At 31.9% G+C, this 57,671-nt stretch carries 57 protein-coding genes (1 of these 57 running past the window's edge); 38 read left to right on the forward strand and 19 right to left on the reverse strand.

Translation table 11 applies throughout. The features are described from left to right. The 5 genes from IDG66_RS00005 to IDG66_RS00025 all read left to right on the forward strand — a co-directional run. Positions 1-846, forward strand: an 846-nt coding sequence (locus tag IDG66_RS00005) for a CobW family GTP-binding protein (RefSeq protein WP_206172171.1), incomplete at its 5' end; no start/stop codon positions are given. 102 nt (positions 847-948) lie between these two features. After that, positions 949-1,857 (forward strand): aldo/keto reductase, encoded by a 909-nt coding sequence (locus IDG66_RS00010; RefSeq protein WP_000435111.1) that lies wholly within the window; start codon positions 949-951, stop codon positions 1,855-1,857. 34 nt (positions 1,858-1,891) lie between these two features. Next, entirely contained in the window at positions 1,892-2,179 is a 288-nt protein-coding gene (locus IDG66_RS00015; protein ID WP_000180416.1) for a hypothetical protein, read from the forward strand. A gap of 282 nt (positions 2,180-2,461) precedes the next feature. Next, the gene (locus IDG66_RS00020) at positions 2,462-4,015 is read left to right on the forward strand and encodes an SLC13 family permease (protein WP_001288051.1); all 1,554 of its coding nucleotides are present in this window, start codon (positions 2,462-2,464) and stop codon (positions 4,013-4,015) included. Positions 4,016-4,100: 85 nt separating this feature from the next. Continuing rightward, on the forward strand, positions 4,101-5,474 hold the full coding sequence (locus IDG66_RS00025; RefSeq protein ID WP_000952045.1) for a cryptochrome/photolyase family protein: 1,374 nt from the start codon (positions 4,101-4,103) through the stop codon (positions 5,472-5,474). Between the two features lie 154 nt (positions 5,475-5,628). Here the strand turns inward: IDG66_RS00025 and IDG66_RS00030 are convergent, their stop codons facing one another. From IDG66_RS00030 to IDG66_RS00040, 3 genes are all read right to left on the reverse strand, one after another. Continuing rightward, a complete protein-coding gene (locus IDG66_RS00030) occupies positions 5,629-5,913 on the reverse strand; it encodes a hypothetical protein (RefSeq protein WP_000154465.1) in 285 nt (94 codons plus the stop codon). Further along, positions 5,910-6,527 (reverse strand): DUF1361 domain-containing protein, encoded by a 618-nt coding sequence (locus IDG66_RS00035; protein ID WP_001191874.1) that lies wholly within the window; start codon positions 6,525-6,527, stop codon positions 5,910-5,912. The genes IDG66_RS00030 and IDG66_RS00035 overlap by 4 nt, the downstream gene beginning before the upstream one ends. Positions 6,528-6,712: 185 nt before the next feature. Further along, complete coding sequence (locus IDG66_RS00040) at positions 6,713-7,135, reverse strand: PPC domain-containing DNA-binding protein (RefSeq protein WP_000776018.1); 423 nt, start codon at positions 7,133-7,135, stop codon at positions 6,713-6,715. Positions 7,136-7,343: 208 nt separating this feature from the next. Between IDG66_RS00040 and norA the strand changes: the two genes are divergently transcribed. From norA to csbB, 10 genes are all read left to right on the forward strand, one after another. Further along, complete coding sequence (norA, locus tag IDG66_RS00045) at positions 7,344-8,510, forward strand: multidrug efflux MFS transporter NorA (RefSeq protein ID WP_001041274.1); 1,167 nt, start codon at positions 7,344-7,346, stop codon at positions 8,508-8,510. 292 nt (positions 8,511-8,802) lie between these two features. After that, positions 8,803-9,255 (forward strand): hypothetical protein, encoded by a 453-nt coding sequence (locus IDG66_RS00050; RefSeq protein WP_000216723.1) that lies wholly within the window; start codon positions 8,803-8,805, stop codon positions 9,253-9,255. A gap of 172 nt (positions 9,256-9,427) precedes the next feature. After that, positions 9,428-9,910, forward strand: a complete 483-nt coding sequence (gene ybaK / locus IDG66_RS00055) for a Cys-tRNA(Pro) deacylase (protein ID WP_001107241.1) — start codon at positions 9,428-9,430, stop codon at positions 9,908-9,910. Between the two features lie 249 nt (positions 9,911-10,159). Continuing rightward, entirely contained in the window at positions 10,160-10,924 is a 765-nt protein-coding gene (locus IDG66_RS00060; protein ID WP_000972699.1) for a DeoR/GlpR family DNA-binding transcription regulator, read from the forward strand. Continuing rightward, positions 10,921-11,841, forward strand: coding sequence for a 1-phosphofructokinase (pfkB, locus tag IDG66_RS00065; RefSeq protein WP_000640743.1), 921 nt, complete (start codon positions 10,921-10,923; stop codon positions 11,839-11,841). The genes IDG66_RS00060 and pfkB overlap by 4 nt, the downstream gene beginning before the upstream one ends. Positions 11,842-11,846: 5 nt before the next feature. Next, entirely contained in the window at positions 11,847-13,805 is a 1,959-nt protein-coding gene (locus tag IDG66_RS00070; RefSeq protein WP_001266544.1) for a PTS fructose transporter subunit IIABC, read from the forward strand. Positions 13,806-14,112: 307 nt separating this feature from the next. Further along, positions 14,113-15,294, forward strand: coding sequence for an N-acetylglucosamine-6-phosphate deacetylase (gene nagA, locus IDG66_RS00075; RefSeq protein WP_206172172.1), 1,182 nt, complete (start codon positions 14,113-14,115; stop codon positions 15,292-15,294). 220 nt (positions 15,295-15,514) lie between these two features. After that, on the forward strand, positions 15,515-16,864 hold the full coding sequence (locus tag IDG66_RS00080; protein ID WP_000450257.1) for a hemolysin family protein: 1,350 nt from the start codon (positions 15,515-15,517) through the stop codon (positions 16,862-16,864). A gap of 221 nt (positions 16,865-17,085) precedes the next feature. Next, the gene (locus IDG66_RS00085) at positions 17,086-17,925 is read left to right on the forward strand and encodes an aldo/keto reductase (protein ID WP_000931239.1); all 840 of its coding nucleotides are present in this window, start codon (positions 17,086-17,088) and stop codon (positions 17,923-17,925) included. Positions 17,926-18,056: 131 nt separating this feature from the next. Continuing rightward, positions 18,057-19,040 carry a lipoteichoic acid-specific glycosylation protein CsbB gene (gene csbB / locus IDG66_RS00090; RefSeq protein ID WP_000702781.1) on the forward strand — a complete coding sequence of 328 codons (984 nt, stop codon included), beginning with the start codon at positions 18,057-18,059 and terminating at the stop codon, positions 19,038-19,040. Positions 19,041-19,111: 71 nt separating this feature from the next. On the opposite strand, the gene saeS is transcribed toward csbB, so the two are convergent. The 8 genes from saeS to queC form a co-directional block, all read right to left on the reverse strand. Beyond that, on the reverse strand, positions 19,112-20,167 hold the full coding sequence (saeS, locus tag IDG66_RS00095) for a two-component system sensor histidine kinase SaeS (protein WP_000244415.1): 1,056 nt from the start codon (positions 20,165-20,167) through the stop codon (positions 19,112-19,114). Beyond that, entirely contained in the window at positions 20,167-20,853 is a 687-nt protein-coding gene (gene saeR / locus IDG66_RS00100) for a response regulator transcription factor SaeR (RefSeq protein WP_000149344.1), read from the reverse strand. The genes saeS and saeR overlap by 1 nt, the downstream gene beginning before the upstream one ends. Then, complete coding sequence (locus IDG66_RS00105) at positions 20,828-21,301, reverse strand: DoxX family membrane protein (protein ID WP_001037807.1); 474 nt, start codon at positions 21,299-21,301, stop codon at positions 20,828-20,830. Before IDG66_RS00105 ends, saeR begins: the two co-directional genes overlap by 26 nt. 342 nt (positions 21,302-21,643) lie before the next feature. Further along, positions 21,644-22,084 (reverse strand): DM13 domain-containing protein, encoded by a 441-nt coding sequence (locus IDG66_RS00110; protein ID WP_001093562.1) that lies wholly within the window; start codon positions 22,082-22,084, stop codon positions 21,644-21,646. Positions 22,085-22,363: 279 nt separating this feature from the next. Next, positions 22,364-22,948 carry a hypothetical protein gene (locus IDG66_RS00115; protein ID WP_000604990.1) on the reverse strand — a complete coding sequence of 195 codons (585 nt, stop codon included), beginning with the start codon at positions 22,946-22,948 and terminating at the stop codon, positions 22,364-22,366. Between the two features lie 98 nt (positions 22,949-23,046). Next, entirely contained in the window at positions 23,047-23,760 is a 714-nt protein-coding gene (gene queE / locus IDG66_RS00120; protein WP_001062972.1) for a 7-carboxy-7-deazaguanine synthase QueE, read from the reverse strand. A 3-nt stretch (positions 23,761-23,763) separates the two neighbouring features. Next, positions 23,764-24,183 carry a 6-carboxytetrahydropterin synthase QueD gene (queD, locus tag IDG66_RS00125; RefSeq protein WP_000941336.1) on the reverse strand — a complete coding sequence of 140 codons (420 nt, stop codon included), beginning with the start codon at positions 24,181-24,183 and terminating at the stop codon, positions 23,764-23,766. Position 24,184: 1 nt separating this feature from the next. After that, complete coding sequence (gene queC, locus IDG66_RS00130) at positions 24,185-24,853, reverse strand: 7-cyano-7-deazaguanine synthase QueC (protein ID WP_000446724.1); 669 nt, start codon at positions 24,851-24,853, stop codon at positions 24,185-24,187. Positions 24,854-25,203: 350 nt separating this feature from the next. On the opposite strand from queC, the gene IDG66_RS00135 reads away from it, so the two are divergent. From IDG66_RS00135 to IDG66_RS00195, 13 genes are all read left to right on the forward strand, one after another. Then, positions 25,204-25,797, forward strand: a complete 594-nt coding sequence (locus tag IDG66_RS00135) for an anthranilate synthase component II (RefSeq protein WP_000604515.1) — start codon at positions 25,204-25,206, stop codon at positions 25,795-25,797. After that, entirely contained in the window at positions 25,781-26,932 is a 1,152-nt protein-coding gene (locus tag IDG66_RS00140; RefSeq protein ID WP_001217797.1) for a chorismate-binding protein, read from the forward strand. Before IDG66_RS00135 ends, IDG66_RS00140 begins: the two co-directional genes overlap by 17 nt. Beyond that, positions 26,932-27,540, forward strand: a complete 609-nt coding sequence (locus IDG66_RS00145) for an aminotransferase class IV (protein ID WP_001175787.1) — start codon at positions 26,932-26,934, stop codon at positions 27,538-27,540. Before IDG66_RS00140 ends, IDG66_RS00145 begins: the two co-directional genes overlap by 1 nt. A 65-nt stretch (positions 27,541-27,605) precedes the next feature. Continuing rightward, the gene (locus IDG66_RS00150; RefSeq protein ID WP_001790169.1) at positions 27,606-27,812 is read left to right on the forward strand and encodes a hypothetical protein; all 207 of its coding nucleotides are present in this window, start codon (positions 27,606-27,608) and stop codon (positions 27,810-27,812) included. Positions 27,813-27,899: 87 nt separating this feature from the next. After that, the gene (locus IDG66_RS00155; protein ID WP_000708692.1) at positions 27,900-28,610 is read left to right on the forward strand and encodes a 5-oxoprolinase subunit B family protein; all 711 of its coding nucleotides are present in this window, start codon (positions 27,900-27,902) and stop codon (positions 28,608-28,610) included. After that, complete coding sequence (locus IDG66_RS00160) at positions 28,594-29,598, forward strand: 5-oxoprolinase subunit C family protein (protein ID WP_000022323.1); 1,005 nt, start codon at positions 28,594-28,596, stop codon at positions 29,596-29,598. The genes IDG66_RS00155 and IDG66_RS00160 overlap by 17 nt, the downstream gene beginning before the upstream one ends. 473 nt (positions 29,599-30,071) lie before the next feature. Further along, positions 30,072-32,012, forward strand: a complete 1,941-nt coding sequence (gene ltaS / locus IDG66_RS00165; RefSeq protein ID WP_000098285.1) for a polyglycerol-phosphate lipoteichoic acid synthase LtaS — start codon at positions 30,072-30,074, stop codon at positions 32,010-32,012. A 270-nt stretch (positions 32,013-32,282) separates the two neighbouring features. Next, positions 32,283-34,166 carry an ABC-F family ATP-binding cassette domain-containing protein gene (locus IDG66_RS00170; protein WP_000525108.1) on the forward strand — a complete coding sequence of 628 codons (1,884 nt, stop codon included), beginning with the start codon at positions 32,283-32,285 and terminating at the stop codon, positions 34,164-34,166. Positions 34,167-34,177: 11 nt separating this feature from the next. After that, on the forward strand, positions 34,178-35,959 hold the full coding sequence (recQ, locus tag IDG66_RS00175) for a DNA helicase RecQ (protein ID WP_000983677.1): 1,782 nt from the start codon (positions 34,178-34,180) through the stop codon (positions 35,957-35,959). Positions 35,960-36,180: 221 nt separating this feature from the next. Further along, positions 36,181-37,158 carry an ABC transporter ATP-binding protein gene (locus tag IDG66_RS00180; RefSeq protein WP_000589264.1) on the forward strand — a complete coding sequence of 326 codons (978 nt, stop codon included), beginning with the start codon at positions 36,181-36,183 and terminating at the stop codon, positions 37,156-37,158. Beyond that, complete coding sequence (locus IDG66_RS00185; protein WP_000180991.1) at positions 37,151-38,665, forward strand: ABC transporter permease/substrate-binding protein; 1,515 nt, start codon at positions 37,151-37,153, stop codon at positions 38,663-38,665. Before IDG66_RS00180 ends, IDG66_RS00185 begins: the two co-directional genes overlap by 8 nt. Positions 38,666-38,904: 239 nt before the next feature. Further along, positions 38,905-39,963, forward strand: coding sequence for a histidinol-phosphate transaminase (gene hisC, locus IDG66_RS00190; protein ID WP_000663032.1), 1,059 nt, complete (start codon positions 38,905-38,907; stop codon positions 39,961-39,963). A 294-nt stretch (positions 39,964-40,257) separates the two neighbouring features. Next, on the forward strand, positions 40,258-40,800 hold the full coding sequence (locus IDG66_RS00195) for a 5' nucleotidase, NT5C type (protein ID WP_000197271.1): 543 nt from the start codon (positions 40,258-40,260) through the stop codon (positions 40,798-40,800). Positions 40,801-41,480: 680 nt separating this feature from the next. On the opposite strand, the gene IDG66_RS00200 is transcribed toward IDG66_RS00195, so the two are convergent. Next, on the reverse strand, positions 41,481-42,398 hold the full coding sequence (locus IDG66_RS00200) for a diacylglycerol/lipid kinase family protein (RefSeq protein WP_000429008.1): 918 nt from the start codon (positions 42,396-42,398) through the stop codon (positions 41,481-41,483). 89 nt (positions 42,399-42,487) lie between these two features. Between IDG66_RS00200 and IDG66_RS00205 the strand changes: the two genes are divergently transcribed. Then, positions 42,488-42,589, forward strand: coding sequence for a hypothetical protein (locus IDG66_RS00205; RefSeq protein ID WP_031760357.1), 102 nt, complete (start codon positions 42,488-42,490; stop codon positions 42,587-42,589). Between the two features lie 77 nt (positions 42,590-42,666). Here IDG66_RS00205 and IDG66_RS00210 read toward each other — a convergent pair whose 3' ends face one another. The 4 genes from IDG66_RS00210 to IDG66_RS00220 all read right to left on the reverse strand — a co-directional run bounded on the left by IDG66_RS00210 (position 42,667) and on the right by IDG66_RS00220 (position 45,899). Then, positions 42,667-44,172, reverse strand: a complete 1,506-nt coding sequence (locus tag IDG66_RS00210) for a peptide MFS transporter (RefSeq protein ID WP_000193751.1) — start codon at positions 44,170-44,172, stop codon at positions 42,667-42,669. Between the two features lie 65 nt (positions 44,173-44,237). Continuing rightward, positions 44,238-44,483: a hypothetical protein gene (locus IDG66_RS14100; RefSeq protein WP_001788366.1), complete on the reverse strand. Its 246-nt coding sequence runs from the start codon at positions 44,481-44,483 to the stop codon at positions 44,238-44,240. Between the two features lie 29 nt (positions 44,484-44,512). Next, a complete protein-coding gene (gene queF / locus IDG66_RS00215) occupies positions 44,513-45,013 on the reverse strand; it encodes a preQ(1) synthase (RefSeq protein ID WP_000930014.1) in 501 nt (166 codons plus the stop codon). A 19-nt stretch (positions 45,014-45,032) separates the two neighbouring features. Then, positions 45,033-45,899, reverse strand: a complete 867-nt coding sequence (locus tag IDG66_RS00220; RefSeq protein WP_001068497.1) for a DMT family transporter — start codon at positions 45,897-45,899, stop codon at positions 45,033-45,035. Between the two features lie 800 nt (positions 45,900-46,699). Here IDG66_RS00220 and nrdI point away from each other — a divergent pair. The 8 genes from nrdI to IDG66_RS00260 all read left to right on the forward strand — a co-directional run bounded on the left by nrdI (position 46,700) and on the right by IDG66_RS00260 (position 54,782). Next, a complete protein-coding gene (gene nrdI / locus IDG66_RS00225; RefSeq protein WP_000692521.1) occupies positions 46,700-47,098 on the forward strand; it encodes a class Ib ribonucleoside-diphosphate reductase assembly flavoprotein NrdI in 399 nt (132 codons plus the stop codon). Further along, positions 47,061-49,166: a class 1b ribonucleoside-diphosphate reductase subunit alpha gene (gene nrdE / locus IDG66_RS00230; RefSeq protein WP_000855505.1), complete on the forward strand. Its 2,106-nt coding sequence runs from the start codon at positions 47,061-47,063 to the stop codon at positions 49,164-49,166. The genes nrdI and nrdE overlap by 38 nt, the downstream gene beginning before the upstream one ends. A gap of 117 nt (positions 49,167-49,283) precedes the next feature. Further along, complete coding sequence (nrdF, locus tag IDG66_RS00235) at positions 49,284-50,255, forward strand: class 1b ribonucleoside-diphosphate reductase subunit beta (RefSeq protein WP_000562498.1); 972 nt, start codon at positions 49,284-49,286, stop codon at positions 50,253-50,255. A 513-nt stretch (positions 50,256-50,768) separates the two neighbouring features. Then, positions 50,769-50,924: a hypothetical protein gene (locus tag IDG66_RS00240; protein WP_000499195.1), complete on the forward strand. Its 156-nt coding sequence runs from the start codon at positions 50,769-50,771 to the stop codon at positions 50,922-50,924. 38 nt (positions 50,925-50,962) lie between these two features. Continuing rightward, positions 50,963-51,934: an ABC transporter permease gene (locus IDG66_RS00245; RefSeq protein WP_000876318.1), complete on the forward strand. Its 972-nt coding sequence runs from the start codon at positions 50,963-50,965 to the stop codon at positions 51,932-51,934. Continuing rightward, the gene (locus IDG66_RS00250; RefSeq protein ID WP_001245573.1) at positions 51,921-52,877 is read left to right on the forward strand and encodes an iron chelate uptake ABC transporter family permease subunit; all 957 of its coding nucleotides are present in this window, start codon (positions 51,921-51,923) and stop codon (positions 52,875-52,877) included. Before IDG66_RS00245 ends, IDG66_RS00250 begins: the two co-directional genes overlap by 14 nt. Then, positions 52,874-53,635 carry an iron ABC transporter ATP-binding protein gene (locus tag IDG66_RS00255; RefSeq protein ID WP_000616840.1) on the forward strand — a complete coding sequence of 254 codons (762 nt, stop codon included), beginning with the start codon at positions 52,874-52,876 and terminating at the stop codon, positions 53,633-53,635. The genes IDG66_RS00250 and IDG66_RS00255 overlap by 4 nt, the downstream gene beginning before the upstream one ends. 118 nt (positions 53,636-53,753) lie before the next feature. Beyond that, positions 53,754-54,782: a ferrated catecholamine ABC transporter substrate-binding lipoprotein SstD gene (locus IDG66_RS00260; protein ID WP_103143689.1), complete on the forward strand. Its 1,029-nt coding sequence runs from the start codon at positions 53,754-53,756 to the stop codon at positions 54,780-54,782. Between the two features lie 316 nt (positions 54,783-55,098). Here the strand turns inward: IDG66_RS00260 and IDG66_RS00265 are convergent, their stop codons facing one another. The 3 genes from IDG66_RS00265 to IDG66_RS00275 all read right to left on the reverse strand — a co-directional run bounded on the left by IDG66_RS00265 (position 55,099) and on the right by IDG66_RS00275 (position 56,999). Next, positions 55,099-55,413, reverse strand: coding sequence for a CHY zinc finger protein (locus IDG66_RS00265; protein WP_001127269.1), 315 nt, complete (start codon positions 55,411-55,413; stop codon positions 55,099-55,101). A gap of 17 nt (positions 55,414-55,430) precedes the next feature. Continuing rightward, positions 55,431-56,354, reverse strand: a complete 924-nt coding sequence (gene murB / locus IDG66_RS00270) for a UDP-N-acetylmuramate dehydrogenase (RefSeq protein WP_000608440.1) — start codon at positions 56,352-56,354, stop codon at positions 55,431-55,433. 126 nt (positions 56,355-56,480) lie between these two features. Further along, complete coding sequence (locus IDG66_RS00275) at positions 56,481-56,999, reverse strand: GrpB family protein (RefSeq protein WP_000287200.1); 519 nt, start codon at positions 56,997-56,999, stop codon at positions 56,481-56,483. Between the two features lie 119 nt (positions 57,000-57,118). Here IDG66_RS00275 and IDG66_RS00280 point away from each other — a divergent pair, with 119 nt between their 5' ends. Beyond that, a protein-coding gene (locus tag IDG66_RS00280) for an EMYY motif lipoprotein (RefSeq protein WP_000724887.1) crosses the window boundary here: on the forward strand, positions 57,119-57,671 show its 5' portion. It continues 326 nt past the right edge of the window; the window shows 553 of its 879 coding nt (coding positions 1-553); it begins with the start codon at positions 57,119-57,121; its stop codon lies off the right edge, out of view.

Below are 57,671 nucleotides of genomic sequence, written 5' to 3' on the forward strand. Positions count from 1 at the left end.
CATTATATTAGTGAATTATTAAAAAATGATGAGAAAATTAAAATCATCATGAATGAATTCGGTACTTTTGATATTGATAGCAATAGTATTTCAAATGAAATTGAAGTCCATTCATTGATTAATGGTTGTGTTTGTTGCGATCTTAAACAAGAACTTGTCTATGAACTAAAAGCCATTGCTTTAAAAGGGGACGTTAATCATGTCATCATAGAAACGACAGGCATTGCGCATCCTTTGGAATTACTAGTTGCATGTCAAGATCCGCAAATCGTTAATTTCTTTGAAAAGCCGATTATTTATGGTGTATTAGATGCGACTCGATTTTTAGAACGTCATCAATATACCGAAAATACAGTTTCGCTGATGGAAGATCAGTTGAAACTAAGTGACATGATTATTATTAATAAAATTGATCTTATAACTGATGACCGTCTTGAGAGAATTGATAAGCAATTAGGTATGATTTGTGCAAGTATTCCAACATATAAAACAACCTATGGAAAAGTTTCGTTGGAAGAATTGGACTTAACTGTTAAAGACAGAGAGATATCGTCTCATCATCACCATCATCATGGGATTAAAAGTATGACTTACACGTTTACAGGTCCGATTGATCGTCAATTGTTTTATCAATTTATAATGAAATTACCGGAATCTGTTCTACGTTTGAAAGGTTATGTGTCATTTAGAGATCAACCAAATGCAATTTATGAATTTCAATATGCATATGGTTTACCAGACTATGGAATAATTGGCATGCAATTACCATTAACGATTGTTATTATTGGTGAAACTTTAGATACAAATCACATACGTAATCAATTGGATATGCTACAATTTACGTAAATCAGAAAATGTGTTGTTTCAATTTAACGGAAATAGCACATTAATTTCTTAATACTTTTATTGTGAATATTTTGTGACATTGAGGGATGGAGTGGATGAGATATGGAACAAATAATGATTAATCACTATGTTCATTTTTCTAGGCTTGTACAAGGTTTTTGGCGTGCAAATGAATGGAAGATGACTGCGAAAGAGTTAAATTATTTTATAAATGAATTAGTTGAACGTGGAATTACAACGATGGATCATGCTGATATTTATGGGGATTATCAATGTGAATCACTGTTTGGTAATGCTTTGGATTTATCACCCGAATTAAGAAATAAAATTCAAATTGTTACGAAATGTGGTATCATTTTGCCTTCTAAGCAATTTGATTTTACAAATGGACATCGTTATGATTTGAGTAGTAAGCACATCGTGAAATCTGTTGAACAGTCATTAATCAATTTGAATGTAGATTATTTAGATAGTCTACTCATTCATCGTTCTTCACCATTGATGGATCCAGAACAAGTTGCTGATGCATTAACTAAACTTGTTAAACAAGGTAAGTTGAAGTCATTCGGGGTGTCGAATTTTAATCATTCACAATACCAATTGTTAAATCAATATATTATGAAAGAAAGACTACATATTAGCATCAATCAATTAGAATTATCGCCATATCACGTTGATAGTTTACAAGATGGAACAATGGATTCAATGTATCAAAACCATGTTCAAATTATGGCTTGGAGTCCTTTTGCAGGCGGTAAAATTTTCGACAAGGAAGATATTAAAGCGCAACGTATTATGAAAGTTGTTCAATCAATAGCTGACAAATATGGTGTGAGTGACACAGCTGTGATGATAGCATGGTTAGTAAAAATACCGCATCGTATCATGCCGATACTTGGAACAAGTCAGTTAAAGCGTATTGATCAAGCAATCGAAGGGCTACAACTTAATTTAGATGATCAGTCGTGGTTTGACATTTACACCGCTATTATCGGACAAGATATTCCGTAAACTTATTTACTTTTAAATCATAAAGGAGCATATCATGACAAACGAAGATAAACGTTTCGAACAATTAAGATTTGAACGCAAATTTATAGTTATTCCGTATTTAATTTATGCAGTCATTGTATTACTATTAAATATTTTCTATTCTGATTTGAAAATAACAATGACATTATTCGGACTTTTCTTTGCGTATAATGTAGTCATTTTGTTCATAGCATTTATTAAACATTATAAACGCACATTGTTACTAAGTCTTATATTAACAGTGCTTAGTGGCGCGGCATTCTTTGGAATTATTTATGTTTATGGCATTAATCATTTTTAAATATTAAAAAGAGACTATCTACAATAATCTCATTTGCATTTTATCTAACTAAGTTTAACTTTTGCTTAGAAAAATGATGCTATGAGGATATTCAGTAGATAGTTTTTTTATGATCTAATATTTAAACTTAGATATCGTTTTGTAATTAACCGAGATAACTCATCACCTAGCAATATTATTTACAAAATATTTCGATAAAATTGTGTGTTTTGCATAAATTAAAAATGTATGTTTTAAAAAATTGTTATAATTAAATTAAGATTAAACAAAGGGGTGACTGTTATGTCAGAAGAAAAACATGTAGTGGAACATGAACAACAAAAGAAAGAAAAGACAAAAAAGCAATACAAGCCATTTTGGATTGTCATGAGTTTTATAATACTTATAGTTGTACTATTACTCCCGGCACCTTCAAGTCTGCCGATAATGGCTAAGGCAGTACTAGCTATTTTAGCTTTTGCAGTTATTATGTGGGTAACGGAAGCTGTATCATATCCGGTGTCAGCAACTTTAATTATTGGCTTAATGATATTACTTTTAGGATTTAGCCCGGTTCAAAATTTAGGGGAGAAGCTAGGTAATCCGAAAAGTGGCAGTGCTATTTTAGCTGGAAGTGACCTTCTAGGAACTAATCATGCATTATCATTAGCGTTTAGTGGATATGCAACTTCAGCTGTAGCTCTCGTTGCAGCTGCATTATTTTTGGCTGCTGCTATGCAAGAAACGAATTTGCATAAAAGACTAGCTCTTTTAGTGTTATCAATTGTTGGTAATAAAACTAGAAATATAGTTATTGGAGCAATTATCGTTTCAATTGTACTTGCATTTTTCGTTCCTTCTGCAACAGCTAGAGCAGGGGCAGTTGTACCAATCTTGCTGGGTATGATTGCGGCATTTAAAGTTTCCAAAGATAGCAAGTTAGCGTCTTTATTAATAATTACTTCAGTACAAGCTGTGTCAATTTGGAATATTGGTATCAAAACGGCGGCAGCACAAAATATCGTAGCGATTAATTTTATAAACCATCAATTAGGATTTGATGTTTCATGGGGCGAGTGGTTCTTATATGCAGCGCCTTGGTCCATAGTTATGTCCGTAGCTTTATATTTCATCATGATTAAAGTGATGCCTCCAGAAATTAATACAATAGAAGGTGGTAAAGATTTAATAAAAGAAGAATTGCATAAACTTGGCCCCGTTAGCCCACGTGAATGGCGTTTAATTGTTATATCGATGTTATTATTACTGTTTTGGTCAACTGAAAAAGTATTACATCCGATTGACTCTGCATCCATTACTATTATTGCTTTAGGTGTTATGTTAATGCCGAAAATTGGTGTCATGACATGGAAACATGTTGAAAATAAAATACCATGGGGAACAATTATCGTGTTTGGTGTAGGTATTTCACTAGGGAACGTTCTTTTGAAAACAGGTGCAGCTCAATGGTTAAGTGATCAAACTTTTGGTGTTTTAGGTTTAAAACATTTACCTATTATCGCGACAATTGCACTTATCACGCTTTTTAATATATTGATTCATTTGGGCTTTGCGAGTGCAACAAGTTTATCATCAGCGTTAATACCTGTTTTTATTTCGCTAACCTCTACGTTACACTTAGGAGACCAGTCTATAGGATTTGTTTTAATTCAACAATTTGTTATTAGTTTTGGTTTCTTATTACCTGTTAGTGCACCTCAAAATATGTTGGCTTATGGCACTGGTACTTTTACGGTTAAAGATTTCTTGAAGGCAGGTATACCATTGACAATTGTAGGGTATATTCTAGTGATAGTTTTTAGCATGACTTATTGGAAATGGTTAGGTTTGCTTTAATTAAAAATATAAATAAGAATCTAGGTTATTTTAAAGTGACAAAAAGCTTAATAAAATAAAAAGATAATTGAAGGGTGTTTTGTTTATGGCAATTGCTGTGTTATTAAATCGAATGTTTCGAATGGAACACAATCCATTATTTGAATATATTTATCAACAAAAAGAAGACATTGATGCATGTTATTTTATCATTCCGGAAGAGGACATGTCTTCAGCTTCTGATTTGAAAGCACAGTTTTATCGCGGTACTTTGCAGCGCTTTTACCAATCGTTGCACGCAGAAAAGCTCACACCTTATGTCATGTCTTATGACGATATCATTTCATTTTGTAAAGAAAACAATATCTCTGAAGTAGTGACTGCGGGTGATATTATGAGTTATCATCTTGAAGAATATGATATTTTACATCAACGTTCTTTATTCAATGAAGCACGCATTGCCGTTACTTTGATACGTGGGAATCATTACTTTAAAGCGAGTAAAACAATGAATCAACAAGGGGAGCCATACAAAGTTTTTACTAGTTTCTATAAAAAATGGCGACCTTACTTGAGGCATAGAGACGTATATCACTATGATTTAAAATCATTCGAAGACTTTGTCATTGCATCACCTGATGATTTAGTGTTTGATGACATAGCATTTGGATCCTCACAAATAATTGAACAGAATAAATGGCAACATTTTTTAGATCAAGATATACAGAATTACGAAAGCGGAAGAGACTATTTACCTGAAGTATTAACAAGTCAGCTAAGTGTTGCTTTAGCATATGGATTATTAGATATTATTGAAATTTTTAATGATTTATTGGCGCGTTATGATGAAGATGAGGCAAACTATGAAGCATTTATACGTGAACTCATTTTTAGAGAATTTTATTATGTGTTAATGACACAGTATCCTGAAACCTCATACCAAGCTTTCAAACCTAAATATCGACAGATAAAATGGTCGCAAAATGAAGCGGATTTTAATGCATGGTGCGAAGGGCAAACAGGATTTCCAATCATTGATGCAGCAATAATGGAATTGACACAAACTGGTTTTATGCATAATCGAATGAGAATGGTTGTGTCGCAATTTTTAACCAAAGATTTATTTATAGATTGGACATGGGGAGAAAAATTCTTTAGAAAGCACCTTATTGACTATGATGCAGCATCAAATATTCATGGATGGCAATGGTCTGCTTCTACAGGTACGGATGCAGTGCCGTATTTTAGAATGTTTAATCCAATAAGACAGAGTGAACGCTTTGATGCTAAAGCTTTGTATATCAAAACATATCTTCCGATTTTTAATCAAATTGATGCAAAATATTTGCATGATACACAACGCAATGAGTCCAACCTTTTTGAACAGGGGATTGAATTAGGTAGTCATTATCCAAGACAAATGGTAGATCATCAAGAAAAACGTACACAAGTTTTAGCTACATTTAAAGCGCTAGACTAATTCGGCTCAATTGATAGATCTGGCATGAGTAAAATCTGGAGCAGAATATAAAGTTCTTAAGCAATATAAATAAGCCAATTTCTATTATTGATGTGATAGAAATTGGCTTTCCTCAAATATATAAGTTGTATTTAGTTTTCTTATTAATTTGATGTTATCTTAGTATGTCCGTAAATAAAGTGAGGTATAGTACGACATACTCTAAAAACGTAGCGAGATAAATATATTTCAATCTAACTTTTATGTTTTGAGGCACTTGCCATTTAGGATATTGTCGTTCGTAATACGACACTTGTTGTATAAATACACCTAGTCCAAATGGCAGCATCATGAGTAAGATACTTCTTAAATAACTTAAACCAATATCATGCCATATGTGTCCAATAATCAATTGAAAGACAATGATAGATACTATTAAAACGATTATATTTATTGTCACTTGTTCAAACGCACTCCTTTTCCAAATAATAGAATTGCTGCTTGCATGACAACCATAAAACATACAAACATAGCAGTTTTAAGCGTTAGACTTTCTAGAATGTGATTTAGAACATGTAAGGGCTCATTAAAGAAATAAACGGAATGTAAGCGTAAGAAACGACCAATATAAATTCCGAATCCATTTAAAAACATTAGCACGACAACAATTAATCTATTAAGCCAACGGTGAGAAGTCAATGTTAGTATTTCAAAATAGATTAAAATCATCACATAAACCGCTAAGAAGACACCAAGCAGTAAATAGGTAAAGTATTTCCACTCACTTAAATTTAGTCCTGCGTAAAAGTTGAATTGAAATTGGTTCAAATGGATTAAATCAGTTACCATATAAAATGTATTTGGTAAAAGTAACACAAATATAAAACTATATATGATAAAGAGTGGCCATTCATACTTTTTATTCGGTTTGAATAATCGTAATAATAGACTAAGCTCAAAAGGTATATATGCTAAAAACAAATTTAAAGTCATAAATTGAAAAATTTTAGTCTCAAAAAGGGAGACGATAAATAAAATTAAAAAGTAAATTCTAGCGATGTATCGAGATTGCATCAATAATAAACACTACTTTCTAATGAAAAAGTTATTCATTCAAATGTGATAGTTATAAACGCATTCAATTCCTAATTAAAAATTTAATTTAACTCGTTGAAGTATATTAATAAACGAGAATGCATTTATGATTAAGCACTTATGATAACTTGTAATAAAATTTGATTCAACTAAAAAGTAAAGTGCTATTGAGGATCAAGTAAATTTAAACCGACTGCATCTTTGAATGAACGTTGAATGTCCAAATCAGTTACAGTAAGAATGATTTCAGCAGTTGCAGAAACAATTGCTTTAGCGAGATGTCCGCTAAAAGTTTCATATGATTGAGTACCGAAAGTAGCATGCAAATGTGCAAAATGACCATTGTCTAGACGAGAAATATTACCTAATAAGCTCGTCAATTCCAGTGGCTCAGTAATATGTTTTTCTTCGTATTGTTTCGTTGTTAAATTGAAAAATTTTAATACAACGTCATCACATGCACCAATGCCGCTGACAGATGTAAATGTTAAGTCTTGGTCATCTGCAAAGGTTGTTATACATTCAACGATATCTTCTCCTTTTTCCAACACTAGTAGTATAGTATGATTACTTTTTTGCAATTTCATATGATCAATCCCCTTTATTTTAATATGTCATTAATTATACAATTAAATGGAAAATAGTGATAATTACAAAGAAAAAATATTGTCAAATGTAGCAATGTTGTAATACAATATAGAAACTTTTTACGAATATTTAGCATGAATTGCAATCTGTCGTGGAAAAGAAGAATAACAGCTTTAAGCATGACATGGAGAAAAAAGAGGTGAGCATATGAATAAACAGATTTTTGTCTTATATTTTAATATTTTCTTGATTTTTTTAGGTATCGGTTTAGTAATACCAGTCTTGCCTGTTTATTTAAAAGATTTGGGATTAACTGGTAGTGATTTAGGATTACTAGTTGCTGCTTTTGCGTTATCTCAAATGATTATATCGCCGTTTGGTGGTACGCTAGCTGACAAATTAGGGAAGAAATTAATTATATGTATAGGATTAATTTTGTTTTCAGTGTCAGAATTTATGTTTGCAGTTGGCCACAATTTTTCGGTATTGATGTTATCGAGAGTGATTGGTGGTATGAGTGCTGGTATGGTAATGCCTGGTGTGACAGGTTTAATAGCTGACATTTCACCAAGCCATCAAAAAGCAAAAAACTTTGGCTACATGTCAGCGATTATCAATTCTGGATTCATTTTAGGACCAGGGATTGGTGGATTTATGGCAGAAGTTTCACATCGTATGCCATTTTACTTTGCAGGAGCATTAGGTATTCTAGCATTTATAATGTCAATTGTATTGATTCACGATCCGAAAAAGTCTACGACAAGTGGTTTCCAAAAGTTAGAGCCACAATTGCTAACGAAAATTAACTGGAAAGTGTTTATTACACCAGTTATTTTAACACTTGTATTATCGTTTGGTTTATCTGCATTTGAAACATTGTATTCACTATACACAGCTGACAAGGTAAATTATTCACCTAAAGATATTTCGATTGCTATTACGGGTGGCGGTATATTTGGGGCACTTTTCCAAATCTATTTCTTCGATAAATTTATGAAGTATTTCTCAGAGTTAACATTTATAGCTTGGTCATTATTATATTCAGTTGTTGTCTTAATATTATTAGTTTTTGCTAATGGCTATTGGTCAATAATGTTAATCAGTTTTGTTGTCTTCATAGGTTTTGATATGATACGACCAGCCATTACAAATTATTTTTCTAATATTGCTGGAGAAAGGCAAGGCTTTGCAGGCGGATTGAACTCGACATTCACTAGTATGGGTAATTTCATAGGTCCTTTAATCGCAGGTGCGTTATTTGATGTACACATTGAAGCACCAATTTATATGGCTATAGGTGTTTCATTAGCAGGTGTTGTTATTGTTTTAATTGAAAAGCAACATAGAGCAAAATTGAAAGAACAAAATATGTAGCATAAGTATTTTGGTGTATATTGATATAAAGTAAAGCGTAATATTATGAATGATTAGCATCGTTTTTCTTATGAATTTTATTAAGAAAATTCGATGCTTTACATTTAAAAAGATTCGATTGACTAAATGTTTTACTCTTTATATTTAAATGTTATATGTAACAAAAAATGATTTTGAGTAATAAACATGTTACAAATATTACATTCTTTTTAAATTGCAATCCACATACCTAATTCATTAACGTTAATGTGTTAAGATGATAAAAAATGAGTAAGGAAATGTGGGTAAGGGGATGACAGTAAAAAATTTATTTTTAGGCTTTGTTGCTGTAATATTAACCGTTTGTTTAATTGGTTTATTAATATTAGCAACAAATGAAGATGCGCTTGCTAAGGTACATAAAACAATTAATACGCTTAACGCGATAAATGTATCAACTGAAGATACTTATAAAAAGAAAATGGATATTCTCAATATTCATACTGCTAAAGCATCTGAAGTGAATGAAAATATGAAAAAGCAAAATCATTTTAAACATCGTGTGAATGCAAATAAATCAAATTCTTTTAACGAACAAGAGTGCCAAGTTATTGCTGATCGTTATGCAGATAAGCATATCAATGATAATTATGGTTTAGAAAGAATTTCTAAGACAAATCATGGATATAATTATGTTTATTCCAATGATAATTCAACTAGTAAGCAACATGTAAGTATTTCAAATCAAGGCATAATAACGAAATAATAATGGAACAGTGTATTCTAATTGGATATACTGTTTTTATTTTGCAATAATTTAATTTAAAAAGGTGAAATCAACTTATAAAATGATGTAAATGTTATGTCAAAATCAACCAATCCGTAATGTATTTTAAAATGTTAATATAGTTCTGAAGAAGTATAAATGAGGTGTTGAAATGGCTAAAAATAAGAAAACGAACGCGATGCGTATGCTTGATCGTGCAAAAATTAAATACGAAGTTCATAGCTTTGAGGTACCAGAAGAACATTTATCTGGTCAAGAAGTCGCAGAACTCATACAAGCAAATGTTAAAACAGTATTTAAAACGCTTGTTCTAGAAAATACAAAACATGAACATTTTGTATTTGTTATCCCAGTAAGTGAAACTTTAGATATGAAAAAGGCAGCTGCTTTGGTTGGAGAGAAGAAATTGCAGCTTATGCCTTTAGATAATTTGAAAAATGTAACGGGATACATTCGTGGTGGGTGTTCGCCTGTTGGTATGAAAACATTGTTTCCAACAGTCGTTGACAAATCGTGTGAAAATTATAGTCATATCAGTGTGAGTGGTGGGCTTCGAACAATGCAAATCACAATAGCTGTTGAGGATTTGATTACAATAACTAAAGGCAAAATTGGAGCAGTTATCCATGAATGATTAATAACAACAAAAAGTATGGGGCAAGATTCGGAGTGTGACAGAGATGAAATTTTTATAAAATTCATTTCTGCCACACTCCTTTTTGATTGAATTAGCATTTTACGATCATAAACAGTCATTACAAATGAGTATTTGAACATAAAAATGTAATTTTATCGTCACAATTTGATTGTTTGTGATTGTTTTTGGTAATTTATGATTGAAAAGTGAAAGCGTACTCATTATAATACAGAGTGAGATGGGGTGATGATGATAATTACAGAAAAAAGACACGAGTTAATATTAGAAGAACTTTCGCACAAAGATTTTTTGACTTTACAAGAACTAATAGATCGAACTGGATGCAGTGCTTCAACAATACGAAGAGATTTATCTAAACTACAACAATTAGGGAAATTGCAACGTGTGCATGGTGGTGCAATGTTAAAAGAAAATCGTATGGTTGAGGCGAATTTAACTGAAAAATTAGCAACGAATCTTGATGAAAAGAAAATGATTGCTAAAATAGCAGCTAATCAAATCAACGATAATGAATGCTTATTTATCGATGCTGGTTCATCTACATTGGAGCTAATTAAATATATTCAAGCGAAAGATATCATTGTGGTAACCAATGGTTTAACACATGTAGAAGCTTTACTTAAAAAAGGTATTAAAACAATTATGCTAGGTGGTCAAGTTAAAGAAAATACACTTGCTACGATTGGTTCTAGTGCTATGGAGATATTAAGACGATATTGTTTCGATAAAGCTTTTATCGGGATGAATGGATTAGATATTGAACTTGGATTAACTACTCCCGATGAGCAAGAGGCATTAGTTAAACAAACAGCAATGTCATTAGCCAATCAATCATTTGTACTTATAGATCATTCTAAGTTTAATAAAGTATATTTTGCTCGTGTACCTTTGCTAGAAAGTACGACAATCATCACATCTGAAAAAGCATTAAATCAAGAATCGTTAAAAGAATACCAACAAAAGTATCACTTTATAGGAGGGACTTTATGATTTATACAGTGACTTTCAATCCTTCAATTGACTATGTCATTTTTACGAATGATTTTAAAATTGATGGTTTGAACAGAGCAACAGCAACATATAAATTCGCTGGGGGGAAAGGTATTAATGTCTCGCGCGTCTTAAAGACATTGGATGTTGAGTCAACTGCCTTGGGATTTGCAGGTGGATTTCCTGGGAAATTCATTATAGATACATTAAATAACAGTGCAATTCAATCGAATTTTATTGAAGTTGATGAAGATACACGTATTAATGTGAAATTAAAAACAGGACAAGAAACAGAAATCAATGCACCGGGTCCTCATATAACGTCAACACAATTTGAACAACTGTTACAACAAATTAAAAATACAACAAGCGAAGATATAGTTATTGTTGCTGGAAGTGTACCAAGTAGTATTCCAAGCGATGCGTATGCGCAAATTGCACAAATTACAGCACAGACAGGTGCTAAATTAGTAGTCGACGCTGAAAAAGAATTGGCTGAAAGCGTTTTACCATATCATCCACTATTTATTAAACCTAATAAAGATGAATTAGAAGTGATGTTTAATACAACAGTGAACTCAGACACAGATGTTATTAAATATGGTCGTTTGTTAGTTGATAAAGGTGCGCAATCTGTTATTGTCTCGCTTGGCGGTGATGGTGCTATTTATATTGATAAAGAAATCAGTATTAAAGCAGTTAATCCACAAGGGAAAGTGGTTAATACAGTTGGCTCTGGTGATAGTACAGTTGCAGGCATGGTGGCTGGAATTGCTTCAGGTTTAACGATTGAAAAAGCATTCCAACAAGCAGTCGCATGCGGTACTGCCACGGCATTTGATGAGGACTTAGCAACACGGGACGCTATAGAAAAAATAAAATCACAAGTTACGATTAGCGTACTTGATGGGGAGTGAAAATAATGAGAGTAACAGAGTTATTAACAAAAGATACAATAGCAATGGATTTAATGGCAAATGACAAAAATGGTGTTATTGATGAGTTAGTAAATCAATTAGACAAAGCAGGTAAATTAAGTGATGTCGCGTCATTTAAGGAAGCGATTCACAATCGAGAATCACAAAGTACAACTGGTATCGGCGAAGGTATTGCCATTCCACATGCCAAAGTGGCCGCAGTTAAGTCACCAGCTATTGCGTTTGGTAAATCTAAAGCAGGCGTAGATTATCAAAGTTTGGATATGCAACCAGCACACTTATTCTTTATGATTGCAGCGCCAGAAGGTGGCGCCCAAACACATCTAGATGCTTTAGCTAAGTTGTCTGGTATTTTAATGGATGAAAATGTACGTGAGAAATTATTACATGCTTCATCACCTGAAGAAGTACTAGCGATCATAGATGAGGCTGATGATGAAGTGACAAAAGAAGAAGAGGCAGAAGCTGAAGCACAACAAGTTGCAACTGCAGAACAATCATCTAAACAATCTAATGAGCCATATGTGTTAGCAGTAACTGCTTGTCCAACAGGTATTGCACATACGTACATGGCACGTGACGCATTGAAAAAACAAGCGGATAAGATGGGTATTAAAATTAAAGTAGAAACGAATGGTTCAAGCGGCATTAAAAACCATTTAACTGAACAAGATATTGAAAATGCAACAGGTATCATTGTTGCTGCTGATGTTCATGTTGAGACGGATCGCTTCGATGGTAAAAATGTCGTAGAAGTACCAGTAGCAGATGGTATTAAACGCCCAGAAGAATTAATTAATAAAGCATTAGATACAAGTCGTAAACCTTTTGTTGCCCGTGATGGTCAAAGAAAAGGTAACTCAAATGACAGTCAAGAAAAATTAAGCCCAGGTAAAGCATTCTATAAACACTTAATGAACGGTGTTTCTAACATGTTGCCACTTGTAATATCTGGTGGTATTTTAATGGCAATCGTATTTTTATTTGGAGTAGACTCATTTAAACCAAAAAGCTCAGAGTACAATGCGTTTGCAGAGCAGCTATGGAACATTGGTAGTAAAAGTGCATTCGCGTTAATCATTCCAATTTTATCTGGATTCATTGCACGTAGTATTGCGGATAAACCTGGTTTTGCAGCTGGTCTTGTAGGTGGTATGTTAGCAATTTCAGGTGGTTCAGGATTTATTGGTGGTATTATTGCAGGTTTCTTAGCAGGTTACTTAACACAAGGTGTTAAAGCGATGACACGTAAGTTACCACAAGCATTAGAGGGATTAAAACCAACATTAATTTACCCACTATTGACAGTGACAGCTACAGGCTTATTGATGATTTATGTCTTTAATCCACCAGCATCTTGGTTAAATCATTTGTTATTAGATGGATTAAACAATTTATCAGGTTCTAATATTGTATTATTAGGTTTAGTTATTGGCGCTATGATGGCAATTGATATGGGCGGTCCATTCAACAAAGCGGCATATGTTTTTGCAACAGGTGCGTTGATTGAAGGTAATGCAGCACCAATTACAGCTGCAATGATTGGTGGTATGATTCCACCGTTAGCAATTGCGACAGCGATGTTAATTTTCAGACGTAAATTTACAAAAGAACAACGTGGTTCAATTATCCCTAACTATGTGATGGGTATGTCCTTTATTACAGAAGGTGCGATTCCATTTGCAGCTGCCGATCCATTACGTGTTATTCCTTCAATGATGATTGGTTCAGGTATAGGTGGCGCAATTGCTTTAGGCTTAGGTTCACGAATTACTGCGCCACATGGTGGTATTATTGTAATTGTTGGTACGGATGGTGCACACTTACTTCAAACTCTTATTGCACTTCTAGTTGGTACATTAGTTTCAGCATTAATTTACGGTTTAATCAAACCCAAGTTAACTGAAACAGAAATCGAAGCTTCAAAATCAATGGACGAGTAGTTTTAATGATGTAAAATGATTGTTAGCAAAGAGCTTCATATTAAGTTGTAAGTTCAATGAATATATGTTAGTTTTATACATCGTGTTAACGGTAGCTTATACAAAGCTGTAAAAACACTTTCTATTAATTCAGTTTTTATGAATTGATATGAAGGTGTTTTTATTTTTAGATAAATGAATGAAGAAATAGACACCACAAATGTATAGACTTTTTTAATATTTTGCAAAAAGTTATGCCAAACGAAGCAGATATAGTAAAATATGAGTGTCTTAAAGTGAAAATTTATAAATAAAGAAGGGTTTATACGTGTCAGAATTAATTATATATAACGGCAAAGTTTATACTGAAGATGGCAAAATCGATAATGGTTACATTCATGTGAAAGATGGACAGATTGTTGCAATTGGAGAAGGGGATGATAAAGCAGCAATTGATAATGATACGACAAATAAAACTCAAGTGATTGATGCTAAAGGTCATCATGTATTACCAGGTTTTATTGATATACATATTCATGGTGGTTATGGTCAAGATGCAATGGATGGGTCATACGATGGCTTAAAATATCTATCCGAAAATTTGTTATCTGAAGGGACGACATCATACTTGGCCACTACAATGACGCAATCTACTGATAAAATAGATAAAGCACTTACAAATATTGCTAAATATGAAGCGGAGCAAGATGTTCACAATGCAGCGGAAATTGTAGGTATACATTTAGAAGGACCATTTATATCTGAAAATAAAGTTGGTGCTCAACATCCGCAATACGTTGTACGCCCATTTATCGATAAAATTAAACATTTTCAAGAGACTGCTAACAGATTAATAAAGATTATGACGTTTGCACCTGAAGTTGAAGGTGCAAAAGAAGCGCTTGAAACGTATAAAGATGACATTATTTTTTCAATTGGTCATACAGTGGCAACATACGAAGAAGCAGTCGAAGCTGTTGAGCGAGGAGCTAAACATGTCACGCATTTATATAATGCAGCGACGCCATTCCAGCATAGAGAACCAGGTGTTTTTGGAGCAGCATGGTTGAATGATGCTCTACATACCGAAATGATTGTTGATGGCACACATTCTCATCCGGCATCGGTTGCTATTGCTTACCGTATGAAAGGTAATGAACGTTTTTATTTAATTACCGATGCAATGCGTGCAAAAGGTATGCCTGAAGGAGAATATGATTTGGGTGGACAAAAAGTAACTGTTCAATCGCAACAAGCACGTCTTGCAAATGGTGCGCTTGCTGGTAGTATTTTAAAAATGAATCATGGGTTACGTAACTTAATATCATTTACAGGTGATACATTAGATCATTTATGGCGAGTAACAAGTTTAAATCAAGCCATTGCATTAGGTATCGATGATAGAAAAGGTAGTATTAAAGTAAATAAGGATGCAGATCTTGTTATTCTAGATGATGATATGAATGTAAAATCTACAATAAAACAAGGTAAGGTTCACACATTTAGCTAATAAATAATCATAATTAAATGTATGCAATAGATTTAATCTGTTAACATAAGCACTTTATATTATGATAAAATAGAAGCAATAACATTTTTTTCTGGGGGTGTCTAAATGGGAAGGCGATAACATGTAGTTGTAATTTAAGTCATAGTGATAAATTTGAATGCGTGTTACCCATGAGTGACACATATAACATGGAGGTGAATCCCTAGAAATAGGGAATTAATTGGAAACTTCGACCATAATTAGTTTGATTATATTTATTCTATTAATTGCATTAACCACTGTATTTGTTGGTTCAGAATTTGCATTAGTAAAAATTAGAGCAACAAGAATTGAACAGCTAGCAGATGAAGGAAATAAACCTGCTAAAATAGTAAAAAAGATGATTGCTAATCTAGATTATTATCTTTCTGCTTGTCAGTTAGGTATAACAGTAACATCTTTAGGGTTAGGTTGGCTTGGTGAACCAACGTTTGAAAAGCTATTACACCCAATATTTGAAGCAATCAATTTACCAACTGCATTAACGACGACGATTTCGTTTGCAGTGTCATTTATAATCGTTACGTATTTGCATGTAGTACTTGGTGAATTAGCGCCTAAATCTATAGCGATTCAACATACTGAAAAGCTTGCTTTAGTATATGCAAGACCATTGTTCTATTTCGGTAACATTATGAAACCATTGATTTGGCTGATGAATGGTTCTGCACGTGTTATTATTAGAATGTTTGGTGTAAATCCTGATGCCCAAACTGATGCAATGTCAGAAGAAGAAATCAAAATTATTATTAACAATAGTTATAATGGTGGAGAAATCAACCAAACTGAATTGGCATATATGCAAAATATCTTTTCATTCGATGAAAGACATGCAAAAGATATAATGGTACCTAGAACTCAAATGATTACACTAAATGAACCTTTTAATGTAGACGAATTACTAGAAACAATAAAAGAACATCAATTTACGCGTTATCCAATTACTGATGATGGTGATAAAGACCACATTAAAGGATTTATTAACGTCAAAGAATTTTTAACTGAATACGCTTCTGGAAAAACGATTAAAATAGCAAACTATATACATGAGTTGCCAATGATTTCAGAGACAACACGTATCAGTGATGCATTAATTAGAATGCAACGTGAACATGTACATATGAGTCTTATTATAGATGAATATGGTGGAACGGCAGGTATTTTAACGATGGAAGATATTTTAGAAGAAATCGTTGGAGAAATTCGTGATGAATTTGATGATGATGAAGTGAATGATATCGTTAAAATTGATAATAAGACATTCCAAGTAAATGGCAGAGTACTATTGGATGATTTAACTGAAGAGTTCGGTATAGAATTTGATGACTCTGAGGATATTGATACGATAGGTGGATGGTTACAATCTCGTAATACCAATTTACAAAAAGATGATTACGTGGATACAACTTATGATCGCTGGGTTGTTTCAGAAATCGATAACCACCAAATTATTTGGGTGATATTAAACTATGAATTTAATGAAGCGAGACCTACTATCGGACAGTCTGATGAAGATGAAAAATCAGAATAGATATTAATATATAAACCAACTAAGAATGATTTAATTCATTTTTGGTTGGTTATTTTTTTGACTAAAATTAATGAAAAGTGAAAATAGTATTGGAACTCAATATCTTTAATGATTTAATGAATATTTTTTATTGAAAGCGATAATTCGTATTAATTGAGTTTATTGAAAAATTTAGGGTAATGTAAAGATATAAAAGATACATAGATTGGAGAGATATAAAGATGTTGAATGAGATACAAATATTAAATAATGGATACCCGATGCCTTCAGTTGGATTAGGTGTTTATAAAATCTCTGACGAAGATATGACTAAAGTTGTAAATGCTGCAATTGACGCAGGCTATAGAGCGTTTGATACAGCATACTTTTATGATAATGAGGCTTCACTAGGACGAGCATTAAAGGATAATGGCGTCGATAGAGAAGATTTGTTTATAACAACGAAGTTATGGAATGACTATCAAGGTTATGAGAAAACATTCGAATATTTCAACAAATCGATTGAAAATTTACAAACTGATTATCTTGATTTATTTCTAATACATTGGCCTTGTGAAGCAGATGGTCTATTTTTAGAAACATATAAAGCTATGGAAGAACTTTACGAGCAAGGTAAGGTAAAAGCAATAGGTGTATGTAATTTTAATGTTCATCATCTAGAAAAATTAATGGCTCAATCAAGTATCAAACCAATGGTGAATCAAATTGAGGTACATCCATATTTTAACCAACAAGAATTACAAGAATTTTGTGATCGTCACGATATTAAAGTGACTGCATGGATGCCTTTGATGAGAAATAGAGGACTACTAGACAACCCTGTCATTGTTAAAATTGCTGAAAAATATCATAAAACACCAGCACAAGTTGTATTACGTTGGCATTTAGCACACAATAGAATTATTATTCCAAAATCTCAGACACCTAAACGCATTCAAGAAAATATAGATATTTTAGATTTTAATTTAGAATTAACAGAAGTAGCTGAAATTGATGCTTTAAATAGAAATGCAAGACAAGGTAAAAATCCAGATGATGTGAAAATTGGGGATTTAAAATAACTGGATGTTAAATTTTACGTTTATGAATGCCTTTTAATGTGTACATTAAAATAAATGAGTTGGTTTTTACTATTTGATAAAACAATACTCAGGTACATTCAAAATCTTTTAAATAAAAAGGATGGACATAGATGAAAATTAGAGTCGTCATTCCTTGTTTTAATGAAGGGGAAGTCATTACACAAACACATCAACAATTAACTGAAATACTTTCACAAGATAGTAGTGTGAAAGGCTATGATTATAATATGCTTTTCATAGATGATGGTAGTACGGATACCACTATAGATGAAATGCAACATCTTGCCACAATAGATAGGCATGTCAGCTTTATTTCTTTTAGTAGAAATTTTGGAAAAGAAGCAGCTATGATTGCAGGTTACCAGCATAGTACTGAATTTGATGCAGTCATCATGATAGATTGTGATTTGCAACATCCACCTGAATATATTCCGAAAATGGTTGAAGGTTTTATGGAAGGCTATGATCAAGTGATTGCAAAGCGTGATAGAAGTGGTGAAAATTTTAGTCGCAAAACATTAAGCCATTTGTATTATAAGTTAGTTAATTGCTTTGTAGAAGAAGTACAATTTGATGATGGTGTTGGTGATTTTAGACTTTTAAGCCAAAGAGCTGTTAAATCCATTGCATCACTTGAAGAATATAATCGATTTTCAAAAGGGTTATTTGAATGGATAGGCTATAATACTAAAGTGTTTACGTATCAAAATGTTGAGAGACAAAAAGGGGAATCTAAGTGGTCCTTTAAAAAGTTATTTAATTATGGTATTGATGGATTGATTTCCTTTAATAGTAAACCTTTGAGAATGATGATTTATCTTGGCTTGTTTATCTTTTCAATAAGCGTGCTATATATTATCTATTTATTCATCAATATTATGATATCTGGTGTTAATATTCCGGGATATTTTTCAACGATTGCAGCTATTTTATTATTAGGCGGCATACAGTTAATTTCAATTGGTGTTGTAGGTGAATATATTGGCAGGATATATTATGAAGTTAAGGCACGTCCTAAATATATTATTCAAGCTACAAATCTTTCAAGTATTGAAAATGATGAGAAGGATACCCATAAAGTTTATTCTAAATAAACAAAAAAAGAAGCCCTCATTAATGGGAGCTTCTTTTTAGTCTTTGCATTTTATTTTATAAATAAATCGGATTATGACGTAATGTCTAATTTGTGTAATGTTACAGTCATCGTAGTTCCTACATCTATATCACTGCTTACACTGATTTTTGCGTTATTTTGTTGCGCGAGTTCATTAGCTATATATAAGCCTAATCCAGAACCACCCGTTTTTGTATTACGAGAGTTTTCTACTCTGAATGTACGTTCGAATATACGTTCTTGTAGTTCTGGTATAATGCCAATACCTTCATCGCTAATAGCAATGTCGATAGTATCTTGATCTTTGTTTTCACTAATATTAATATCAATGCGACTACCAACATTTGAAAATTTTAGCGCATTATCAAGTAAGTTTGTTAAAATACGCTCAAGTGGCGTTCGATATTGATAAAATGCATCAATTTCGCTACAGAAATTCACTTCTAATGTGCGGTTTTCATGTTTGATACGTTGCTCATATGGTTGCAATATTGATACAAGTAATTGGTCTAGTTGTATTAATTCTGGGGGATATGTTTTACCTGTATTTAAAGTGATAATATGAGTCATATCATCAAATAATGTTGATAATCTGTTTGCTTGTTTAATTAATATGTCGTATGACTCTTTAATCTCATGATCCTTTGTGATTATACCATCACGTAGTCCTTCAGAATATGAAATAATGCTTGCTAAAGGTGTTTTTAAATCATGGGCTAAGTTTTGAATCAGTTCTGTTTTTTCTTGTTGTTCGGATTTAATTTGATTCATTTGTTGCGTAATTTCAGAAGCCATTTTATTAAAAGATTGATTTAATTCATAAATTTCTTTTGGTGAATTAAACGTTTTATCATTGCTTGCGTAATTTCCGTTAGCAAATTGCTTAGTTTTTATATTAAACTGCTTAATTTTTTGTATAAGTGGATTAATAAAAATACTACATATTAATAAGGTTAAACAGCTTGTAATTATTGTCGTTAAGGTCAAAGTTAGTGTCATATGGCCGTTAAACCACATTAAAATATATGCAATTGCTAAAATAGTTGAAGTTAATAGTATACTCGATACGACGCCAATAATGATTTGACTTCTAATTGATAACACCATTATCGGCTCCTTTCAAATTTATATCCTAATCCCCATACAGTTGTGATGGTATATGTTGTAAAGCTCTCTTTTTCTAATTTTTCTCTAATACGGTGTATATGGACATTCACGGTATTAGCATCTTCGTAATAGTCATATCCCCAAACTTTTTCAAGTAATTCTGATTTAGAAATAACTTCATTTTCTCTAGAAGCTAAATACCACAATAACTCAAATTCCTTAATACGCATAGGGACTTCGTGACCATTTACAGTCACAACTTTACTTAAGTTAATAAGTGTTAATTCATCAAACGACAGTTGTTCAACTGGTTGATGATGGTATTTCTTCATTCTTGTAAGTAAATTATTAATACGTAAAACGAGTTCCCTTGGACTAAATGGTTTTTTGACATAGTCATCTGCACCTAAAGTTAAGGCGTAAATGGTATCATGTTCTTGTGTTTTGGCAGTTAAATAGATAAAGGGGATATCTAATTTTTGCCTTTTCATTTCTTTGACAATGTCGTAACCATTAACTTCTGGCATCATGATATCAAGTACCATGATATCAATATCATTTGATAGTAAAGAAATTGCTTCTTTACCGCTAGTTGTCGTTGTTACTTTGTAACCTTCATATTCAAAATAGGTTTGACAAATGTCTACAATGTCTTGTTCATCATCCACGATCAGTAAGTGGGTCATCTATTTTTTCACCTCTGTTCTTACGACCTCTAAAGTAATTAATGATTTCTTTAAGTGAAATCTGTTTTAACAATGAGTGACTCATTAGTAAAAGGATAAAGAAAGTTAATTGAAGAGGATACGTAAATATCATATCTGCTAAGATATAATTTATCATAACAAAGGCTCCAAAGAAACTAGCAGCATATGCAAAAACTCCAAAAATTAAACCTAATCCAATTGCAATCTCTCCGAGTGGGACAACAATATCAAATAATGACGTCGTATGTGCAACTATATTTGCGAAAAACCACTTATACCACTCTGGTGAATCAGTATTGTTAGCGATGACTGGTACTAAACCTTTCAGCGTAAATCCGCCCGTTAATTTTTCGTAGCCTTGCATTAACATAACAATACCTGAACCCACACGAATGATAAATGTAACGAGTAGCAATAATTTATTCATGATGTTCACATTCTTTCTATTTATTGTGTGTAATTTATATAAACATAAGATTAAGCAACATAATGCGATTTGTAGTGTTATGTGAACAGGAAGTGTTTGAGCTCATGGGTTGCTTAAGCTAAACAAACCTCAAGCTCTAAAAAAATTTTACTTATGTGCTCTACAATCTTATGGGATTTAATAGTTGTATATATATTGAAAAAAGGAAAGTATGATTTCTACAAGCTAGGGGGGCTGTGAAATCATACGCTTTCCATTGAGTAATGAGTGTAATGTATATTTTTAAAATTTGTAATGTATAGTAATAGTATGTTGTAAATAAAAGTTTAACTCAGAAATTGATTATTTTAATTTAGCGCCGCCGAAGATGACGTGAGCTTTTTTACAATAGATTGTTACTTCATCATATTTGCTTAAATCTACATTTTTAAGATCAAATGTTTGTTTTTCTTTATCGTAGTCAACCATTGCGATTTCTTTACCGTTTTTAATGTCGCCATTTTTTGTTAGGTAGACGTATAAATCTGGACCTTTTGATGATTTGTAGTTAGTAAGCATTAATTTACCATTTTTAATCTCAGCTTTACCTTCAACAGTTTCACCGTTTTTAGAACTGAATGTACCTGTTAGGTGTTTTGTTTTATCAGTTTTAACATTGCTATCTTCTGACTTTGTTTTTTGTTCAGTTTTGTTACCTTGATCTTGTGAATTAGAATTACCACAAGCGCCTAAAGTTAATACAGAGGCAACAGCACCAACTGCTAAAAAATATTTTGTATTCATGCTAACTCCTCATTTCTTCAATTTGATAAGTTAAGTTTAAAATGAAGGCAAATAATATGCCATTAACTAATTCTTAACTTCGTTTAAATATCGCTTAACTAATATTGAAGAAAGAATAATTTGAAAATGAAAATAATTGTCTGATTTAAATAAATAGGAGTCAAAATAAGAGGAGGGCATTTTTTTAGGTGAGAAAATATTTATCTGAACTAGATAACACTATAAAACACTTCTGATATTTTGAACTAAGAATATCAGAAGTGTTTTATAGTTTTGGTATTAAAATTTATAAACCTTTTGCCACAATAAAAACAACAAGAAAATAAGATAGACGATTAAATACAAGTACCAATATGGTGTTAAAACCATCATAACGATAAATGAAATGTTAATAATGATAAGTCCTTTAATCATTAGTTTCTTTATTTTGTTATTATTTTCAGCAGTTTCATCTAAGCTATTAAATGTTGAAATAAACAACATAATACCACCAATGATGAAAATTGCAGGGGCTAAAAATGGAATAGACATATATATTGATTGTGTACTTGAAAAGTCGGTAACACGTTGCGTTAAACTGACAACAATCGTTAATATGATAGCAATAAATTTTTGGTCTGTAATGTATACAGGTTTTAATTTTTTATCAATGTAAAACTGTAGTATCGTCCAAATGATAAACATCGTTATAGTACACAGAGTAATAAAGTTATATTTATCAATTATGAATGTATTTATAAAGGCGTTTATCGTAATAGATAACAACATTGCACTTAATGATAAATGTTGCATTTGATGCCTATATAAATTGAATCCAGTTATAAGTACGACGATAGCAATATTAATTAATATATATAAAATCATGATGGACTCCTGTTCGTTATACTTCAATCAACTATTATATCAATTAATATATTGTTATTCATTAGATATGACTTGTAAAAAGTAAAATAAGTTATCCTTTATACACCTTTTTTATTACTCCAAAGTAATGTATGAAGTTGTGGTAACACATAAACGTGATTCATATCATTACTTTGCATAACTAAATCCACCAACTGCTCGTAGCGTTCTAACAACTTTTCGGTATGATTATCTACGCTGTCTGATAAATATGGGTTACCAACTTGTAAATAGAAGGGAATATCTGGATAACGGTGGTGTATCATTTTGGCAAAATCATAATCTTTATCGTCGAATACAACTACTTTTAAGTTTAATGAGGAAGGTACGCATTGTGTAATCACTTCATCTAACTTTTTTAAATCAGGTGTCATAGTTGAACTTGGTGGTTTTGGACTAATCGTTAAATCATCAATTTGTGTCATCCAAGGTTGGAATTTACTGCCTTGTGTCTCCAGTGCGCTGAAAATACCTTTATCTTGAAATAAGTCAACTAACTCTTGGATACCTTTAATTAATGCTGGGTTACCACCAGAAATTGTAACGTGATTAAATAAATCGCCACCAATTCGTTTTAATTCATCATAAATTTCTTCAGCGGTCATGAGTTTTATATCGCCTTTAGCACTACCATCCCAAGTAAATGCAGAATCACACCAGCTACAGCGATAATCACATCCAGCTGTTCTCACAAACATCGTTTTTCTACCGATTACTCGACCTTCACCCTGAATGGTTGGACCGAATATTTCGAGTACAGGAATTTTAGCCATTAGTTACACCTGTTCCTTTGGTCTAAATACAACATAACTTGTTGGTGTTTCTCTTACAAATACTTGAATACATTTTGGTTGGTGTTCGAGCGATGCCAAATTTTCTTTAACAATTTGATAAATTGTTTCCGCTACGATTTCAGTTGAAGGGATTTTGTTTTTAAAAGCAGGTAAGTTATTTAACAGTTGATGGTCAAATTTACCGTGTATCATCTTTTTCAAATGGCTAAAGTTCACTAAGAAGCCAGTGTCATCTAGTTTATCACCGACAATTGTTAAATTAACAAAGTAAGTATGACCATGGACATTTTGACAAATACCTGCTTCTTCACAAGGAATGTGATGTGCAGCCGAAAAATTAAAGTCTTTATTTAATTCGAATTGATATGGATGCGTTGTACTAGGATAGATTTGTTGTAACATTTTAAAGCGCTCCTTTACTTTCAAGATATTGATTTAGTCCACGTTGACGTAAATGACAAGCTGGACATTCACCACAGCCATCCCCAATGATACCGTTATAGCATGTTAATGTTTTTGTACGAATATAATCTAAAACTTCGAGTTCATCACTTAATTTCCACGTTTCTGCTTTGTTTAACCACATTAAAGGAGTATGAATGACAAAATCTTTGTCCATAGCTAGGCTTAATGTTACGTTCATTGATTTTATAAAACTATCGCGACAGTCTGGGTAGCCTGAAAAGTCTGTTTCACATACGCCTGTAATAATATGCTTAGCCCCAATTTGATAAGCTAGAGCGCCTGCAAACGACAAGAAAAGTAAATTTCTAGCTGGAACAAATGTATTAGGTATACCATCTTCATTATTAGTAATTTCCATATCATGTTGTGTTAATGCGTTTGGAGTAAGTTGTGATAATAATGACATATCTAAAACGTGATGTTTCATTCCTTGATCTTGTGCAATTTGTTTTGCGACTTCAATTTCAGTATCATGTCTTTGGCCATAATTAAACGTTACGAGTTCAACTTCTTTGAAATGTTTTTTTGCATAAAAGAGACATGTTGTACTGTCTTGACCACCACTAAAGACAACGATGGCTTTTTCATTATTTAATACACTTTCCATTTTGTAATTGCTCCTATCATTAATAATATTAATAAAGAGGTTAATGGCATTGATAAGCCCGTTTTTAATTTATAAAATAAAAAAAGCCTATCTCCATAAAAGATAGACGAAAGAAATGGGTTGCTCCTATAATATATATTAAAGGTTTACCAACGAATGTTTGAAATTTCAATGTCTAGTTTTTTATAGAGGGTTTCAGCTAGGAACCTCTGATATTCATTTATGTACGATGAATAGAATATACTATATATTAGTTAAAATCAAGGTCAGGATAATGACAATGCTTTTAAAGTTTTAGCTACATCCAATACATATTATAAAAATAAAACACATTTAGAACGGAGTATACAATGATTCTAGTCATAGATAATAATGATTCATTTACATATAATTTAATAGACTATATTAAGACTCAAACGAAACTAACAGTTCAAGTTGTTGGTATTGATAATCTGCTGATAGAAGACGTCATTAATATGAAGCCAAAAGCAATTGTTATTTCACCTGGGCCGGGTAATCCGGATGATTATCCTATATTGAATGAAGTGTTAGAACAATTTTATCAGCGTGTACCTATACTAGGTGTATGCTTAGGATTTCAATGTATCGTGTCTTATTTTGGTGGAAATATCATTCACGGCTATCATCCTGTACACGGACATACTACACAGTTACGCCATACCAATGAAGGTATTTTTCAAGGACTGCCTCAAAATTTCAATGTAATGCGTTATCATTCATTAATTGCTGACGGAGCGACTTTTCCAAATTGCTTAAAGATTACAGCCAAAAACGATGAAGCGATTATTATGGCATTTGAGCATATTACATTTCCGGTTTTTGGTGTGCAATATCATCCTGAATCTATTTTGAGTGAATACGGTTATCGACAAGTTGAATTATTTTTATCGAAGGTAGGTGATTACTGTGAGAATAGAATATAATTATCGCTACTATTTAACTGAAAATGAATATAAGCAATACCATATTCAATTAAAGGGATTTATAAAGAAGTATGTTGCTACTAAGTTGGCTGATGTGGGAGAAGTGATACACTTTGCACAAGCGCAGCAACGACAAGGTAGATATGTCTCGTTATATTTAAGTTACGAAGCGGCAAAGTATTTTAATCATGTTATGTGTACACATTCATTAGCTAAAGATGATATTTATGCAGTAGCTTATAGTTTTGAAAAAGCGGAAAGCATAAATTCAACATATGAACATCAAACTTCTTATGTATCAAAGCATCATTTTTCATTTGTTGAATCTTCTGAGGTTATGATGACTAATATTAAACGTGTCCAACAAGCAATTGTTGAAGGCGAAACGTATCAAGTGAACTATACGGCGCGCTTAACGGATAACATTTATTATCCTATTAGTACTTTATATGAACGATTAACTCAATTTAGTAATGGTAATTATACTGCGTTATTACAAACAGATGAAATCCAAGTAGCGTCTATCTCACCAGAATTATTTTTTCAAAAAGGACAGTTTAACAATGTCGATAACGTTATCATAAGCAAACCGATGAAAGGGACAATGCCTAGAGGTAAAACGGAAGCTGAAGATCAACAGTATTATAAAACATTGCAAACTTCTTCGAAAGATCGTGCAGAAAATGTCATGATTGTTGATTTACTAAGAAACGATATAGGGAGAATATCACAGAGTGGCTCAATTAAGGTGTATAAACTATTTTTTATTGAGGCATATAAAACTGTATTTCAAATGACTTCGATGGTAAGTGGTACTTTAAAAACTAATACAGACCTAACTCAAATCTTAACATCGTTATTTCCTTGTGGTTCGATTACAGGTGCACCGAAACTGAATACAATGAAATATATTAAACAATTAGAAAGTTCACCTCGTGGTATATACTGCGGAGCAATTGGACTATTACTTCCAACTGAAGATGATAAAATGATTTTTAATATTCCGATTCGTACTATTGAGTATAAATATGGACAAGCGATTTATGGAGTCGGAGCAGGTATTACAATTGATTCTAAGCCAAAAGATGAAGTGAATGAATTTTACGCAAAAACCAAGATTTTGGAGATGTTATAATGCAATTATTTGAAACAATGAAAATTGAAAATGGACATATCCCTAGACTTACTTATCATACTAATCGCATAAAATGTTCTTCTGAGCGATTAAACTTTAAATTTGATGAACATGCATGGCGAAATGAATTAAACGATGTAACAACAAAGTATCACAGTGGCCAATATAGACTTAAAATCGTATTAAATGCTGAAAGCGAATTTGAAACGATAGTGTCACCTTTACCTGAGAAAAGTAGTTTTACAGCAAAATTTCAAGTGTTGCCCAAAGTAGTTAATCCAACTTTTATAAATAATAAAACGACAGAACGAAAGCATTTAGCTCACAATCATGAAACAGATTTAATATTGCTAACTTCAGAGGACGGCAAGGTCCTTGAATTTGATATTGGCAACATTGTCATTGAAGAGGATGGAAAATGGTACACACCAAGTTATAAAGATGATTTCTTAAAAGGATGCATGCGTGATTATTTAATAGATAGTGACAAACTTGTTGAAAAAGACTTTAATAAAAACGAATTGATTTATAAATATCATAACAATGAGATACGTTTATTTTTGATAAATAGTTTACGAGAGGTTGCCGATGTCCACCTTTGCCTTTAAAATTATTATGATAATAATGTAGAAAATGATGTGAAAACAAATTTAAAAATTAAATGGGGCCAAATATGATTATTGTTTATATTGTGCTGTTGTTAATTCTTGTATACGTAAATTATCGATTAGTGAATCGATTGCTATCTGAAAATAGAATATATGTTGTTCGTTTGATAGCAACAATTACTACTGTTATAAGCTTTATCCTTGTATACGCATTAATTCACGAACTCATGCCTTTTGTTGTGCGGGCAATGGATTTAATGTATCACCAGTAAATTTAGTGAGTAGGTAAAATGAACTATTCAATCGATTCTATAATTAAAAATGAAAGTAAAGTAACCAAATATTGAAGAGGTGTACAAATGAAAATATATAGTCAAGGTGACCAAGCCATTGTAGTCGCAATTGAAAAAGAAGTATCTAAAAGTTTAACCGAAGATTTATTAACACTTCGCTCATATTTAATTGAACAAAATTATCCATTTATTATAGAAATTGTGCCATCAGAATCAGACATGATGATTGTCTATGACGCAAGGGATATGATTAAACACCATAATATACAATCACCTTTTTTATACATGAAAGCACTAATAGAATCGATTCATTTAAACATAAAACATGATTTTAACCAGCAAGATTTGATTGAAATACCAATTGTGTATGGTTCGAAATATGGTCCGGATTTAGAATCACTTTTAAAACATTACAAAATCAAGCTAGAAACTTTTATTGAATTACATTCTAAGGCGCAATATTTTGTTTCGATGATGGGATATTCACCTGGGTTTCCTTATTTAACTGGATTAAATAAGAAATTGTATATTAATCACACGAGTAAACAGAAAAAATTCATTCCAGCTGGTTCTGTAGTACTTGAAGGGAAAAAATGCGGTATTGTAACTACGGATACAATTAATGATTGGTTAGTTATTGGTTATACACCATTATCACTTTTTAATCCGAAAGAATCAGATTTCGCACGCTTAAAGTTAGGCGATAATATTAAATTTAGACCTATCAATGAAAATGAATTAGAAGTAGGAGCGTTTAAAGATGTCAATCATAATTGAAAAAAGTGGCTTATTCAGTAGCTTTCAGGACTTTGGCAGAAGGGGATATGAACATGATGGTGTAATTCCATGTGGTGCACTTGATACTTTAGCACATGAAATTGCTAATCGATTAGTTGCAAATGACAAGAATGAAGCAACTTTGGAAATGACTAATAAAATGGCAACGATTCGTTTTACAGAACCTACGCTGATTGCATTAGCAGGGGGTAATGTCAAAGCTTACACTGAGCATATGACTATATCTCCATATAAATTGTATTTGTTAGATAAAGGCGATGTTTTAAAGTTTAGAGAAACAAGTTATACATCGCGAGTGTATTTAGCTGTGGGAGGCGGATTTGAATTAGATGCATGGTTAGGATCTAACTCAACCGACTTTAATGTAAAAATTGGTGGTTTTAAAGGTAGAACATTACAAGATGGCGATGAAATAAAGCTTAAGAGAGATTATACAGCTCGTCATCATAAGTTATTTGAAAACCTTGCTCACACGAAACAAACAGATTGGGGTATTGATGGATACGCCTTGTCATTTAATTATATGTCTGATGTATTTCATGTCGTTAAAAATAAAGGTACGGAAGATTTTAAAGAAGATGCCATTCAAAGATTTGTGAAACATGATTATAAAGTAACGAGCAAAGCAAATCGCATGGGGATGATGCTTGAAGGTGAAAAAATCAAAGCCTTTTATGAAGATATGCCACCGTATCAGACTGTCAAAAAAGGAACGATACAAATTAAGCGTGATGGCACACCTATTATCTTATTAAATGATCATTATACGCTAGGTAGCTACCCGCAAATCGGTACAATCGCAAGTTATCATTTAACGAAATTAGCACAAAAACCGCAAGGATCACGTTTGAAATTTCAATTTATAGATATTTTAACGGCTGAAAAGAACCTTGTTAAGTATAGTAACTGGTTAAACCAATTATTCCATGGAATAGAATATAGAATGCAATTAGAAATGATGAAATAATATTTGGTACGTAGCTCATACTCGAGTCCGATGCAAATAATTTCCTCCTAATGTATAATGAAATAATACTGTGTTTTATCTGCGAAATGTATCATATTCTAATTCGTTTCACAGTAAAATGAAAAGATGAAGTGTGTTTTTACTTGAATTTTGACTAAAATTACTCTATATTTATTAATTGAGCTATGCTTATTATTACAATTTGATTACAAATTTTAAATTTGTTAATTGAATGATAATATTAAATAAAGAAACTTACACAAGCAAATATGAGTTGTAGCCCAAAATACTTGTTAAATCAAAGTTGAAAGCTACAAATAATGAAAATTATAAACTTGAATCTGAAAGTAATTACTATAATTATGACAATGTTAACTTTTAAACGCACTTATTAATTAACTACATAATGTTAATATCTAATTTATTCAAGTACTTTCGCAAGATTTATTATCTAAATAACGGGGGAAAGAATCATGAGTTCACAAAAAAAGAAAATTAGTCTTTTTGCGTTCTTCTTATTAACCGTAATAACGATTACCTTGAAGACGTATTTTTCTTATTATGTTGATTTTTCTTTAGGTGTTAAAGGTTTAGTACAAAACTTAATATTATTGATGAATCCTTATAGTTTAGTAGCACTGGTTTTAAGTGTGTTCCTATTCTTTAAAGGCAAAAAAGCATTTTGGTTCATGTTCATAGGCGGCTTCTTATTGACGTTCCTATTATATGCCAATGTTGTGTACTTTAGATTCTTCTCGGATTTTTTAACGTTTAGTACTTTAAACCAAGTAGGTAACGTAGAATCTATGGGTGGTGCGGTTAGTGCATCATTCAAATGGTATGACTTTGTTTATTTCATTGATACGTTAGTTTACTTATTCATTTTAATATTTAAAACAAAATGGTTAGACACAAAAGCATTTAGTAAGAAATTTGTTCCTGTCGTAATGGCGGCTTCAGTAGCATTATTCTTCTTAAACTTAGCTTTTGCTGAAACTGACAGACCAGAATTATTAACACGTACATTTGACCATAAATATTTAGTGAAATATTTAGGACCGTATAACTTTACAGTATACGATGGTGTTAAAACTATCGAAAATAATCAACAAAAAGCGTTAGCATCTGAAGATGACTTAACAAAAGTATTAAATTATACGAAACAACGTCAAACAGAGCCTAACCCAGAATATTATGGGGTGGCAAAGAAGAAAAATATTATTAAGATTCATTTAGAAAGTTTCCAAACCTTCTTAATTAATAAAAAGGTTAATGGTAAAGAAGTAACACCGTTTTTAAACAAATTATCAAGTGGGAAAGAGCAATTCACATACTTCCCTAACTTTTTCCATCAAACAGGTCAAGGTAAAACATCTGACTCTGAATTTACAATGGATAACAGTTTATACGGTTTACCGCAAGGTTCTGCCTTTTCATTAAAAGGAGATAATACGTATCAGTCACTACCAGCAATTTTAGATCAAAAGCAAGGCTACAAATCTGATGTCATGCACGGTGACTATAAAACATTCTGGAACAGAGACCAAGTATATAAACACTTTGGTATCGATAAATTCTATGATGCAACATACTATGACATGTCTGATAAAAACGTTGTAAACTTAGGCTTGAAAGACAAAATTTTCTTTAAAGATTCTGCTAATTATCAAGCTAAGATGAAATCACCATTCTATTCTCATTTAATTACTTTGACTAACCACTATCCATTCACATTAGATGAAAAGGATGCGACTATTGAGAAGTCAAACACAGGTGATGCAACAGTTGATGGTTATATTCAAACAGCGCGTTATTTAGACGAAGCATTAGAAGAATATATTAATGACTTGAAGAAAAAAGGATTATATGACAATTCAGTGATTATGATTTATGGTGACCACTATGGTATCTCTGAAAACCATAACAATGCCATGGAAAAACTATTAGGTGAAAAAATCACACCAGCTAAATTTACAGATTTAAACAGAACTGGTTTCTGGATTAAAATCCCTGGTAAATCTGGTGGTATCAATAATGAATATGCTGGTCAAGTCGATGTAATGCCAACAATTTTACATTTGGCTGGTATAGATACGAAGAATTATTTAATGTTCGGTACTGATTTATTCTCTAAAGGTCATAATCAAGTAGTTCCATTCAGAAATGGTGACTTTATAACAAAAGATTATAAATATGTTAATGGTAAGATTTATTCTAATAAAAATAATGAACTCATAACTACTCAACCAGCTGATTTCGAAAAGAATAAAAAGCAAGTTGAAAAGGATCTCGAAATGAGTGACAACGTGCTTAATGGTGATTTGTTTAGATTCTACAAAAATCCAGACTTCAAAAAGGTAAATCCTTCGAAGTATAAATATGAAACAGGACCTAAAGCAAACTCTAAAAAATAATATTTAAACACGAACTCGGATTGATAAAATATCAATCCGGGTTTTTATTATGTTCTTTTATATTATGTTTTACATTATATGTGTTGATAAAAAGGTATATTATAAAGATCATTAGCATAGTCATCAAAGCCTTAACAAGTTTTATTTATAGTTGAAGCAACAATATATTAAATTATGACACTTAACGGTATCGATTTCTTTTGATTTCAAAAAGGTGTATAATGTATAGAACTGATTTAAGTACGTAGAGATTTCAACAGAAGAAGGAAGATGGGTATGGAAGCATATAAAATTGAACATTTAAATAAATCTTATGCCGATAAGACTATATTCGATAACCTAGATTTATCAATTTCAGAAGGTGAAAAAATAGGTTTAGTAGGCATAAATGGTACAGGGAAAAGTACGTTGTTAAAAGTAATTGGTGGTATTGATGATGATTTTACAGCCAATGTTATGCATCCAAATCAATATCGAATTCGATATTCGTCTCAGAAACAGGACCTTAATGAAGATATGACAGTTTTTGATGCAGTATTAAGTTCTGATACAACAACTTTACGCATCATCAAGCAATATGAGCAGGCAGTACAAGCTTATGCGGATGACCAAAGTGATAAATTGTTCAAGCGAATGATGGATGCGCAAGATGCTATGGATCAACATGATGCTTGGGACTATAACGCTGAAATTAAAACAATCCTCTCAAAACTAGGTATACATGATACTACTAAATACATTAAAGAATTATCCGGCGGACAACAAAAACGTGTTGTACTTGCAAAAACATTAATAGAACAACCAGATTTATTGTTATTAGATGAACCTACGAACCATTTAGACTTCGAATCAATCAGCTGGTTGATCAATTATGTGAAGCAATATCCTCATACTGTTTTATTCGTAACCCATGATCGATATTTTTTAAATGAAGTTTCCACTAGAATTATTGAACTAAACAGAGGTAAGTTAGCGTCATATCCTGGTAACTATGAATCTTATATTGAAATGCGCGCTGAAAGAGAAGTATCACTTCAAAAGCAACAACAAAAGCAACGAGCTTTATATAAGGAAGAACTTGCTTGGATGAGGGCTGGAGCTAAGGCTCGTACTACAAAGCAACAAGCTAGAATTAATCGATTTAATGACCTAGAAAATGAAGTTAACCAGCAATATAAAGACGATAAAGGTGAATTGAATCTTGCTTATTCAAGATTAGGTAAGCAAGTGTTCGAATTAGAAGACTTATCAAAGGCTATTAATGATAAAGTATTATTTGAACATCTGACGGAAATTATTCAAAAAGGTGAGCGTATTGGTGTTGTTGGGCCAAATGGAGCTGGTAAAACAACACTCTTAAATATTTTGAGTGGAGAAGACCAACAATTCGAAGGTAAATTGAAGACTGGACAGACGGTTAAAGTAGCTTATTTTAAGCAAACAGATGAGACCCTGGATAGAGATATTCGTATGATTGATTATTTAAGAGAAGAAAGTGAGATCGCAAAAGAAAAAGATGGAACCTCGGTATCTATTACACAACTTCTTGAACGATTTTTATTTCCAAGTGCAACTCATGGTAAAAAAGTTTATAAATTATCTGGTGGAGAGCAAAAGCGTTTGTATTTATTACGTCTACTCGTACACCAGCCAAATGTTCTGTTGTTAGATGAACCGACAAATGATTTAGATACTGAGACTTTAACAATACTTGAAGATTATATTCATACTTTCGGTGGTACAGTGATTACCGTAAGCCATGATCGCTACTTTTTAAATAAAGTTGCACAGTCATATTGGTTTATTCATGATGGTCAGATGGAAAAGATTATCGGAACTTTTGAAGATTATGAAAGTTATAAAAAATCATTAGATAAAAATAAATCCACATTGAAGCAACAATCTAAATCTTCTACAACTGTACGTAAGAAAAATGGTTTATCATATAAAGAAAAGTTAGAATATGAACAATTGATGAAACGCATAGAACAAGCGGAAGTAAGAATGGAAGAAATAGATGTGCTCATGATTGAGGCAAGTGCAGATTATGGGAAAATTAAAGAATTAAACGAAGAAAAAGAACAACTTGAAATTCAATATGATTTAGACATCACAAGATGGAGTGAGTTAGAAGAAATTAAAGAACAACAATAAGGGGTCAATTTATGATGCAACAAACATTATCGCATTACTTTGGGTATGAAACGTTTCGACCAGGACAAGAAGAAATTATTAGCAAAGTATTAGACCATCGTAATGTGCTTGGTGTCTTACCAACTGGTGGAGGTAAGTCTATATGCTATCAAGTACCAGGTTTATTGTTAGGTGGTACAACAATTGTAATAAGTCCACTAATATCATTAATGAAAGATCAAGTGGATCAATTAAAAGCGATGGGAATTCAAGCTGCTTTTTTAAATAGTAGTTTGACTCAAAAAGAGCAACAACGTATTGAAAAAGCATTATCAAATGGAGAAATTCAATTTTTGTATGTTGCACCAGAACGATTTGAAAACCGATATTTTTTAAATATGCTTCAGCGTATAAAGATTCACTTAGTCGCGTTTGATGAAGCGCATTGTATTTCTAAATGGGGTCATGATTTCAGGCCGAGTTACCAAAATGTTATTTCAAAAGTATTTACGTTACCTCAAGATTTTACAATAATAGCGTTGACAGCAACTGCCACGGTTGAAGTACAGCAAGATATTAGAGAAAAGTTAAATATCGCTCAAACTGATCAAATTAAAACGAGTACTAAGCGTAGAAACTTAATTTTTAAAGTAAATCCTACTTATCAACGTCAAAAATTTATATTGGATTATATTAAAACACATGATGAAGATGCAGGTATTATTTATTGTTCTACACGTAAGCAAGTTGAAGAGCTTCAAGAAGCCTTAGAAAGCCAGAAAATTGAAAGTGTTATATATCATGCAGGTTTGAGCAATAAAGAAAGAGAAGAAGCGCAGAATGATTTCTTATTTGATCGTGTTAAAGTAGTCGTTGCTACAAATGCTTTTGGTATGGGTATTGATAAATCCAATGTACGTTTTGTTATTCATTATAATATGCCTGGAGATTTAGAATCTTATTATCAAGAAGCCGGTCGTGCAGGTCGTGACGGGTTGAAAAGTGAATGTATTTTGTTATTTAGCGAACGCGATATCAATTTACACGAGTATTTTATAACAGTCTCTCAAGCTGATGATGACTATAAAGATAAAATGGGCGAAAAGTTAACTAAAATGATTCAATATACAAAAACAAAAAAATGTTTAGAAGCAACAATTGTCCATTATTTTGAACCGAATGAAAAATTAGAAGAATGTGAACAATGTAGTAATTGTGTTCAACAAGATAAATCATATAATATGACACAAGAAGCTAAGATGATTATTAGTTGCATCGCTCGTATGAAACAACAAGAGAGTTATAGTGTTATCATTCAAGTGCTAAGAGGAGAGTCAACAGATTATATTAAGTACAAAGGTTATGATCAAATTTCAACCCATGGTTTAATGAAAGGTTACACAACATCAGAATTAAGTCACTTAATAGATGAATTAAGATTCAAAGGGTTCTTAAATGAAAATGATGAAATATTAATGTGTGATACTTCAATTAAAAAATTACTCAGTAATGAAGTAGAAGTATTCACAACACCATTTAAGCAAAAAGCGACTGAAAAAGTATTTATAAATACGGTTGAAGGGGTTGACCGAGTATTATTCAGTCAGTTGGTAGAAGTTCGTAAAAAGTTAAGTGACAAATTAACGATAGCACCTGTAAGTATATTTTCTGATTACACGTTGGAGGAATTTGCTAAACGTAAGCCTGCTTCGAAACAAGATATGATTAATATTGATGGCGTAGGTAGTTACAAATTAAAACATTATTGTCCAGCATTTTTAGAAACGATTCAAAATTATAAAGCCAAAGTATAGTGAAGACACCTAGTAAGCATTCCTTGTTTTACTGGGTGTTTTTTTGAATTCAAGGTAAAATAACACTATTTCTTAACTGGAGATTACCTATTATTCATTATTTTATTAAAAAAGTTCAAGGATAAATCATTTAAATTTGAAAATTGTAATAAACGTGGTTAAATAGGGAATACATACATATAATCTCGGTTTTATGCTATGAGAAAAAAAGAGGTGGCAAAGTGATTAAGTTTAAAAATGTAACTAAGCGTTATGGCAAACATGTTGCTGTCGATAACATTAGTTTCAATATTAATGAGGGTGAATTTTTTGTGCTAATTGGACCTTCAGGTTGTGGAAAAACTACGACATTAAAAATGATTAATCGACTCATTCACTTAAGTGAAGGTTATATTTATTTTAAAGATAAACCAATAAGTGATTATCCAGTATACGAAATGCGTTGGGATATTGGATACGTATTGCAGCAGATTGCATTATTCCCACATATGACAATCAAAGAAAATATTGCACAAGTGCCACAAATGAAAAAGTGGAAAGAAAAAGATATAGATAAAAGAGTAGATGAATTACTTGAAATGGTTGGATTAGAACCTGAAAAATATAAAAACAGAAAACCTGATGAATTGTCAGGGGGGCAACGACAACGTGTAGGAGTTATACGTGCGTTAGCAGCTGATCCACCAGTTATTTTAATGGATGAACCGTTTAGTGCATTAGACCCAATCAGCCGAGAAAAACTTCAAGATGATTTAATTGAATTACAAACTAAAATTAAGAAGACAATCATATTTGTTACACATGATATTCAAGAGGCGATGAAACTTGGTGATAAGATTTGTCTTTTGAATGAAGGGCATATTGAACAAATTGACACACCAGAAGGATTTAAAAATAATCCTCAAAGTGAATTTGTTAAACAATTTATGGGTAGTCATTTAGAAGATGTTGCGCCATGTGTTGAAGAGAACGCAATTATCCGTGACTTGGATATTATGAAACCAATCGATGAGGTTACATCTATGAGCGCTTATCCAATTGTTTATGACAATCAACCAATTGAAGTATTGTATCAACTTTTATCAGAGAGCGAGCGTGTCATTGTCATGCAAGAAGATAGCGTAGGTCAATATGTTATTGATAGGAAAGATATCTTCAAATATTTGTCCCAGAAAAAGGAGGTAGCTCAACATGACTAACTTTTTCGACATATTGAGTGAACGTAAGGGGCAACTCTTTTCGACAATGATAGAACATATTCAAATATCATTTATCGCATTATTGATTGCAACTGCTATTGCGGTACCATTAGGTATTTTATTAACGAAGACTAAAACGATATCTGAAATCGTAATGAATATTGCGGCAATTCTTCAAACCATACCATCGTTGGCATTATTAGGTTTAATGATTCCTTTATTTGGTATCGGTCGTGTGCCAGCAATTATTGCACTTGTAGTGTATGCGTTGTTACCAATTTTAAGGAATACGTATACTGGAATTAAAGAAGTTGATCCATCACTCATTGAAGCGGCTAAAGGTATAGGTATGAAACCATTTAGACGTTTAACTAAAGTCGAACTTCCGATAGCAATGCCTGTTATAATGGCTGGTGTAAGAACGGCTATGGTATTAATTATAGGTACAGCAACACTAGCAGCATTAATTGGTGCAGGCGGACTAGGAGATTTAATTTTATTAGGTATAGACCGTAACAATGCATCGTTGATATTATTAGGTGCAATTCCAGCAGCCTTATTGGCAATTATATTTGATTTAATTTTAAGATTTATGGCTAAATTATCTTATAAAAAGTTATTGATGACGTTAGGTGTTATAGTGATGATTATTATACTGGCTATCGCTATTCCTATGTTTGCACAAAAAGGTGATAAAATTACGTTAGCTGGAAAGCTTGGCTCCGAGCCATCGATTATTACAAATATGTATAAAATTTTAATAGAAGAAGAGACCAAAAATACTGTAGAAGTGAAAGATGGTATGGGCAAAACAGCATTTTTATTTAATGCTTTAAAATCTGACGATATAGATGGGTATTTAGAATTTACTGGAACAGTTTTAGGCGAATTAACAAAAGAACCATTGAAGTCAAAAGAAGAGAAAAAAGTTTATGAACAAGCTAAGCAAAGTCTTGAAAAGAAATATCAAATGACTATGTTAAAACCAATGAAGTATAACAATACGTATGCTTTAGCTGTAAAACGTGATTTTGCTAAACAACATAATATACGTACAATTGGTGATTTAAATAAGGTTAAAGATCAACTTAAACCAGGATTTACATTGGAATTTAATGATCGTCCAGATGGTTACAAAGCTGTTCAAAAGGCTTATAATTTAAATTTAGATAACATACGTACAATGGAACCTAAGTTGAGATATCAAGCGATCAATAAAGGTAATATTAATTTAATAGATGCATATTCAACTGACGCTGAATTAAAACAATATGATATGGTTGTGTTAAAAGATGATAAGCACGTATTTCCACCATATCAAGGAGCACCATTATTTAAAGAAAGCTTTTTAAAGAAACATCCAGAAATTAAGAAACCGTTAAACAAACTAGAAAACAAAATATCTGATGAAGATATGCAAATGATGAACTATAAAGTAACAGTTAAAAATGAAGACCCATATACAGTTGCGAAAGATTATTTAAAAGCAAAAGGGTTAATCAAATAACGACCAACGCCACATAAGATGCGTAACACCAAATTATATCTTATGTGGCGTTGTTATATTTAAATCTATAATTATGTTCAATTTAAACATGCAATAATGATTAAAAAATATGACATGTTAAACACAATGTAAGCTATTATGATGTGAAAATAGTAGCATTGCATTTTAGAAACATAGAGCGATATAATGAATATAAGTTTTTTAAAATTTCAGTTAATTCTAAGGAGGTTGTTTTTATTATGAAAGAACAACTTAATCAACTATCAGCATATCAGCCTGGTTTATCTCCAAGGGCATTGAAAGAAAAGTATGGCATTGAAGGAGATTTATATAAACTTGCATCAAATGAAAATTTGTATGGACCATCGCCTAAAGTTAAAGAAGCGATATCAGCACACTTAGATGAGTTATATTATTATCCTGAAACAGGATCACCGACATTAAAAGCGGCGATTAGTAAACATTTAAATGTAGATCAATCACGCATTTTATTTGGTGCGGGATTAGATGAAGTTATATTAATGATTTCTAGAGCTGTATTAACGCCAGGGGATACTATTGTTACAAGTGAAGCGACATTCGGTCAATATTATCACAATGCGATTGTTGAATCAGCTAATGTGATACAAGTACCTTTAAAAGATGGTGGCTTCGATTTAGAAGGTATTTTAAAAGAAGTTAATGAAGATACGTCATTGGTATGGTTATGTAATCCAAATAATCCTACAGGTACATATTTTAATCATGAGAGCTTAGATTCGTTTTTATCTCAAGTACCTCCACATGTACCAGTAATTATAGATGAAGCTTATTTTGAATTTGTGACAGAAGAGGACTACCCGGATACACTTGCTTTGCAACAAAAATATGACAATGCTTTCTTATTACGTACATTTTCAAAGGCGTATGGATTAGCGGGTTTACGTGTAGGATATGTGGTAGCAAGTGAACATGCGATTGAAAAATGGAACATCATTAGACCACCATTTAATGTGACACGTATATCTGAATACGCAGCAGTTGCAGCACTTGAAGATCAACAATATTTAAAAGAGGTAACACATAAAAATAGTGTTGAACGCGAAAGATTTTATCAATTACCTCAAAGTGAGTATTTCTTGCCAAGTCAAACGAATTTTATATTTGTAAAAACAAAGCGGGTAAATGAACTTTATGAAGCACTTTTAAATGTAGGGTGTATTACGCGACCATTTCCAACTGGTGTTAGAATTACAATTGGTTTTAAAGAACAAAATGATAAAATGTTAGAAGTTTTATCAAACTTTAAATACGAATAGTAAGTGCAGGCTGGGACATAAATCAATGTTCTGTGCTCTACGAAGTTATATTGGCAGTAGTTGACTGAACGAAAATGCGCTTGTAACAAGCTTTTTTCAATTCTAGTCAACCTTGCCGGGGTGGGACGACGAAATAAATTTTGCGAAAATATCATTTCTGTCCCACTCCCAATGCAGTGTGAATGATGAGGTGAGAGTATTCAGTGTAAAAAGCAACAATAGATGATATTGTTTTGTATCAATTGCTTTTTTGCTATACTGAATCAATACTGATATTTTGAGGAGAAGATTAAAATGACCCGTAAATCAATCGCGATTGATATGGATGAAGTATTGGCAGATACATTAGGAGAAATCATTGATGCTGTCAATTTTAGAGCGGATTTAGGTATTAAAATGGAAGCTTTGAATGGTCAAAAACTTAAACATGTTATTCCTGAACATGATGGATTAATTACAGAAGTATTGAGAGAACCAGGCTTCTTCAGACATCTTAAAGTGATGCCGTATGCACAAGAAGTTGTGAAAAAATTAACTGAACATTATGATGTATATATTGCTACAGCAGCAATGGATGTACCAACATCATTTAGTGATAAATATGAATGGTTACTAGAGTTCTTTCCATTTTTAGATCCTCAGCATTTTGTTTTTTGTGGTAGAAAAAACATCGTTAAAGCTGATTATTTAATAGATGACAATCCTAGACAGCTTGAAATTTTTACTGGTACACCGATTATGTTTACAGCAGTGCATAATATTAATGATGATCGATTTGAACGCGTAAATAGCTGGAAAGATGTAGAACAGTATTTTTTAGATAATATTGAGAAATAAAAATATATCACTTGAAAAATTTCATGTAGTAAAGATGATGGATAGGCTATAAAGTAATTGTGACTTGGTTGAACTTTTATGTCTTAGACACTACAACACTATATTGGCAGTAGTTGACTGCGGGGCCCCAACATAAAGAAATTGGAACGCCAATTTCTACAGACAATGCAAGTTGGCGGGGCCCCAACATAGAGAAATTGGAACGCCAATTTCTACAGACAATGCAAGTTGGGGTGGGCCCCAACATAAAGAAATACTTTTTCTTTAGAAATTAGTATTTCTTATGCATGAGTGTAACTCATGCATTCATATTTTTAAGTACACATTAGCTGTGACTAATGATAAAGAATCGCTACATAATCAATCATTAGTCGTTCTTTATCATTTCCGTCCCGCTCTCAATAAATGTTAGTCTATCTTATTATTATAAATCGGATGAATGTGTTAATCTATGGCAGATTACACGTCATCCGATTTTTTATAGAATTTGAAAAAGACGCATAAACCACTATGATTTAAAATACAACATCAATCATTTTAGTGGCATGCGCCAAAATTATATGTCTGTTTTTGAAACAGGGTAATAGCTTAAAGCTAATAAAAACGAATATAAGGTGCGTTGAATCTTATGATTACACTCCAAACCTAATATAATATCGGGTTAAGATCATTCCGGATGCTTACAAATCATTGACAGTAAGTAACTGAATGGCATTTGGTATAACCTCAATATCAATAGGTGTTTCTAATGAAATTTCGCCATCAATATCAACTTTCATTGCTGGATCTGTTGTAAGTGAAATCTTTTTACCAGGTATATGCTCAATACCTTGAGTAATTTCATTCCAATTCATGCTATCACGCTTTTTAAAAATATCATTTAAAATACTGAAACTTTGTTCATTAAAAATGAAAGTGTTCAGTTCACCATCTTGAGGAGACAAATCAGTCAATGGTATACGACTACCACCAATGAATGGACCATTTGCTGTTAGTATCATGGTCGTTTCGCCAGAATATGTCTTATCATCTATTGATAATTGATAATTAAATTGTGTTGGATTTAGCAGTGTTTTGACAGTTGATCCAATATAACTCAATTTACCAAATATATCTTTTGAACCATCTTGTACGTTTTCAGCGTTTTGAACAATGAGACCTAAGCCAACAAAGTTGAGTGCATATTGATTATTTATTTTAATTACATCGTATTTACCAACTTGTGCAGAAATCATTTGTTCACTAGCTTGTTTATGATTAGGTGCTATATTTAGCGTTTTTGTAAAATCATTAAAAGTACCGCCTGGTAAAATGCCAATAGGGAGTTGAAGGTCATGTGTCATAACACCGTTTATAAGTTCGTTAACCGTGCCATCACCGCCAAGAATAAATAATATATCTACATCTTTTGCATAGTTTTTAGTTTTGATTTCTTGGCAATATTTAATAATGTCACCTTCGTTTTCACTCAATTGAATAGAAAGATGCTTACAAATTGAACTTAATGCTGTTGTAACTTCCCCAATACCTTGATTAATATTTTTTAATCCACTGTGTTCATGGTAAAAGAGGACACCATGTGTATATTTATTTTCCATAGTTTAGCCTACTTTCTAAAAATTGGTTCATTAAATATATATACCCACTTTTAATTGTTAATACCAAAAATATGTTTTAAATAGAGAAAATGGTAATAACTGACATTGATGTCTATAGAGTGGGACGAGAAAATATAGTTATAGCTGTCTATAACGAGCATATTAAGCTTTTATTTATACTGATATCTTGAATTTAATTAATAGAAACCTATAAAAAAACAGTAAGCCATTTAAATGACTTACTGTTTTTTGAATTAGGCCAACAATATTAACGTATACCTTTCATCGCTTTGATGATTAAAGGTGAGAATGCTAATACAATTGTTGTAACAATAATTGCAACAACACCTAGGAAAATAAAGTAATTTGTTTGACCTAGTGGTTCTATTAACTTAACTAAAGTACCATTGATTGCTTGTGCAGAAGCGTTAGTTAAGTACCAAATACTCATCATTTGGGCATTAAATGCTTTAGGTGCTAACTTAACAGCAGCACTATTACCCGTTGGTGATAAGCATAGCTCACCGATAACACAAATAATGTACGATAAAATAACCCAGTTAACTGAAAAGTTTGATGAACCTGATGCATAACCTACAATACCAATTAGTATGTATGACGCACCTGCTAAGAACGTACCAATTGCAAATTTTACTGGCAGGCTAGGTTGTTTAGTTCCAAGCTTTTGCCATAAAAGTGAAATAATTGGAGCTAGTAATAAAATAAATAATGGGTTAATTGATTGGAAGATCGCTTCACCAAAGTTTGTTTTCCAACCAAATAAGTTTAATTTCATATCTGAATGTTCAATTCCATATATGTTTAATACATTAGACCCTTGTTCTTGAATAGCCCAGAACACCATTCCAAGAATAAATAATGGAATAAATGCTTTAACACGAGAACGTTCAGTATCAGTGACATCTTTACTTCTAATAATTAAAGTGAAGTAAATGATTGGTAATGCAATACCTAATACTAAAACAGTATTACTAACTAAGTTAAATGATAATGAGTTAGTTAATGCACCAATAACGATAATTAATACAATTGCTAAAACAACACTTCCGATAATAAGACCATACTTTTTCTTTTCAGCTGGTGTCAATGGGTTAGTAGGTTTCATACCAACGCTACCTAAGTTTTTGCGGTTGAAAAGTACATACCATACTAAACCTAATGCCATACCAACTGCTGCAATCAAGAATCCGCCGTGGAAGTTTTTAACATTAACAAAGTGTTGCAAAATAATAGGTGATAATAATGCACCCATATTAACTGACATATAGAAAATAACAAAACCTGCATCCATACGTCTATCATTTTCAGGATATAAACGGCCAACGATATTTGAAATGTTTGGCTTCATTAAACCTGAACCAATAATGATGAAGAACATTGATGTGAATAAGCCGATTAATGCAAATGGTAAGCTTAAACAAATATGTCCGATAATAATAAAGACTGCACCTAATAAAGTAGCGCCTCTAGTACCTGTAATTCTGTCAGCAATCCATCCGCCTGGTATTGATGTCATATAGATTAATGAACCATAAACTGACATAATTGACATAGCTGTTGTTTTATCAATTCCAAGGCCATTATCTGTTACGGCAAAGTACATGTAGAAAATGAGTAGGGCACGCATGCCATAATAACTAAACCTTTCCCAGAACTCTACAAAGAAGAGTACGCCTAGTCCTCGAGGATGCCCGAAAAATCCTGTTTGAGGTATGTCTTGAATTTGATTTCCATGGGAGTTTTGTTGTGTCATGTATACATCCCATCCTTTCTTCCCCTAATACAATAGTTTAAGTAAATTTGATTGTGCCTTATCAACTAAATATTCCAACAAATCACAAAAAAATAAAAATATTGAGAATATTCTGTTATTAAGCGCGCACAATTAATTAGAGATAATATAAAAATATACTTATTGACGTTAAAGTGCAATAGGTTTCTATAAAAATGTTGTTTAATTCGTGTACTAATATTCTTTTGGTGTACTTTGGTATAAAATGTTATTTTAATGTAACCTATTATGTATGCTAAATGAAAAACACACCAATAAGTTAGGAAAATCAACTTATTGGTGTGTTTATTAAATGATACATTTAACGATTATCTATTTTTTCGGGATATAAATCATGATTCATCAAACGATGCTCAGCCATTTTTTCATATTTAGAATTTGGACGTCCATAGTTTGTATAAGGATCAATAGAAATTCCACCACGTGGTGTGAACTTGCCCCAGACTTCAATATAATGTGGGTCCATAAGCTCTATCAAATCATTCATAATAATATTCATACAATCTTCGTGAAAATCACCGTGATTTCTGAAACTAAATAAGTATAATTTCAAAGATTTTGATTCAACCATTTTAACATTTGGAATATATGAAATATAGATAGTTGCAAAATCTGGTTGCCCAGTAATTGGACATAATGATGTAAATTCTGGACAGTTGAATTTTACGAAATAGTCACGACCTTGATGCTTATTATCAAACGATTCTAATACATCAGGACGATAGTCAAAATTGTAAGTATTGTCTTGATTTCCTAATAAAGTTATATCTTGTAATTCATCTTGTTGACGGCCATGTGCCATATAAAGCGCTCCTTTAAATTTATTTTTTTATTATTTTGGCGTCTCGGCGTGCTTTTTCAAACATGTAATAACTTGCACCGATAATAACGACGTAACCTAATGTTGCATAGAAATCTGGAGATTCTCCGAATAGAATAAATCCAAGTATTGCTGTGAAAATTATAGATGCATACGTGAAAATAGAAATATCTTTTGCTGCTGCAAAACTATATGCTAATGTAACACCAATTTGACCCACAGCGGCAGCTAAGCCAGCCCCTAATAGATAAAGTATTTGCATCTGACTCATTGGTTCATAGGTATATGCAGTGAAAGGTATTAAAACGATGACAGAAAATAAGGAGAAGTAAAATACTATAGTATATGGTGCTTCTCTTGTACTAAGTGCTCGAACACATGTATATGCTGATGCTGCAAAAATACCTGAGAATAAGCCAGCTAATGATGGAATCATAGATGATGAAAATTCAGGTTTCACTATTAAAAGCATACCTAAAATAGCAATTATCATTGCTGTAATTTGATACTTCCTTACCTTTTCATGTAAGAAAACAATGCTTAATAAAATCGTCCAGAAAGGATTGAGTTTCATTAATGAATCGGCATCACTAAGTACCATATGATCAATGGCATAAATATTTAACAATACACCAATAAGTCCAAGTGTTGATCGTGTTATTAATAAGGGTTGACTTGAAAGTCTGCCAAACATTGGCTGATGGTATTTATATATAAAAAATAATGGAATAAACATTGCTACTAAGTTTCGTGCTAATGATTTTTGAAAAACAGGAAGGTCACCTGCAAGTCTGAAAAACACTGACATAAAACTGAAACCAATAGCCGAAATTAAAATGGCAATGATACCTTTTACTTTAGGATTCAATTTTATCGCCTCTTTTATATAAAATTAACGTATTTATATTAGCATAAAACAACATGTTGTGCATAAATAGTTGAAATTTACTATAAAAAGACTATAATAGACTGTACCGAACAAATGTTCTGTGTTTATTTGTCGGAATAATAGGGCATTACACTTTTATGAATGTTTGTGTTATTACATAAAACAAATATCAATTCAGTATCAAGCTAATAAGCTTTTTCTTGATTTCTGTTGATACAATTGAGATTGACACAGATTTAAAAAAATCAAGTGATATCTACTAAAAAATTTTTTTAAATTTGTTCAAGTTTTTCTAATTTAGTATTGGTGCCTAGTTGGAACGTTTTACGAACATTCGATTAGAAAATGGCACTTTAAATCATAGTGTGTCTTATGTATAATGAAACACATAATATAGTGTTGGTGAAACGAAAAAGACACAATATCTTGTGTTTTGTATGCAAATGCTTTATTTATGAAGAAATTACATTTAAAAGTAATTTAACACAGAAATTTAATAGTTATTATCAATTAATAGTCATATTTTTAGAAAATGTACTGAGCAAATGGAAGATATCCAATGATGTAAATACTACATATAGTGATTTTTATACATTCAACCCATATAAGCTACTATTTTCTCAAATATAAATCTATGCAATTGGTTTACATTTGAGAAAATAAGTAGCTTCATTATAGTTAATACAATGCTGAGATAACCATAGTAACCATGTTGTTAAAGCATTTTTTAATTGGAATGACTACTTTATTTAAAAGGGTTGAAGAAAGAAGGTGATCCAATGAAAATAATATATTTTTCATTTACTGGAAATGTCCGTCGTTTTATTAAGAGAACAGAACTTGAAAATACGCTTGAGATTACAGCAGAAAATTGTATGGAACCAGTTCATGAACCGTTTATTATCGTTACTGGCACTATTGGATTTGGAGAAGTACCAGAACCCGTTCAATCTTTTTTAGAAGTTAATCATCAATACATCAGAGGTGTGGCAGCTAGCGGTAATCGAAATTGGGGACTAAATTTCGCAAAAGCGGGTCGCACGATATCAGAAGAGTATAATGTCCCTTTATTAATGAAGTTTGAGTTACATGGAAAAAACAAAGACGTTATTGAATTTAAGAACAAGGTGGGTAATTTTAATGAAAACCATGGAAGAGAAAAAGTACAATCATATTGAATTAAATAATGAGGTCACTAAACGAAGAGAAGATGGATTCTTTAGTTTAGAAAAAGACCAAGAAGCTTTAGTAGCTTATTTAGAAGAAGTAAAAGACAAAACAATCTTCTTCGACACTGAAATCGAGCGTTTACGTTATTTAGTAGACAACGATTTTTATTTCAATGTGTTTGATATTTATAGTGAAGCGGATCTAATTGAAATCACTGATTATGCAAAATCAATCCCGTTTAATTTTGCAAGTTATATGTCAGCTAGTAAATTTTTCAAAGATTACGCTTTGAAAACAAATGATAAAAGTCAATACTTAGAAGACTATAATCAACACGTTGCCATTGTTGCTTTATACCTAGCAAATGGTAATAAAGCACAAGCTAAACAATTTATTTCTGCTATGGTTGAACAAAGATATCAACCAGCGACACCAACATTTTTAAACGCAGGCCGTGCGCGTCGTGGTGAGCTAGTGTCATGTTTCTTATTAGAAGTGGATGACAGCTTAAATTCAATTAACTTTATTGATTCAACTGCAAAACAATTAAGTAAAATTGGGGGCGGCGTTGCAATTAACTTATCTAAATTGCGTGCACGTGGTGAAGCAATTAAAGGAATTAAAGGCGTAGCGAAAGGCGTTTTACCTATTGCTAAGTCACTTGAAGGTGGCTTTAGCTATGCAGATCAACTTGGTCAACGCCCTGGTGCTGGTGCTGTGTACTTAAATATCTTCCATTATGATGTAGAAGAATTTTTAGATACTAAAAAAGTAAATGCGGATGAAGATTTACGTTTATCTACAATATCAACTGGTTTAATTGTTCCATCTAAATTCTTCGATTTAGCTAAAGAAGGTAAGGACTTTTATATGTTTGCACCTCATACAGTTAAAGAAGAATATGGTGTGACATTAGACGATATCGATTTAGAAAAATATTATGATGACATGGTTGCAAACCCAAATGTTGAGAAAAAGAAAAAGAATGCGCGTGAAATGTTGAATTTAATTGCGCAAACACAATTACAATCAGGTTATCCATATTTAATGTTTAAAGATAATGCTAACAGAGTGCATCCGAATTCAAACATTGGACAAATTAAAATGAGTAACTTATGTACGGAAATTTTCCAACTACAAGAAACTTCAATTATTAATGACTATGGTATTGAAGACGAAATTAAACGTGATATTTCTTGTAACTTGGGCTCATTAAATATTGTTAATGTAATGGAAAGCGGAAAATTCAGAGATTCAGTTCACTCTGGTATGGACGCATTAACTGTTGTGAGTGATGTAGCAAATATTCAAAATGCACCAGGAGTTAGAAAAGCTAACAGTGAATTACATTCAGTTGGTCTTGGTGTCATGAATTTACACGGTTACCTAGCAAAAAATAAAATTGGTTATGAGTCAGAAGAAGCAAAAGATTTTGCAAATATCTTCTTTATGATGATGAATTTCTACTCAATCGAACGTTCAATGGAAATCGCTAAAGAGCGTGGTATCAAATATCAAGACTTTGAAAAGTCTGATTATGCTAATGGCAAATATTTCGAGTTCTATACAACTCAAGAATTTGAACCTCAATTCGAAAAAGTACGTGAATTATTCGATGGTATGGCTATTCCTACTTCTGAGGATTGGAAGAAACTACAACAAGATGTTGAACAATATGGTTTATATCATGCATATAGATTAGCAATTGCTCCAACACAAAGTATTTCTTATGTTCAAAATGCAACAAGTTCTGTAATGCCAATCGTTGACCAAATTGAACGTCGTACTTATGGTAATGCGGAAACATTTTACCCTATGCCATTCTTATCACCACAAACAATGTGGTACTACAAATCAGCATTCAATACTGATCAGATGAAATTAATCGATTTAATTGCGACAATTCAAACGCATATTGACCAAGGTATCTCAACGATCCTTTATGTTAATTCTGAAATTTCTACACGTGAGTTAGCAAGATTATATGTATATGCGCACTATAAAGGATTAAAATCACTTTACTATACTAGAAATAAATTATTAAGTGTAGAAGAATGTACAAGTTGTTCTATCTAACAATTAAATGTTGAAAATGACAAACAGCTAATCATCTGGTCTGAATTAGCAGATGATTAGACTGCTATGTCTGTATTTGTCAATTATTGAGTAACATTACAGGAGGAAATTATATTCATGATAGCTGTTAATTGGAACACACAAGAAGATATGACGAATATGTTTTGGAGACAAAATATATCTCAAATGTGGGTTGAAACAGAATTTAAAGTATCAAAAGACATTGCAAGTTGGAAGACTTTATCTGAAGCTGAACAAGACACATTTAAAAAAGCATTAGCTGGTTTAACAGGCTTAGATACACATCAAGCAGATGATGGCATGCCTTTAGTTATGCTACATACGACTGACTTAAGGAAAAAAGCAGTTTATTCATTTATGGCGATGATGGAGCAAATACACGCGAAAAGCTATTCACATATTTTCACAACACTATTACCATCTAGTGAAACAAACTACCTATTAGATGAATGGGTTTTAGAGGAACCCCATTTAAAATATAAATCTGATAAAATTGTTGCTAATTATCACAAACTTTGGGGTAAAGAAGCTTCGATATACGACCAATATATGGCCAGAGTTACGAGTGTATTTTTAGAAACATTCTTATTCTTCTCAGGTTTCTATTATCCACTATATCTTGCTGGTCAAGGGAAAATGACGACATCAGGTGAAATCATTCGTAAAATTCTTTTAGATGAATCTATTCATGGTGTATTTACCGGTTTAGATGCACAGCATTTACGAAATGAACTATCTGAAAGTGAGAAACAAAAAGCAGATCAAGAAATGTATAAATTGCTAAATGACTTGTATTTAAATGAAGAGTCATACACAAAAATGTTATACGATGATCTTGGAATCACTGAAGATGTGCTAAACTATGTTAAATATAATGGAAACAAAGCACTTTCAAACTTAGGCTTTGAACCTTATTTTGAGGAACGTGAATTTAACCCAATCATTGAGAATGCCTTAGATACAACAACTAAAAACCATGACTTCTTCTCAGTAAAAGGTGATGGTTATGTATTAGCATTAAACGTAGAAGCATTACAAGATGATGACTTTGTATTTGACAACAAATAACAATTAAATTAAAAGACCTTCACATGTAAAGGGAAATAGCGATTCGTTTCGTCTTGTCTCCTACATGTTGAAGGTCTTTTTTTATGTGTATCTAACTCATTATGAGTCTGAGTAAGAAATCAATGCTCTAAGATGTACAATGTTATTTATATTGGCAGTAGTTGGCGGGGCCCCAACACAGAAGCAGGCGGAAAGTCAGCTAACAATATTGTGCAAGTTGGCGGGGCCCCAACATAGAAGCAGACGGAAAGTCAGCTAACAATAATGTGCAAGTTGGCGGGGCCCCAACATAAAAGCAGGCGGAAAGTCAGCTAACAATATTGTGCAAGTTCGGGCGGGGCCCCAACATAAAGAAAAACTTTTTCCTTTAGAAATTATCACTTCCACATGAGTTTTACTCATGTATTCCTATTTTTAAGTACACATTAGCTGAGGCTAATGTTAAGAACCACTACATAATCAATCATTAGTAGTTTTTATCATTTCCACTATTCCCAGACATCAAAATCTTAAGTGTTCTATTTTACTTTAAGCAAACAAAATACACATTCCGAAAAATTAAATTTCAGTTTAATTGCAAATATCAATAAAATTGACACTAAATTATTTGAAAGGCTATTGAAATTATGGTCAAAAAACGCTACTATTAATGAGAAATATTATCAATGATAATGATTATCATTGATTTAAAGGGAGAAAAATTTGTAATGAAGTATTTATTAAAGGGAAATATTTTGCTTCTATTACTAATATTGTTGACAATTATTTCGTTGTTCATAGGTGTGAGTGAACTATCAATTAAAGATTTACTACATTTAACTGAGTCACAGCGGAATATTTTATTCTCAAGCCGAATACCAAGGACGATGAGTATTTTAATTGCTGGAAGTTCGTTGGCTTTAGCAGGCTTGATAATGCAACAAATGATGCAAAATAAGTTTGTTAGTCCGACTACAGCTGGAACGATGGAATGGGCTAAACTAGGTATTTTAATTGCTTTATTGTTCTTTCCAACCGGTCATATTTTATTAAAACTAGTATTTGCTGTTATTTGCAGTATTTGCGGTACGTTTTTATTTGTTAAAATCATTGATTTTATAAAAGTGAAAGATGTCATTTTTGTACCGCTTCTAGGAATTATGATGGGTGGGATTGTTGCAAGTTTCACAACCTTCATCTCATTGCGCACGAATGCTGTTCAAAGCATTGGTAACTGGCTTAACGGGAACTTTGCCATTATCACAAGTGGACGCTATGAAATTTTATATTTAAGTATTCCTCTTTTAGCATTGACATATCTTTTTGCTAATCATTTCACGATTGTAGGAATGGGTAAAGACTTTACTAATAATTTAGGTTTGAGTTACGAAAAATTAATTAACATCGCATTGTTTATTACTGCAACTATTACAGCATTGGTAGTGGTGACTGTTGGAACATTACCGTTCTTAGGACTAGTAATACCAAATATTATTTCAATTTATCGAGGTGATCATTTGAAAAATGCTATCCCTCATACGATGATGTTAGGTGCCATCTTTGTATTATTTTCTGATATAGTTGGCAGAATTGTTGTTTATCCATATGAAATAAATATTGGTTTAACAATAGGTGTATTTGGAACAATCATTTTCCTTATCTTGCTTATGAAAGGTAGGAAAAATTATGCGCAACAATAATAAAAAAATAATGCTTTTAATTGCAGTAACGTTATTAATTAGTATGCTGTACTTATTTGTAGGTATTGATTTTGAAATATTTGAATATCAATTTTCAAGTCGTTTAAGAAAGTTCATATTAATTATTTTAGTAGGTGCTGCCATTGCAACTTCAGTGGTGATTTTTCAAGCGATTACAAATAACCGTCTATTGACACCATCAATAATGGGGTTAGATGCAGTTTATTTATTTATCAAAGTATTGCCAGTCTTTTTATTTGGAATTCAATCGGTATGGGTTACTAATGTATATTTGAACTTTATATTAACACTTATAACGATGGTGTTATTCGCACTAATCCTATTCCAAGGTATCTTTAAAATTGGACATTTTTCAATTTATTTTATCTTACTTATTGGTGTCCTTTTAGGAACATTTTTTAGAAGCATAACAGGTTTTATTCAACTGATTATGGATCCTGAGTCATTTTTAGCAATACAAAGTAGTATGTTTGCTAATTTTAATGCTTCTAATTCGAATTTAGTTATTTTCTCAGCAGTGCTATTAGTAATCTTATTAGTCATTACAATTTTACTATTGCCTTATTTAGATGTATTGCTTTTAGGTCGTGCTGAAGCAATTAATCTTGGGATATCGTATGAAAAATTAACGCGAATTCTACTTGTAATAGTCTCAGTTTTAGTTTCTGTGTCAACTGCATTAGTAGGACCAATTACATTTTTAGGTTTATTAACTGTAAATCTAGCGCATGAACTAATGAAGACGTATGAACATAAGTATATTTTAATTGCGACAATTTGCTTGAGTTGGATTAGTTTATTTAGTGCGCAATGGGTAGTTGAAAATGTGTTTGAAGCTACGACAGAAATGAGTATACTTATTGATTTGATTGGTGGAAGTTATTTCATTTATCTATTAGTTAGAAGGAGAAATGCGCAATGATTCAAGTTGAAAATTTAACTAAAACTATAAATAATCAAATGATATTGGAAGATATTAGCATAGATATCGAAAAAGGTAAATTGACTTCTTTAATTGGACCTAATGGTGCGGGTAAGAGTACTTTACTTTCAGCGATATGTAGGTTAATTCGTTTTGATAACGGTGAAGTGAAAATAGATGGACAGCTCATGTCTGATTATAAAAATAATGACTTGTCGAAAAAAATATCTATATTAAAACAAACAAACCATACTGAAATGAATATTACGGTAGAGCAGTTGGTAAACTTTGGACGATTCCCTTATTCTAAAGGTCGTTTGACGAAAGAGGATCATGATATTGTCAATGATGCGCTAGATTTGTTGCAACTACAAGATATCAGAAATCGTAATATTAAGTCATTATCTGGTGGACAACGTCAGCGTGCATACATTGCAATGACAATAGCACAAGATACTGAATATATTTTGCTAGATGAACCATTAAATAATTTAGATATGAAGCATGCTGTTCAAATTATGCAAACGTTAAAAATGTTAGCGCATAAAATGAATAAAGCGATTGTCATTGTGTTACATGATATTAACTTTGCGTCCTGTTATTCAGATCAGATTGTAGCATTGAAAAACGGACAACTAGTTAAGTCAGATTTGAAAGATAATGTCATTCAAAGTAGTGTTTTAAGTGATTTATATGACATGAATATTCAAATTGAACATATAAGAAATCAAAGGATTTGTTTATATTTTAAGGATTGATAATTTGGAGACACTTTAAAGGGGTGATGCGCCAATTAAAGAAGGGTTAAACGTAAAGCATTTATTTATATTTCACATCAAGCACACAGATTAAGCCAAAAGAGGAGAATATTATATTATGAAGAAAACAGTCTTATATTTAGTATTAGCAGTAATGTTTTTATTAGCGGCATGCGGTAACAATTCTGATAAAGAACAATCAAAATCAGAAACTAAAGGTTCTAAAGATACAGTAAAAATTGAAAATAACTATAAAATGCGTGGCGAGAAAAAAGATGGTAGTGACGCTAAAAAAGTTAAAGAAACTGTTGAAGTACCAAAAAATCCTAAAAATGCAGTTGTGTTAGACTATGGCGCATTAGATGTAATGAAAGAAATGGGCTTATCAGATAAAGTAAAAGCATTACCTAAAGGGGAAGGCGGTAAGTCATTACCGAATTTCTTAGAATCATTTAAAGATGATAAATATACAAACGTTGGTAATTTAAAAGAAGTGAATTTTGATAAAATTGCTGCGACGAAACCCGAAGTAATCTTTATCTCTGGACGTACAGCTAATCAAAAGAATTTAGATGAATTCAAAAAAGCTGCACCTAAAGCGAAAATTGTTTATGTTGGTGCAGATGAAAAGAACTTAATTGGTTCAATGAAACAAAACACTGAAAATATCGGTAAAATTTACGATAAAGAAGATAAAGCTAAAGAATTAAATAAAGATTTAGATAACAAAATTGCTTCAATGAAAGATAAAACGAAAAACTTCAATAAAACTGTTATGTATTTACTAGTTAACGAAGGTGAATTATCAACATTTGGACCTAAAGGTCGTTTTGGTGGATTAGTTTACGATACATTAGGATTCAATGCAGTTGATAAAAAAGTAAGTAATAGCAATCATGGACAAAATGTTTCTAACGAATATGTTAATAAAGAAAATCCAGATGTTATTTTAGTGATGGATAGAGGTCAAGCGATAAGTGGTAAATCAACTGCGAAACAAGCATTAAATAATCCTGTATTAAAAAATGTTAAAGCAATTAAAGAAGACAAAGTATATAATTTAGATCCTAAATTATGGTACTTTGCAGCTGGATCAACTACAACTACAATTAAACAAATTGAGGAACTTGATAAAGTTGTAAAATAATTTTAAAAGAGGGGAACAATGGTTAAAGGTCTTAATCATTGCTCCCCTCTTTTCTTTAAAAAAGGAAATCTGGGACGTCAATCAATGTCCTAGACTCTAAAATGTTCTGTTGTCAGTCGTTGGTTGAATGAACATGTACTTGTAACAAGTTCATTTCAATACCAGTGGACTCCAAACATAGAGAAATTTGATTTTCAATTTCTACTGACAATGCAAGTTGGCGGGGCCCAAACATAGAGAATTTCAAAAAGGAATTCTACAGAAGTGGTGCTTTATCATGTCTGACCCACTCCCTATAATGTTTTGACTATGTTGTTTAAATTTCAAAATAAATATGATAGTGATATTTACAGCGATTGTTAAACCGAGATTGGCAATTTGGACAACGCTCTACCATCATATATTCATTGATTGTTAATTCGTGTTTGCATACACCGCATAAGATTGCTTTTTCGTTAAATGAAGGCTCAGACCAACGCTTAATGGCGTGCTTTTCAAACTCATTATGGCACTTATAGCATGGATAGTATTTATTACAACATTTAAATTTAATAGCAATAATATCTTCTTCGGTAAAATAATGGCGACAGCGTGTTTCAGTATCGATTAATGAACCATAAACTTTAGGCATAGACAAAGCTCCTTAACTTACGATTCCTTTGGATGTTCACCAATAATGCGAACTTCACGATTTAATTCAATGCCAAATTTTTCTTTGACGGTCTTTTGTACATAATGAATAAGGTTTTCATAATCTGTAGCAGTTCCATTGTCTACATTTACCATAAAACCAGCGTGTTTAGTTGAAACTTCAACGCCGCCAATACGGTGACCTTGCAAATTAGAATCTTGTATCAATTTACCTGCAAAATGACCAGGCGGTCTTTGGAATACACTACCACATGAAGGATACTCTAAAGGTTGTTTAGATTCTCTACGTTCTGTTAAATCATCCATTTTAGCTTGTATTTCAGTCATTTTACCAGGAGCTAAAGTAAATGCAGCTTCTAATACAACTAAGTGTTCTTTTTGAATAATGCTATTACGATAATCTAACTCTAATTCTTTTGTTGTAAGTTTAATTAACGAGCCTTGTTCGTTTACGCAAAGCGCATAGTCTATACAATCTTTAACTTCGCCACCATAAGCGCCAGCATTCATATACACTGCACCACCGATTGAACCTGGAATACCACATGCAAATTCAAGGCCAGTAAGTGCGTAATCACGAGCAACACGTGAGACATCAATAATTGCAGCGCCGCTACCGGCTATTATCGCATCATCAGATACTTCGATATGATCTAGTGATAATAAACTAATTACAATGCCACGAATACCACCTTCACGGATAATAATATTTGAGCCATTTCCTAAATATGTAACAGGAATCTCATTTTGATAGGCATATTTAACAACTGCTTGTACTTCTTCATTTTTAGTAGGGGTAATATAAAAGTCGGCATTACCACCTGTTTTAGTATAAGTGTATCGTTTTAAAGGTTCATCAACTTTAATTTTTTCATTTGGGATAAGTTGTTGTAAAGCTTGATAGATGTCTTTATTTATCACTTCTCAGTACATCCTTTCTCATGTCTTTAATATCATATAGTATTATACCAATTTTAAAATTCATTTGCGAAAATTGAAAAGAAAGTATTAGAATTAGTATAATTATAAAATACGGAATTATTGTCGTTATAAGTATTTTTTACATAGTTTTTCAAAGTATTGTTGCTTTTGCATCTCATATTGTCTAATTGTTAAGCTATGTTGCAATATTTGGTGCTTTTTTGTATGGAATTGCAAAGCAATATCATCATTAGTTGATAAGAGGTAATCAAGTGCAAGATAAGATTCAAATGTTTGGGTATTCATTTGAATGATATGTAGACGCACCTGTTGTTTTAGTTCATGAAAATTGTTAAACTTCGCCATCATAACTTTCTTATTATATTTATGATGCAAGCGATAAAACCCTACATAATTTAAGCGTTTTTCATCTAAGGATGTAATATCATGCAAATTTTCTACACCTACTAAAATATCTAAAATTGGCTCTGTTGAATATTTAAAATGATGCGTACCGCCAATATGTTTTGTATATTTTACTGGGCTGTCTAAGAGGTTGAATAATAATGATTCAATTTCAGTGTATTGTGATTGAAAACAATTAGTTAAATCACTATTAATGAATGGTTGAACATTTGAATACATGATAAACTCCTTTGATATTGAAATTTAATTTAATCACGATAAAGTCTGGAATACTATAACATAATTCATTTTCATAATAAACATGTTTTTGTATAATGAATCTGTTAAGGAGTGCAATCATGAAAAAAATTGTTATTATCGCTGTTTTAGCGATTTTATTTGTAGTAATAAGTGCTTGTGGTAATAAAGAAAAAGAGGCACAACATCAATTTACTAAGCAATTTAAAGATGTTGAGCAAAAACAAAAAGAATTACAACATGTCATGGATAATATACATTTGAAAGAAATTGATCATCTAAGTAAAACTGATACAACTGATAAAAATAGTAAAGAATTTAAGGCACTACAAGAAGATGTTAAAAACCATCTCATACCTAAATTTGAAGCATATTATAAGTCAGCAAAAAATTTGCCTGATGATACAATGAAAGTTAAGAAATTAAAAAAAGAATATATGACGCTTGCAAATGAGAAGAAGGATGCGATATATCAATTAAAAAAATTCATAGGTTTATGTAATCAATCTATCAAGTATAACGAAGACATTTTAGATTATACGAAACAATTTGAAAAAAATAGATACAAAGTTGAATCAGAAATTAAATTAGCTGATAATAAAAGTGAAGCAACTAATCTTACGACAAAATTAGAACATAATAATAAAGCGTTAA

The sequence above is a fragment of the Staphylococcus sp. EG-SA-18 genome, from assembly GCF_017151825.1.
Taxonomy (GTDB): domain Bacteria; phylum Bacillota; class Bacilli; order Staphylococcales; family Staphylococcaceae; genus Staphylococcus; species Staphylococcus aureus.

Excerpts from the sequence above, each read along its gene's own strand:
- IDG66_RS00210 (WP_000193751.1), bottom strand. The coding sequence starts at position 44,172 with ATGACACAACAAAACTCCCATGGAAATCAAATTCAAGACATACCTCAA.
- ltaS (WP_000098285.1), top strand. The coding sequence starts at position 30,072 with ATGAGTTCACAAAAAAAGAAAATTAGTCTTTTTGCGTTCTTCTTATTA.
- IDG66_RS00260 (WP_103143689.1), top strand. The coding sequence starts at position 53,754 with ATGAAGAAAACAGTCTTATATTTAGTATTAGCAGTAATGTTTTTATTA.
- IDG66_RS00150 (WP_001790169.1), top strand. The coding sequence starts at position 27,606 with ATGATTATTGTTTATATTGTGCTGTTGTTAATTCTTGTATACGTAAAT.
- nrdE (WP_000855505.1), top strand. The coding sequence starts at position 47,061 with ATGAAAACCATGGAAGAGAAAAAGTACAATCATATTGAATTAAATAAT.
- IDG66_RS00105 (WP_001037807.1), bottom strand. The coding sequence starts at position 21,301 with ATGAATAAATTATTGCTACTCGTTACATTTATCATTCGTGTGGGTTCA.
- saeR (WP_000149344.1), bottom strand. The coding sequence starts at position 20,853 with ATGACCCACTTACTGATCGTGGATGATGAACAAGACATTGTAGACATT.
- IDG66_RS00070 (WP_001266544.1), top strand. The coding sequence starts at position 11,847 with ATGAGAGTAACAGAGTTATTAACAAAAGATACAATAGCAATGGATTTA.
- IDG66_RS00015 (WP_000180416.1), top strand. The coding sequence starts at position 1,892 with ATGACAAACGAAGATAAACGTTTCGAACAATTAAGATTTGAACGCAAA.
- queD (WP_000941336.1), bottom strand. The coding sequence starts at position 24,183 with ATGTTACAACAAATCTATCCTAGTACAACGCATCCATATCAATTCGAA.
- IDG66_RS00155 (WP_000708692.1), top strand. The coding sequence starts at position 27,900 with ATGAAAATATATAGTCAAGGTGACCAAGCCATTGTAGTCGCAATTGAA.
- IDG66_RS00250 (WP_001245573.1), top strand. The coding sequence starts at position 51,921 with ATGCGCAACAATAATAAAAAAATAATGCTTTTAATTGCAGTAACGTTA.
- IDG66_RS00200 (WP_000429008.1), bottom strand. The coding sequence starts at position 42,398 with ATGGAAAATAAATATACACATGGTGTCCTCTTTTACCATGAACACAGT.
- queF (WP_000930014.1), bottom strand. The coding sequence starts at position 45,013 with ATGGCACATGGCCGTCAACAAGATGAATTACAAGATATAACTTTATTA.
- IDG66_RS00245 (WP_000876318.1), top strand. The coding sequence starts at position 50,963 with ATGAAGTATTTATTAAAGGGAAATATTTTGCTTCTATTACTAATATTG.
- hisC (WP_000663032.1), top strand. The coding sequence starts at position 38,905 with ATGAAAGAACAACTTAATCAACTATCAGCATATCAGCCTGGTTTATCT.
- IDG66_RS00255 (WP_000616840.1), top strand. The coding sequence starts at position 52,874 with ATGATTCAAGTTGAAAATTTAACTAAAACTATAAATAATCAAATGATA.
- IDG66_RS00195 (WP_000197271.1), top strand. The coding sequence starts at position 40,258 with ATGACCCGTAAATCAATCGCGATTGATATGGATGAAGTATTGGCAGAT.
- IDG66_RS00020 (WP_001288051.1), top strand. The coding sequence starts at position 2,462 with ATGTCAGAAGAAAAACATGTAGTGGAACATGAACAACAAAAGAAAGAA.
- norA (WP_001041274.1), top strand. The coding sequence starts at position 7,344 with ATGAATAAACAGATTTTTGTCTTATATTTTAATATTTTCTTGATTTTT.
- IDG66_RS00040 (WP_000776018.1), bottom strand. The coding sequence starts at position 7,135 with ATGAAATTGCAAAAAAGTAATCATACTATACTACTAGTGTTGGAAAAA.
- IDG66_RS00145 (WP_001175787.1), top strand. The coding sequence starts at position 26,932 with ATGCAATTATTTGAAACAATGAAAATTGAAAATGGACATATCCCTAGA.
- saeS (WP_000244415.1), bottom strand. The coding sequence starts at position 20,167 with ATGGTGTTATCAATTAGAAGTCAAATCATTATTGGCGTCGTATCGAGT.
- IDG66_RS00035 (WP_001191874.1), bottom strand. The coding sequence starts at position 6,527 with ATGCAATCTCGATACATCGCTAGAATTTACTTTTTAATTTTATTTATC.
- IDG66_RS00135 (WP_000604515.1), top strand. The coding sequence starts at position 25,204 with ATGATTCTAGTCATAGATAATAATGATTCATTTACATATAATTTAATA.
- csbB (WP_000702781.1), top strand. The coding sequence starts at position 18,057 with ATGAAAATTAGAGTCGTCATTCCTTGTTTTAATGAAGGGGAAGTCATT.
- pfkB (WP_000640743.1), top strand. The coding sequence starts at position 10,921 with ATGATTTATACAGTGACTTTCAATCCTTCAATTGACTATGTCATTTTT.
- recQ (WP_000983677.1), top strand. The coding sequence starts at position 34,178 with ATGATGCAACAAACATTATCGCATTACTTTGGGTATGAAACGTTTCGA.
- IDG66_RS00010 (WP_000435111.1), top strand. The coding sequence starts at position 949 with ATGGAACAAATAATGATTAATCACTATGTTCATTTTTCTAGGCTTGTA.
- IDG66_RS00185 (WP_000180991.1), top strand. The coding sequence starts at position 37,151 with ATGACTAACTTTTTCGACATATTGAGTGAACGTAAGGGGCAACTCTTT.
- IDG66_RS00160 (WP_000022323.1), top strand. The coding sequence starts at position 28,594 with ATGTCAATCATAATTGAAAAAAGTGGCTTATTCAGTAGCTTTCAGGAC.
- ybaK (WP_001107241.1), top strand. The coding sequence starts at position 9,428 with ATGGCTAAAAATAAGAAAACGAACGCGATGCGTATGCTTGATCGTGCA.
- IDG66_RS00085 (WP_000931239.1), top strand. The coding sequence starts at position 17,086 with ATGTTGAATGAGATACAAATATTAAATAATGGATACCCGATGCCTTCA.
- queE (WP_001062972.1), bottom strand. The coding sequence starts at position 23,760 with ATGGCTAAAATTCCTGTACTCGAAATATTCGGTCCAACCATTCAGGGT.
- nrdF (WP_000562498.1), top strand. The coding sequence starts at position 49,284 with ATGATAGCTGTTAATTGGAACACACAAGAAGATATGACGAATATGTTT.
- nrdI (WP_000692521.1), top strand. The coding sequence starts at position 46,700 with ATGAAAATAATATATTTTTCATTTACTGGAAATGTCCGTCGTTTTATT.
- IDG66_RS00060 (WP_000972699.1), top strand. The coding sequence starts at position 10,160 with ATGATGATAATTACAGAAAAAAGACACGAGTTAATATTAGAAGAACTT.
- IDG66_RS00275 (WP_000287200.1), bottom strand. The coding sequence starts at position 56,999 with ATGTATTCAAATGTTCAACCATTCATTAATAGTGATTTAACTAATTGT.
- IDG66_RS00050 (WP_000216723.1), top strand. The coding sequence starts at position 8,803 with ATGACAGTAAAAAATTTATTTTTAGGCTTTGTTGCTGTAATATTAACC.
- IDG66_RS00110 (WP_001093562.1), bottom strand. The coding sequence starts at position 22,084 with ATGAATACAAAATATTTTTTAGCAGTTGGTGCTGTTGCCTCTGTATTA.
- IDG66_RS00205 (WP_031760357.1), top strand. The coding sequence starts at position 42,488 with ATGGTAATAACTGACATTGATGTCTATAGAGTGGGACGAGAAAATATA.
- IDG66_RS00265 (WP_001127269.1), bottom strand. The coding sequence starts at position 55,413 with ATGCCTAAAGTTTATGGTTCATTAATCGATACTGAAACACGCTGTCGC.
- IDG66_RS00025 (WP_000952045.1), top strand. The coding sequence starts at position 4,101 with ATGGCAATTGCTGTGTTATTAAATCGAATGTTTCGAATGGAACACAAT.
- queC (WP_000446724.1), bottom strand. The coding sequence starts at position 24,853 with ATGGAAAGTGTATTAAATAATGAAAAAGCCATCGTTGTCTTTAGTGGT.
- IDG66_RS00170 (WP_000525108.1), top strand. The coding sequence starts at position 32,283 with ATGGGTATGGAAGCATATAAAATTGAACATTTAAATAAATCTTATGCC.
- IDG66_RS00115 (WP_000604990.1), bottom strand. The coding sequence starts at position 22,948 with ATGATTTTATATATATTAATTAATATTGCTATCGTCGTACTTATAACT.